Here is a 55,738-nt window from a genome sequence, read left to right as displayed (position 1 = left end):
TGGCTCGAGGACGGAGGGCCTGAGACGGCGACACCGGCACTCGACCCGGCAGGAACCGAGGAATGCGGGAGCCGCCTACAGTCGGCGGTCGGCCCGGCGTCGGCGCGCGGGAACGAGGCTCATGACGAGCGAGTCGTTCGAGGAGGCGGCCATGCGGCGACGATAGCGGTCGGCCCGCAGCATCCGCAAATCCGCGTCACACCAGCTCGGCGAGCAGACGCACCTCGTCGGAGCGGGAGAGACCGTCGTCCCGCTCACGCTCGAGACCCCTCGCACGCTCGTCGGCGAGCGTGCGAGTCAGGGTCTCATCGAGGTCGCGCAGGCGCCCCCCGGCCGCGAGGTACGTCGCGTTGGCCCGGCGGGCGAAGCCGGTGGCATCCGCCGGGAGCCAGAGCGGCAGCGAGCGCGGACCCGCCCAGAAGGCGACCCCCTGTGACTGCAGGTGAGCGTCGGAGGCGGGGACCACGCGCCCGGTGTGACCGGCGATCCGGCGCGCGCGGGCGACGAACTCGTCGAACGGCATCGGGAGCCCCACCGCATTGGCGGTGAGATTCGATCGCTCGGCGCCCAGGAGCACCGCGAATGGCGCCAGGTCGTCGACGTCGATCACCTGCACGTATCGCCCCTCCGCGTCAGGCACGAGCACCGGCTCGTCCCCGGCGAGCGCGAATCGGCCGACCCAGTAGCCGAACCGGTCGGTCGGGTCACCCGGGCCGACCACGAGTCCCGGGCGGACGATCGCCGCACGGTCCTCGAGTGCGGTGCGCACGATGGTCTCCGACGCCGCCTTCGCCCGCGAGTAGTCGTAGTCCTCCCCCGGCCCGAGGGGCACGGCGAGCGCGGCTTCCTCCCCCGCACCCGGCTCGTCATCCGCCGCGTACGCCGACACGCTGGAGATGTAGGTCCAGTGCGTCGTGCGCCCGGCCAGCCCCGCCACGGCGGCGGCCACGTGTCGAGGCTGGGAGGAGATGTCGACGACCTCGTCCCAGTCGCGCGTGGTCACCGCGTCAAAGGCGTCGGGCGCGTCGCGATCCGCGATCACGAGCTCGACCCCCTCCGGGGCCGGCCGCGCGCCCCGGGCGAGCGCGGTGACCGCAGCCCCGCGGTCACGCCAGTGCCGCGCGATCAGCCCGCTGAGCCAACCGGTTCCGCCGAGGATCAGAACGCGCGTCATGGTGCGTCGGATTACTCGCGCAGGGTCGCGCCGAACCGCTCGGCAGCGACAGCCACTCCCGCGAGCTTGGCCTCGGTGGCCTCGGCCGCCGTGAGCGTGCGATCCGGAGCCCGGAAGCGCAGCGCGAACGTCAGGCTCTTGGCCCCATCGGGAAGGCCCTGACCGCGGTAGTCGTCGACGAGGCGGAGCGATTCGAGCAGCTCACCCGCGCCGTCGGCGAGCGCGCTGCGCACCGCTGCGGCCGGCACGTCGGCGCGCACGACGAGCGACACGTCCTGCGTCGCGGCGGGATACCCCGACAGCGATGCGGCCACGACCTTCTCCCCTGCGAGCGCGAGCACCAGGTCGAGGTCGAGCTCGGCGACGACCACGCGACCGGTCAGGTCTGCGGCCTCGGCGACCGCCGGAAGGAGCTCGCCGATGTAGCCGACCTCGGTGCCGGCGACCGACAGCACGCCCGTCCGACCGGGGTGCAGCGCGGCGCGCTCGCCCTGCGCGACATCGATGGCGACGCCGGCGGCGACGGCGATGGTCTGGACGGCCGCGAGCGCGTCGGAGAGACCGGCCGCCACGACCGGCTGCCCCGGCTGCTTCGGCACGGCGTTCCCGGCGAGCAGGACGGCCACGTGACGGTGCTGCGGCGGGATGGAGGCGTCGAGCGCGGCGAGAGCCGACGCGCTCGGCCGTACGGCCAGCGGCGGGACGAACGAGGTGCCGTACCGCACACCCGGCGCGGGCAGGAACACGGTGCCGGTCTCGAACAGGGCGAGATCGGTGAGGCCGCGTGCCGCATTCCGGTGTGCGACCTGCAGCAGGGCGGGGACGAGCGAGCGACGCAGCGACGGCGCCTGGCCGTCGAGCGGGTTCGCCAGCGTCACGCTGGGCAGGTGGGCGCCCGACGCGGAGCCGTGCAGGTCGTTCTGGTCCTCGGTCGTGAAGGGGAACGACGGCGTCTCGACGAAGCCGGCGGCCGCGAGCGCGTTGGCGACGCGGCGGCGGCCCTGCTGGGCGCTCGTCAGTCCCCGCCCGGACGGCGGAGTGGGCAGCAGCGACGGGATGCGGTCGTACCCCTCGATGCGGGCGACCTCCTCCGCGAGCGTCCACTTGTCGGTGAGGTCCGGACGCCACGACGGCGGGATGACCGACCACTGCGGCGCCCCCGGCCCGTCCTCGACCTCGCACCCGATCATCTCGAGCGCGGCGACGATCTCGGCCTCGGTGTACTCCACGCCGATGAGGGCGGCGGTGAACGGCTTCGGCAGCGCGATGGCCTTCTGCTCGACGGTCGCGAACAGGGCGCCGCCGGTCTCGGTGTCGAGGGTGCCGCCGGCGTACTCGACCATGAGGTCGGCGACGCGACGGGCGGCCACGAACGGGATGAGCGGGTCGACTCCCCGCTCGAAGCGGCGGGAGGCCTCGCTGGGCAGCTTGTGCCTGCGGGCGGTGCGTGCGATCGACACGGTGTCGAAGGTCGCCGCCTCGATGAGGACGTTGCGCGTGGCGTCGGTCATCTCGGTGGTGCCGCCGCCCATGACCCCGGCCAGGCCGATCGGGCCGGACTCGTCGGTGATGAGCAGGTCCTCGGGATCGAGGGTGCGCACCTTGCCGTCGAGCGTCTCGAGCGACTCCCCCGGCGTGGCGCGGCGCACGGTGATGCCGCCGGCGAGCCTGTCGAGGTCGTAGCCGTGGATGGGCTGCCCGAGTTCGAGCATGACGTAGTTCGTGATGTCGATCAGGATGCCGAGCGAGCGGACGCCGGCGAGCGTGAGCCGCGCGATCATCCACGCGGGAGTGGGCTTGGTCGGATCGACGTCGCGGACGATCCGGACGACGAACTCCGACGCGCCCGCGCGTCCCCTGATCGGGTTGGCGTCGTCGACGGCGACCGCGAATCCGGATGTCGGCTGCTGCAGCTCTCCCCATGGCCGATCGCCCGGGTCGCGGTACGCGGCTCCGGTGGCGTGCGAGTACTCGCGGGCGACGCCGCGGATCGACAGGGCGTACCCGCGGTCGGGCGTGACGTTGATCTCGACCGCGACGTCGTCGAGGCCGAGCAGGGCGATCGCGTCGGTCCCGACGGGCGCGTCGATGCCGAGCTCGACCAGACGCAGGATGCCGTTGTGCTCCTCGCCGAGTCCGAGCTCGCGCGCCGAGGCGATCATGCCGTCCGACACGTGCCCGTAGGTCTTGCGAGCGGCGATCGGGAAGGGTCCAGGGAGGACCGCACCCGGCAGGGTCACGACGACCTTGTCGCCGGGGAAGAAGTTTCCTGCGCCGCAGACGATGCCTCGCACGCCGCCGTGCTCGGCGCCGACATCGACCTGGCACCAGCGGATCGTCTTGCCGTTGGACTGAGGCTCCTCGACGAACTCGAGCACCTCGCCGACGACGATCGGGCCGGACAGGTCGAAGCGGTGCACGTCCTCCTCTTCGAAGCCGACGCGCACGAGCGCCGCGAGGACGTCCTCGGGCGACGCATCCGTCGCAAGATCCACGTGCTCACGCAGCCACGAAAGCGGGACGCGCATCAGACCACCATCCCGAACTGCTCGCTGAAGCGCACATCGCCCTCGGCCATGTCGCGCATGTCCTGCACGTCGCTGCGGAACATCAGCGTCCGCTCGATCCCCATTCCGAACGCGAAGCCCGAGTACTCCTCGGGGTCGATTCCCGCGGCGCGCAGCACGTTGGGGTTGATCATGCCGCAGCCGCCCCATTCGATCCAGCGGGCGCCGCCCTTGAAGGTGGGGTGCCACAGGTCGAGCTCGGCGGAAGGCTCCGTGAAGGGGAAGAAGTTGGCGCGGAAGCGCGTCTTGGCCTCCGGCCCGAACAGCACCCTGGCGGCGTGGTCGAGTGTGCCCTTGAGGTGCGCCATCGTGATGCCCTTGTCGATCACGAGGCCCTCGAACTGCGTGAACACCGGCAGGTGCGTCGCGTCGAACTCATCGGTGCGGTACACGCGCCCGGGGCACAGCACGTACACCGGCAGCTCGCGCTCGAGCATGGATCGCACCTGCACGGGGCTCGTGTGGGTCCGCATGACGAGATGACGGTCGACCGGGTCGATGAAGAAGGTGTCCTGCATCTGACGGGCAGGGTGATCGACGTCGAAGTTGAGGGCGTCGAAGTTGAACCACTCGTGCTCGAGCTCCGGCCCCTCGGCGATCTCCCACCCCATGCCGACGAAGATGTCGGCGACCTGCTCCTGCAGGAGCGAGATCGGGTGCCGGGCACCGGTGCGCGCACGGGCGGCGAGCGCGGTGATGTCGAGCCGCTCGGCCTCGAGCGTCGCCGCGGTCTCTGCGGCGGCGAGCTCGCTCTCCCGCGCGGCGAGCGCCTGGGTGACCCGGCCGCGGGCCTGGCCGATCAGCTTGCCGAACTCGGCCTTGCGCTCGTTGGGCACGTGGCGCAGCTGCGCGTTGAGCTGCGCGAGCGGCGAAGCCTCCGCGGTGTGGGCGGAGCGTGCCGCCTTCAGCTCGGCCGTGGTCGCTGCGGCGCCGATCGCGGCGAGCGCCGCCTGCACGGCGGCATCCACCGCCTCGGGCGTGATTTCGGGTGCGTCGGACACGAGAGTCGAGTCTACCGGCGGTCACGCGGCGATCCGCGCGGAGGCGCTACCCGACGGCGCTCCCCTGATCGTTCTTGCCGGCACTGCGCTGCGCGGCGATGAGCTCGGTGTCGGTGACGCCGTCCTGCAGCGGCGCCCCGCGTCCGCCGGCGATCACCTTCGGCGAGCGGCGGATGCCTGCCTCGACCCGGCTCGCGAGCAGCGAGAGCAGCAGGCAGAGCGCGATGTAGATCGCACCGGCGACCATCGCCGCAGGGATGAGCGGCGAGCCGAGCGTCGCCGACGAGCCCAGGTCCTTCGCGTACTTCAGCAGCTCGGGGTAGGTGATGATGAAGCCGAGGGCGGTGTCCTTCAGGGTGACGACGAGCTGCGCGATGATCACCGGCAGCATCGCCCTGATCGCCTGGGGCAGCAGGATCAGGCGCATCACGCCGCTCTTGCGGAGTCCGACCGCGTAGCCCGCCTCGCGCTGCCCGCGCGGCAGGGATTCGACGCCGGCGCGGATCACCTCTGCCAGCACGGATCCGTTGTAGACGATGAGCGCGATGACGACCGCGTAGTACGTGCCGACCTTGATCCCAACGACGGGCAGCCCGTAATACAGCAGCAGCATGAGGATCAGGACGGGCACGGCGCGGAAGACCTCGATGATCGCCGTCACCGGAACCCGCACCCAGGCGTGATCGGAGAGTCGCCCGATCGCCAGCACGAAGCCCAGGATGAGTGCTCCGACGGCCGCAGAGGCGAACGCGGCGAGCGTGCGCAGCGTCGCCAGTCCGAAGTTCTGCCACACCAGCGTGTAGGTGAACGCCTGCCACTTCTCGGCCGAGAACTGACCCGTCACGGCGAAGCGCCAGAGCACGAACGCGAGCAGTCCGGCCACGACGATGACGGTGACCACTCCGAGGATGCGGTTGCGGACCATCGCCCGCGGCCCGGGGACGTCGTACAGGACGGAGGTCATCTGGCCACCCTCCATTTGTTCTCGAGGATTCGCTGCAGCCAGGCGAGCAGGAGCACGAGAGCCACGAAGACGACCATCACCCAGAGGAGCACGACGAGCTGGTTCTCACCGTTCTCGCTCATGTCCGCGCGGATGTTGCCGAGGTTGACGACCGAGAAGCCGGTCGCCACCGTGGTGTTCTTCAGAAGGGCGATGAAGACGCTCATCATCGGCGGGATCACCGATCGCGACGCCTGCGGAAGCACGACGGTGGACATGACCTGCCCGAACGTGAGGCCGAGCGCCCGCGCCGCCTCCGCCTGCCCGACCGGCACCGTGTTGATGCCCGATCGGATCGTCTCGGCGACATAGGTGGCGGTGTAGATGCCGAGCGCCCAGATCGCGAGCACCAGGAAGTCGACGCGGAAGTCCACGAGCAGCGGGATCCCGAAGGCGAAGAAGAAGAAGATCAGGGTCAGCGGCGTATTGCGGATCGTGTTCACGTAGACCGTGCCGATCGCGCGGGCCACCGGGATGGGCGACACCCGCATGGCACCCACGATGACGCCGAGGACGATGGCGATCAGCCCGCCGGCGAAGAACAGCACGACCGTGCCGCGCAGGGCGTCGAGCCACAGATCGGGATAGTCGGTGATGACGTTCACTGACCGGTCCTCTCGCGTCGTGGGTGGTGGAGATGGACCGTGGCGGCGTCTCTCAGCGCCGCCACGGCCATGTGACTAGTCGACCGCCGGCTGCTCGACCTCGATGCCCGAGGAGCCGAGGTTCTTCTCGAAGATGGCAGACCAGATGTCTCCCCCGTCCGTGAACATCGTGTTGACGAAGTCGACGAGGGCCGTGTCGCCCTTCTGGATGCCGACGCCGTAGCGCTCCTCGCTGAACACGTCGCCGACGACCTTGAGGTTGTCGGGGTCCTGCGCGGCGTAGCCGATCAGGATCGCCTGGTCGGTGGTGATCGCGTCGACCTGTCCGGCCTTCAGCTGCTCGACGCACTGCGAGTAGGTGTCGAACTCGGTCGTCTTGGCCTCGGGGTGCTCGTCCTTGATCCGCTGGATCGAGGTGGAGCCCGTCGCCGAGCAGACGGTCTTGCCGTCGAGCGTGTCGGGACCCGTGATCTCCTCGTCGTCGGCGGCGACCAGCAGGCCCTGACCGGTGACGAAGTAGGGACCGGCGAAGTCGATGAGCTCCTTGCGGTCGTCAGTGATCGAGTAGGTGCCGACGTAGTAGTCGATGTCGCCGTTCACGATCGCCTGCTCGCGGTTGGCGGACGGAATGGGCGTGAATTCGATGGCGTCCTCGTCGTAGCCGAGGGATGCGGCGATCCACCGCGCGATGTCGACGTCGAAGCCGCTCCGCTCACCGGTCGCCTGGTCGAGGTAGCCGAGCCCCGGCTGGTCCTCCTTGACGCCGACGCGGACCTTTCCGCTCTCCGAGATCGTGTCGAACGTCGGGCTGCCCTCGAGCGTGACATCGGTGGCGACCTCGAACCAGGCGCCGTCCTCCGTGCCCTCGGACGCGCCGGGCTCGGCGCCGGGCGTCCCGCTGTTGCAGGCTGTCAGTGCGAGCAGGGCGGCCGCTGTGAGGCCGATGCCCGAGATGATTCGCGACTTTCGCATGTGATTCCTCCTTGTGTTTCGTATCTGTCCGTGCGTTCCGTAACCGACGTTCGGGTCGTGCGGTGCGTCGTGCCGTGCCGTGCTGTGCTGGTGCGGGGGGTCAGTGGGTGATGAGCTTCGAGAGGAAGTCCTTCGCCCGATCGGTCTTCGGGTGGGTGAAGAAGTCGTCGGGCATCTGGTCTTCGAGGATCTGGCCGTCCGCCATGAAGACGACCCGGTCGGCTGCCTTGCGCGCGAAGCCCATCTCGTGGGTGACGACGATCATGGTCATGCCGTCCTGCGCGAGCCCGACCATGACATCGAGCACCTCGTTGATCATCTCGGGGTCGAGTGCCGAGGTCGGCTCGTCGAAGAGCATGACCTTCGGGTTCATGGCGAGCGCCCGGGCGATGGCGACGCGCTGCTGCTGGCCGCCGGAGAGCTGGGCGGGCAGTTTGGATGCCTGGTGGCCGACGCCGACCCGATCCAGCAGGACCTTCGCCTCACGCTCGGCGTCCGCCTTGTTCATCTTGCGCACCTTGATGGGCCCGAGCGTCACGTTCTCGAGGATCGTCAGGTGCGCGAAGAGGTTGAACGACTGGAACACCATCCCGACGTCCGCGCGCAGCGCGGCGAGCCCCTTGCCCTCCTTGGGCAGTTCCTCGCCGTCGATCGTGATCGTGCCGCTGGTGATGGTCTCGAGGCGGTTGATCGTGCGGCAGAGGGTGGATTTACCCGATCCGGACGGACCGATCACGACCACCACCTCGCCGCGATTGACCGTGAGGTCGATGTCGGTGAGCGCTTGGAAGTCGCCGTAGTGCTTCTGCACGTCCGTGATCACGACGAGCGGATCACCTCGGCGGACCGTGATGTTCGACGTCGGCGCCGCGCCGGATTCCCCTGTCGTCATGTCCTCACGCTAGGAGCGTGACAGGCATCCTGCCAGGGGGTTGACGGGAGCTTTACCGTTCCGTAACAGGACCGGCATACGTCCCGCGGCACCTCAGGAGCGCTGGGCGAACGCCGTCTCGTACAGGCAGACGCTGGCCGCCGTGGCCAGATTGAGCGACTCGGCGCTGCCGTAGATCGGCAGGCGCAGCGCCAGGTCGGCCTGGGCGAGCGTCTCCTCTTCGAGGCCCCGCGCCTCGTTGCCGAAGAGCCAGGCCGTGGGCTCGGCGAGGAGCGCGCGGCTGGCCAGGAAGTCGTCGCCGCCGACATCGGCCGCGATGATGCGGATGCCGTGGGCATGCGCCCGCTCGACGACCGCGGCCAGCTCGACGCCCACGACGACAGGCAGGTGGAACAGCGATCCGGTCGTGGCGCGCACGACCTTCGGGTTGTATAGATCGACGGTGCGACCGGTGAGGATGACGGCGTCGGCGCCCGCCGCGTCGGCGGCACGGATGATCGTGCCGAGGTTGCCCGGATCGCGCACCTCCTCGCAGATGGCGATGAGGCGCGGGTCGTCGGCGAAGACGTCCTTCAGCGCGGTCGGCGACTGACGGGCGACCGCGACGATCCCCTGCGGCGTGACGGTGTCGGCCATGGCATCGAGCACGGCCTCGGCGGTGAACACGACCTCGATCCCCGCCTCATCTGCGGCGGCGCGGATGTCGTCGTGCCGCTCGATCGCGGTGGGGGTGGCGAACAGCTCGAGCACGGTGTCGGGCCGGTAGCGCAGGGCCTCACGGGCGGCCTGCGGCCCCTCGAGGAGGAACAATCCGCTCTCCTGGCGAGCGCTGCGCTTGGTCAGCTTCGCGACGGCGCGTACACGCGGGGACCGCGGATTCTCGAGCACGCCTTCAGTGTACGGACAGAAAGGGCGCCCTCCGTGCGGAGGGCGCCCTTTCGCGTGTCGGATGCGACGACTACGCCTGCTTCGGCGCGTTCACGTCGCTGGGCAGCGCCTGCTTGGCGCTGGCGACGAGCGACGCGAAGGTGGCCGGCTCGTGCACAGCGAGCTCGGCGAGCATGCGACGGTCGACCTGGATGCCGGCGAGGCCGAGACCCTGGATGAAGCGGTTGTAGGTGATGCCGTTCTGGCGGGCAGCGGCGTTGATGCGCTGGATCCACAGACGGCGGAAGTCGCCCTTGCGCTTGCGACGGTCACGGTACGCGTAGACGAGCGAGTGGGTGACCTGCTCCTTCGCCTTGCGGTACAGGCGCGAGCGCTGCCCGCGGTAGCCGGATGCGCGCTCGAGGATGATGCGACGCTTCTTGTGGGCGTTGACAGCCCGCTTGACTCTAGCCATTTCGTTCTCTTTCTGATCTGCGTCGGCGCGTCAGCGGCCGAGGAGCTTCTTGGCCTGCTTGGCGTCACCGGGAGCCAGGACCTGCTCCTGGTTGAGGCGGCGCGTACGACGCGAGGACTTGCCCTCGAGGTTGTGGCGCATGCCAGCCTGCTGCTTCATGAGCTTTCCGCTGCCGGTGACCTTGAATCGCTTCTTGGCACCCGAGTGGGTCTTCTGCTTCGGCATCTGTTCGTTCCTTATCGGTGTCGCCCTGATGGGCTTCGTTGTGCATCCCGCTGGGCGGGAGACTGTGGGGCCTACTCCGCGGTCGCGGTCTCGGCGGGGGTGGTGACGGAGTCGGACTCGGCGGCGCTGTCGCCGCGGGCGGCACGGGCCGCCTCCTTGTTCGCGGCGCGGGCCGCGTTCTGCTCCGTCTTGACCTCGGACTTGTTCTTGTGCGGTGCGATCACCATGACCATGTTGCGACCGTCGATCGTGGGGTTCGACTCGACGGTGCCGAACTCCGCGACGTCCTCGGCGAACTTGCGGAGCAGGCGCACACCCTGCTCGGGGCGCTGCTGCTCGCGGCCGCGGAACAGGATCATCGCCTTGACCTTGTCACCCGACTGGAGGAAGCCCTCCGCGCGCTTGAGCTTGGTCGTGTAGTCGTGGGCCTCGATCTTCAGACGGAACCGGACCTCTTTGAGGATGGTGTTGGCCTGATTGCGACGGGCTTCCTTGGCCTTCTGGGCCGCCTCGTACTTGAACTTGCCGTAATCCATGATCTTGACCACGGGCGGCTTCGAATTCGGGGCAACTTCGACCAAGTCCAGATCGGCCTCCTGCGCAAGACGCAGGGCGACCTCGATACGGACGACGCCGACCTGCTCTCCGTTGGGACCGACGAGGCGGACCTCGGGGACACGGATGCGGTCGTTGGTGCGGGGATCGCTGATGCGGAACTCCTCTTCGTGCGGGTGGTGGCGAGAAGTCGGAGCACAATCCACCCGGCACGACGCGTGAGCGCCGGCTCTGCACCCTGATCCCCGGACATCTGGGACAACCCCGAACCTGTGCAGGTCGGGGCGGAGTGCGTGACCCGGTAGCCTGGAACGGCAAGCGCGGGTGGGATGTGATCCTCTTTCAGTCCGGAGCAGAACGCCCCGGAGCCCGACAAAGTCTATCAGAGAGTGTGCCGTGACCACGATTCCGCCCGACGAGGACCGATTCGAGCGCTGGGAGCAGCAGGAGAAGGCGGCAGCATCCGCCTCCCGGGACATCGCCGAGGTCCCCGCGGTGGAGGTCATCACGACCGCGGCCGTGCACCTGATGAGCGCCGCTGCCGTCAAGGTCGGCCTCGCCGACGACCCGGGGACCCAGACCGACCTCGACGAGGCGCGCAAGCTCATCAACGCGCTGGCGGGGCTGATCACCGCGGGCGCCCCCGAGATCAGCGACATGCACGCGCGCTCGCTGCGCGACGGCCTCCGGTCGGTGCAGCTGGCGTTCCGCGAGGCGTCGGTCATCCCCGACCCGATCGGCAAGGGCCCCGGCGAGAAGTGGACCGGCCCGGTCACCTGACCGCGGTCAGTCGGAGTCGACCAGCTTCACCGTCAGGGAGTCCACGAGCACCGCGATGCGGTCGTCCGCGGCCCAGCGCCTCGCCAGTCGCGCGAGGACGGCATCGAGCGCCGCCTTGTCGAGGCCCGGCACGAGTTCGAGCGTGACGACGAGCTCGGGGCCGCGCAGTCGCGCGTCCGGATCGCCCGCCGAGACCCCGAGGTCGATGACGGCCAGCTCACCGCCGATGCTCTCCTGCAGTGCGGTGTAGACCTCTGGCGAGCTGTAGCTCGGCTCCCACCGCTCCCCCTGCGCGATCGCCCAGATCGCGGGGCGCCGCAGCACGAACTCGGTGTCGGAGGTCGGATCGAGGACGATCAGGTCGGTGTCGTCATCGGCCGCAGAGAGCGCTGTGCGGACGCCGTCCGCCGGGACGGGCCGGGCAGCGGCATCCCAGCGGGTCATCGCGTCGACCGACGAGAAGACCGGCAGCACGCGACGACCGTCCGGCGCGGCCACCGTCACGATCGACAGCTCCTGCGTCTTGTCGACGGTGAGGCCGGTCGGTCCGACGCCGACGTCGCCCTTCTCCGCCACGAGGGGGATCAGGAGACGCGCGCTCCGGTAGGCGTCGACCACCGCGGCCGCCGCGCCGGTGCCCGCCCGGAACGCGAGCAGCGCGTCCAGCAGCGCCGGGTCGGCCCGGCCGTCGTCGCCGGAGTGCGGGTTCGCCTCGAAGCGGCGCCCTTCCCACGGCACGCCGGCCGAGTCGGCCGCGTGGTCGCAGCCGTCAGTGTCCGGCGACATCCAGCGCCTCGGCGAGCGTGAAGGCGCCCGCGTAGAGGGCCTTGCCCACGATCGCGCCCTCGACGCCCAGCGGCACCAGCTCGCGCAGCGCCGCGATGTCGTCGAGGCTCGAGACGCCACCGGAGGCGACCACCGGCTTGGGGGTGCGCGAGGTCATCTCGCGCAGCAGCTCGAGGTTCGGGCCGCGCAGGGTGCCGTCCTTCGTGACATCGGTGACGACGTAGCGGCTGCAGCCGGCGGACTCGAGGCGGTCGAGCACCGTCCACAGGTCGCCGCCCTCCTGCGTCCAGCCGCGGGCGGCGAGCGTCGTGCCCCGGACGTCCAGGCCGACGGCGATGACGTCGCCGTAGCGGCCGATGACGTCGGCGGCCCACTCGGGGTTCTCCAGCGCCGCGGTGCCGAGGTTGATGCGCGCGGCGCCGCTCTCGAGGGCCGCCTCGAGCGATTCGTCGTCGCGGATGCCGCCCGACAGCTCGACACGGACGCCTCTGACCTGCCTGATCACCTTGCGGAGGATGCCGGCATTGCTGCCGCGCCCGAAGGCGGCGTCGAGGTCGACGAGGTGGATCCAGTCCGCCCCCTGCCGCGCCCACTCGAGGGCGGCGTCGACGGGGTCGCCGTAGTGGGTCTCGCTGCCGGCCTCCCCCTGCGTCAGACGGACGGCCTTTCCGCCGGCGACATCGACCGCGGGCAGGAGGACAAGCTCAGGCGTGGACGCGAAATCGTTCATAGCTCCCTGTGCCGCCGGAGCGGGATGCTTCCGTGACGGGCACGAGTTCAGAGGGTAGCCCCGCCGAGCCCCTCGATCCAATTGGACAGGAGTCGGATGCCGGCTTCGCCCGACTTCTCGGGGTGGAACTGGGTCGCCGACAGCGGCCCGTTCTCCACCGCGGCGAGGAAGGGACCGCCGTAGTCGCACCAGGTCAGTGCGGGGGTCGGGAAGGGGGGCATCACATCGAGCGACCAGGTCCTCGCCCCGTACGAGTGCACGAAGTAGAAGCGCTCATCCTCGATGCCGCGGAAGAGCCGCGAACCCGCGTCGGGCGTGACGGTGTTCCACCCGATGTGCGGCAGGACGGGGGCGTCGAGCTCGGTGACGGCGCCCGGCCACTCCCCCATGCCCTCGGTGTCGTGGCCGCGCTCCACGCCATGCTCGAAGAGCACCTGCATGCCGACGCAGATGCCGAGCACCGGCCGTCCGCCGGCGAGGCGGCGATCGATGAGCTCATCGCCTCGGCTCGCCTTCAACGCGTCCATGACGGCGCGGAAGGCGCCGACGCCCGGCACCACCAGTCCGTCGGCGTCCATGATGAGACCGCGGTCGGAGGTCAGCCGGGCATCCGCGCCGGCCGCGATGAGCGCCTTGACGGCCGAGTGCACGTTGCCGGAGCCGTAGTCGAGCACGGCGACCAGCGGCGCCTCGTTCGACGTCACAGGGCGCCCTTGGTGCTCGGGATCCCCTCGACGAGGGGATCGATGGCCTTCGCCTGCCGGAACGCGCGGGCGAACGCCTTGTACTCGGCCTCGGCGATGTGGTGCGGGTCGCGCCCGCCGAGCACGGTGACGTGCACGGTCAGCCCGCCGTTGAACGCGAGCGCCTCGAAGGTGTGACGGACGAGCGAGCCGGTGAAGTGCCCGCCGATGAGGTGGTGCTCGAAGCCGGCGGGCTCGCCCGTGTGCACGAGGTACGGGCGTCCGCTGATGTCGACGACCGCCTGCGCGAGCGCCTCGTCGAGGGGCACGAGTGCGTCGCCGTACCGGGAGATGCCCGCCTTGTCGCCGAGCGCCTCGCGGATCGCCTGGCCCAGCACGATCGAGACGTCCTCGACCGTGTGATGCGCATCGATCTCGGTGTCGCCGGACGCGCGGACGGTCAGGTCAGTGAGCGAGTGCTTCGCGAAGGCGGTGAGCAGGTGGTCGAAGAACGGCACCGTCGTGTCGATGTGGCTGCGGCCGGTGCCGTCGAGATCGAGCTCGAGCTCGACGGTCGACTCGCTCGTCGCGCGGCGCAGCGAGGCCGTGCGGTGATCGGCGGGGCGGGTCATGATCGCGAGTCTATCGAGGCCAGCGCGTCGAGGAACGCGGTCGTCTCCTCCTCCGTGCCCGCGGTCACCCGCAGGTGATGCGGGATGCCCACGTCGCGGATGAGCACGCCGCGGTCGTAGAGCTCCTGCCAGGTGACAGCGGGCTCGGCGACACCGCCGAACAGCACGAAGTTGGTCCACGACTCGTGGGGCTGGTACCCGAGCGCTGCCACGGTCGCCCCGATGCGGTCACGCTGGGCGATGATCTCGTCGACCATGCGCAGCATCACCGGCGCGTGAGTGAGCGCGGCCGTCGCGGCAGCCTGGGTCAGCGCGCTCAGGTGGTACGGCAGCCGCACCAGCCGCAGGGCGTCGATGACCGCGGGATCTGCGGCGAGGTACCCCACGCGCGCGCCGGCGAATGCGAACGCCTTGCTCATCGTCCGCGACACCACAAGGCGCTCGCGATCGGGCAGGAGGGTGAGCGCTGAGCGCTCGTCGCGGGGTGCGAACTCCCAGTAGGCCTCGTCGACGACCACGATGCCCGGTGCCGCGTCGTACACGGCCTCGATGACGTCGAGCGACATGGGCGTGCCGGTCGGATTGTTCGGCGCGCACAGGAAGACCACATCCGGTCGCGCCGCGGCCACCTGCTCCGCGGCGTCGTCCGCCGACACCGTGTAGTCGTGCCCGCGGGTGCCCGCGATCCAGCTCGCACCGGTCGCCCTCGTGAGCAGCGGATACATCGAGTAGGTGGGTGCGAAGCCGAAGGCCGTCCGGCCGGGCCCGCCGAAGGCCTGCAGCACGTGCTGGAGGACCTCGTTCGAGCCGTTGGCGGCCCAGAGCTGCTCACGCGAGAGCCCGTGCCCGAGGTAGTCGGCGAAGCCCTCCCTCAGGGCGGTGAACTCGCGGTCCGGGTACCGGTTCACATCGCGAAGGGCCAGGGCGACGGCATCCAGGATGTCGTCCGCCACCTCCTGCGGAACGGGATGCGTGTTCTCGTTGACGTTGAGGGCGACGGGCAGTGGGGCCTGCGGCGCGCCGTACGGCGTCATGCCGCGCAGATCGTCGCGGAGGGGAAGGTCTTCGAGGCGAGCGCTCACGCACCCATCGTAGAGGCGGGCGTCAGGGCGCCGGCGCGTACTCGGCGGGAATGGCCAGCGACTGGCCGGCCGTCACGGTGACACCGGACAGGGCGTTGAGACGGACGATCTCGTCGATCACGTCACGCGGGTCGGCCTGCGGAGCGACCTGCTCGGCGATCGACCACAGCGACTCGCCCGCCGCGACCGTCACAGTATGGAAGGACTCGGTGGGCGCTGCGGAGTCGCGGGCGGCGATCGCGGCGCCGCCGCTGATCACGGCGGCGGACAGCGCGAAGGCCGCAGGGATGGCGGCGAGGCCGGCGAGCACGCGGCGCCCGCGCGTCGTCAGACGTAGGCGGGTGGCAGGTGCGGCAAAGGCGATCGTGCTCATTGGTCCTCCTGTGGGTGAGGCGAGATTCGCATCATCGGCACTGAGCCGATGCATCTATGCGTATCTCTCTTCCGAAGTTATCTTCGACGTTCTACGATGTCAAGAGTCGAAACCAGAACGCGGTTCTCGAACACGACACGCGGGCGAGCTGCCCGCCGGCCGTGCGGAAACCGGATACGGTTTCGACAGGTAGACCCCACCACGAACCTCCGACATTCGAAGACGACTGCTCTCGACGACGAGGGCGGCAGCACCCGCAGACACGAGAAGGAGCCGGCCCTGTGAGCGAGCCGAACGGACGCGACAAGCCTCAGACGCGTCGACGGAAGAGCCTGAGCGACAAGCAGCTGGCCATCCTCGAGGTGATCCAGCGGTCGATCGCGCGCCACGGCTATCCGCCGAGCATGCGCGAGATCGGCGACGCGGTCGACCTCAAGTCGCTCTCGAGCGTGACCCACCAGCTGAACCAGCTCGAGCTGAGCGGGTATCTGCGCCGCGACCCCGGCAAGACGCGCGCCATGGAGGTGCTCATCGACCTCCCGGGCTCCGCCACCGAGAACCCGGCGGACTCGGCGCCGTCGGTGGGCGACGCCGCGCTCGTCCCGCTCGTGGGACGCATCGCGGCGGGGGTGCCGATCACGGCGGAGCAGCAGGTGGAGGAGATCTTCCCCCTTCCGCGTCAGCTGGTCGGCAAGGGCGATCTGTTCATGCTCAAGGTCTCGGGCGAGTCGATGATCGATGCCGCGATCTGCGACGGCGACTGGGTCGTGGTGCGCACCCAGTCCACCGCCGACAACGGCGAGATCGTCGCGGCGATGCTCGACGGGGAGGCGACGGTGAAGACCTTCCGTCAGCGCGACGGCCACACGTGGCTGCTCCCCCGCAACTCCGCGTTCGAGCCGATCCTCGGCGACGAGGCGGTCGTGCTCGGCAAGGTCGTGGCCGTGCTGCGCGCGGTCTGACACCGCCCGTCATTTCCGTTCGGGGGATATGCCCCGACCCTTCCTTCACGCCACAATGGCGCTGAGCGCATCTCGCGCCGGCGAAGGGGGCCACGATGGCGACGACGGAGATCGACGACCTGCGCATCGAGCTCGAGCGCTTGCGCGCGGAGAACGCGGCGCTCAAGGCCGCGGACGAGGTCGCGCCTGAGGCTGAGACTCCTGCGCGCTCGCGGCGCCCCGGCCTCTGGCGGGCCTTCGTCTCCGCGCTGCTGATCGTCGTGGCCGGCATCCTCGTGCCGGTGTCGGTGGTCGGCGCATGGGCCCAGGCCCAGCTCGTCAATGAGGAGACGTTCGTCAGCACCTTCGCGCCCCTGGCCGACGACCCCGATGTGCAGGCACTGATCGTCGACAAGACGACTGCGGCCATCAATGAGGCGATCGACGTGCAGGCGATCACCGACGACCTGTTCGACGGCATCCAATCGCTGGACCTTCCGCCACGAGCCTCGAGCGCGATCGATCTGCTGCGCGAGCCGGCGGCCGCCGGCGTGCAGAACCTCATCGACGGCGCGGTGACCCGCGTGGTCGAATCGGACGCGTTCTCGGCGATCTGGCAGCGCGCGCTGCTGGCGAGCCACCGCGCGTTGGTGGCGGTGGCCACCAACGACGGGTCGGGCGTGGTCGTCATCGACGATCAGGGACAGATCGGCATCCAGCTCGGCCCGATCATCGAGTCCGTCAAGGAGGCGCTCGTCGATCAGGGCTTCGGACTCGCGGCGAACATCCCCGAGATCGACCGGACGGTCGTGGTCGCCCAGGCCGACGCCCTGCTGGTGGTCGGCTCCGTCTACAACCTCGCCGTCGCCGTCGGCTGGTGGCTGCCGGTGATCACCCTCGTGCTGTTCGCGCTCGGCATCCTCTTCGCGCGGCGACGCTCGACCGCCACCCTCGGCGTCGGCGTCGCCATCGCCCTCGGCTCGGGCATCCTGGCGGCGGCACTCACCAGCGCGGGAACGATCCTGGGGCTGCAGGCCGGAAACCTCGGGGTACCGGCCGCGACGCTCGAGACGATCTACTACGCCGTCGCGGGCGCGATGCGCGACACCGCGATCGTGCTGACCTTCCTCGGCATCGTGATCGCCGTGTCCGCGTGGCTCAGCGGCCGCTGGGCGCCCGCGCAGCGTGTCCGGGGCGTCGCGGGCTCGCTCACGTCGAGCGCCCGCGCATCGCTGCAGTCGCGCGGCCTCGACACGGGCTCCTTCGGGGGGTGGCTGCACCAGCAGCGGGTGCTGGTGCGAATCCTGATCCTCACGCTCTCGATCGTCCTGCTGTTCGCCCTGCGTCCGCTCTCGATCGGCGACATCCTGCTCACCGTCGTCCTGGCGCTGATCGTCTGGCTGATCGTCGAACTGCTCCAGCGCGTCCCGGATGCGGTGGGCGCGCCGTTCGACGAGACGGCCGTCGTGCCTGACATCGGCGTCGACCCGGAACCCGTCGACGTGGTCGAGGTCGTGGAGGTCGTCGAGCCCGAAGCCGTCGTCGAGCCGGAGACCGTGCCCGAGCCCGAGCCGGCGGCAGCTCCCGAGGATTCCGCCGTGGCCGACAGCATCCCGCCGGCCACGGCACCTGCCCCCAAGAAGTCGCGCACGCCTAGACGGTGACGCCCGTCTTCTCGCGGATCAGGCGAGTGGCGTCGACGAGGTTGCGGAGCGAGTCCACCGTCTCGTCGTAGCCGCGGGTCTTCAGACCGCAGTCGGGGTTGACCCACACCTGGCGCAGCGGCAGTTCGGCGACCGCGCGGTCGAGGAGCCCGGCGACCTCATCGACGGACGGCACGCGCGGCGAATGGATGTCGTACACGCCCGGCCCGACGCCGTGCGTGAACCCCGACGTCGCGATGTCGCCGATGACCTCGCCCCGACTGCGCGCCGCCTCGATCGAGGTGACGTCGGCATCGAGGGCGGCGATCGCGTCGATCACGACGGCGAACTCCGAGTAGCAGAGGTGCGTGTGCACCTGCGTGGCATCGGCGGCGCCCGCGGTCGCCAGCCGGAACGAGCGCACCGACCAGTCGAGGTAGGCGGGCTGGTCGGACTGCTTCAGCGGAAGCAGCTCGCGCAGCGCGGGCTCGTCGACCTGGATGATCCCGATCCCTGCCGCCTCGAGGTCGGCGATCTCGTCGCGCAGCGCGAGTCCGACCTGATTCGCCGTCTCGGCGAGGGGCTGGTCGTCGCGCACGAAGGACCACGCGAGGATCGTGACCGGACCGGTGAGCATCCCCTTGACCGGCTTGTCGGTCAGCGACTGCGCGAAGCTCGACCAGTCGACCGTGATGGGTGCGGGGCGCGAGACGTCGCCCCACAGGATCGACGGGCGCGTGGCGCGCGACCCGTACGACTGCACCCAGCCGTTGGCCGTGACGGCGAAGCCGTCGAGGTTCTCGGCGAAGTACTGCACCATGTCGTTGCGCTCGGCCTCACCGTGCACCAGGACGTCGAGGCCGAGGTCCTCCTGCAGGTCGATGACGCGGGCGATCTCGTCGCGCAGGAACTGCTGGTACGCGGCGGCGTCGATCTCCCCTCTGCCGTGCCCGGCGCGGGCGCGACGGATCTCGCCGGTCTGCGGGAACGAGCCGATCGTGGTCGTGGGCAGCACGGGCAGGTCGAGCGCGGTCTCCTGGGCGGCGACGCGATCCGCGTAGTCGCCGCGCCCGAAGTCGGCCTCGGTGAGCGCGGCCGCACGTGCGCGCACGGCGCCGTCACGGACACCGGGTGCGCTGAGACGATCGGCGAGGGCGGCGGATGCGGCGGCCACCTCGCCCTCGATGGCCGCACGCCCGTCGCGGAGGCCGGCGGCGAGCGTCACCACCTGTGCGGTCTTCTGGTCGGCGAACGCGAGCCAGGAGGCCAGCCGCGGGTCCAGCCCCGGTTCGTCCGCCACGTCGTGCGGCACGTGCTGCAGCGAGGTCGAGGTGCCCGCGGCGATCGCGGCGGCACCCAGCCCGCCGAGACGCTCGAGCTTCTGCCAGGCGGCGTCCAGGTCGCCGCGCCAGATGTTGCGGCCGTCGACCGTGCCGCCCACGAGCGTCTTGCCGGCGAGACCGTCGACGCGCTCGGGGACCCCGCCCCTGGTGAGGTCCAGCGCGATCGCCTCGATCGGGGCGGCGGCGAGCGCCCGCCATGCCTCGGGAGACAGCTGGGCGTAGCCGGCCGCGACGAGGATCGCGGGGCGGTCGGCGGCAGCCCCGAGCACGGCGTACGCCCGCTCGGCGGCGACCGCGAGCTCGGCGGGGGTGGACTCCAGGCTCTCGCTCACGAGCGCCGGCTCGTCCAGCTGCACCCAGTCGGCACCGGCCGCGCGCAGTGAGGCGAGCAGCTCGGCGTAGACCGGCAGAAGGTCCTCGAGGCGGCTGAGCGGAGAGAACCCGGCGGGCGCGGCATCCGTCGCCTTCGCCAGTGCGAGCAGGGTCACCGGACCCACGACGACCGGGCGCACCGTGAAGCCGTCCGCCTTCGCTTCGGCGACCTGCCGAGCGAGGCGGTCGCTGGACAGCGCGAACACGGTCTCCTGGCCGATCTCGGGCACGAGGTAGTGGTAATTGGTGTCGAACCACTTCGTCATCTCGAGCGGCGCGTTCTCGCCCTCGCCGCGCGCCGCGGTGAACAGCGCGCGGAGGCCGATGCCGCCGTCCTGGTCGCGGAGCGCGGCGAAGCGCTCGGGCAGGGCCCCCACGGTGGCAGCGGCATCCAGCACCTGGTCGTAGTAGGAGAACGACTCGGGGATCGACGAGTCGTCCCGGCCCAGACCGAGTCCGGCGAGGCGCTCGCGCGTCGTCCGGCGCAGCTCGGTCGCGGTGCGCTCCAGCGTCGCCTCGTCGGTCGTTCCGGCCCAGTGCGCCTCGACGGCGCGCTTGAGCTCACGGCGGCGCCCGATGCGGGGGTAGCCGAGGATCGTGCCTGCGGGGAATGCGGTCATCGCGTCGTCTCCTTCTGAAGGTCTGTGCTGAGGATCCCGGCCTCGCGGAGCACCGCGAGCACCGTGTCGTGGTTGTTGAACGCGTAGAGGTGCACGCCGGCACCGGCGGTGACGACCGCGCGGGCGAGGTCGGCCGCATGGGCGATGCCGATCTCGCGGCGCCCTTCGGGGGTCGGCTCGACCTCCAGCGCGACGGACAGCTCGCCCGGCAGCTCTTCGCCGCTGAGCTCCAGCACCCGGCGCAGCCGGGCGGGCGAGGTGATCGGCATGATGCCGGGGATGATCGGGATCGTCACGCCGGCGGCGCGCGCCCGGTCGACGAAGCCGAGGTAGTCGTCGGCGTGGAAGAAGAGCTGCGTGACGGCGAACGTGGCGCCCGCGGCCTGCTTGGCCAGGAGCGCGTCGATGTCCGCGGCGGGGTGATGGGCGCGCGGGTGGCCGTTGGGGAACGCGGCGACGGCGATCTCGGCGCGCGGCCGACGACCGACGCGCGCGGCGCCGGGGACGCCGGGGATCGACGGCTGCGCGTACGAGGCGCGCTCCGCCTGGACGCGGTGGATGAGCTGCACGAGCTGTGCGGCGCTCTCCAGGTCGCCCAGGAACACGTCGTCCTCGGCGACGCCGGCGGGCGGGTCGCCCCGCAGGGCCAGGAAGTTCGTGATGCCCGCGTCGAGGAACTCGCGGATCAGGGAGCCGGCTGCCTCGTACGTGTTGCCGACGCAGGTCAGGTGGGCGAGCGGGGGGACGGCGGTCTCGCGGAGGATGTGCGTGAGCACGGCGAGCGACCGGTCGCGCGTGGAGCCGCCGGCGCCGAACGTCACCGAGATGAATCGGGGGCCTGCCGCGGCGAGGTGCCGGATCGTCTCGTGCAGCGCGGGCAGGCCGGCGTCGGTGCGTGGCGGATAGATCTCGAAGGAGAACGGCACGCCGTGGGCCGGCGCAACGAGACTCGCGTCAATGGACATGTCGGGCTCTTCGGATCGGAACGGTGGGGCCGGGCGGCCGCGGAACCCGTGCGACGACGGGCTCTGATCGCGGGCGGGTGCCGGGCTCGGCTGTCGCTCCTGCCCGGCATGGCCGGGCGTCGATAGCCCCACGGTAGTGCAGGCGCGGTGCGGCGTCATCCTGTGTGAACGCGTGTTTCGGCCTAGCGTGGAGGGGTGACGAACACGCTCCCCCACGGCTCATGGCCGTCCCCGCTCACCGCCGCCTCCGTGGCCGCCGCATCGCCGCGGATCGACGGCGCGCGGTTCGTCGGCGAGGAGATCTGGTGGGGCGAGACCGTCGCGCACGAGGCCGGCCGCACGGCGGTGCGCCGCGCCGGGGCCGACGGCGTCGAAGACGTGCTCCCCGCGCCGTGGAGCGCCCGCTCGCGGGTGAACGAGTACGGCGGCGGTTCGTGGACGGTCGCCGACGACGGCGCGCTGCTGTTCGTGGAGAAGTCCGATCAGCGGATCTGGATGCTGCGGCCAGGCGCCGATCCGACGCCGCTGACGCCCGCGGAGGGGTTGATGCGCTTCGGCGGGCTGCTCTGGCAGAACTCGCGCCTGATCGCGGTGCGCGAGACCCACGACCATGGCAGGGTCGTCCGCGACCTGGTGGAGATCCCCACGGACGGCGCCGCGGAGAAGCGGGCCGACGCCCTGCAGTTCCTGGTCTCCGACAGCGACTTCCTCGCGCACGCCGCACTGAGCCCCGACGGCGACCTGCTCGCGTGGATCGCGTGGGACCACCCCTCGATGGCCTGGGACCGCAGCGAGCTGCGTGTGGGACGCCTGGAGGGCGGCGAGGTCGCGGAGTGGACGACGGTCGCCGGCGGCTCCAGCTCGCCGCTGCAGCCCCTGTGGGCGGGCCACGACGACCTGCTCTTCGCCGACGACACCACCGGTCGGTGGAACCTCTGGTCGCTGCACCTGTCCGCGGGCCTCGACCGCCGTGCCGTGGCGCCCGCCGATGCCGACACCGGCGGGCCGCTGTGGGTGCTCGGCACGCGGTGGTTCGGCCTGCTGGGCGACGGGCGCCTCGTGGCCGTCCGCACGAACGGCGCCGACACGCTCGTCGTCGTCGACCGTGCCACCGGTGAGGAGCGGATGCTGGACTCACCCGTCGTCGCCGAGACCTCGATCGAGGACGTCTCCGGCAGCCGCGTGCTCGTCTCCGGGTCGGCTGCGGACGCGATGCCCGGTCTCTGGCTGATCGATGTCGACGATCCCGCTGCGACGGTCGCGGTGCGCGGCGGCGACGCCCCGTGGGGACGGGAGTGGATGCCGCGGGCGCGCGCGGTCACGTTCCCCGGCTCGCGCGGCGACGTGCACGCCTTCGACTACCCGCCCACGAACCCCGACGCCGCCGCTCCGGACGGCGAGCGCGCTCCGTACGTCGTCTTCGTGCACGGCGGGCCGACCACGCACGTCGGGGGCGCAGCATCCGGCAAGATCGCCTACCTGACCAGCCGGGGCATCGGCGTGCTCGACGTCAACTACGGCGGCTCCAGCGGCTACGGCCGGGAGTATCGCGAGCGCCTCCTCGGCCAGTGGGGCATCGTCGACGTCGACGACGTCATCGCCGCCGCCCGGGGTCTCGCCGCCTCCGGCGCCGCGGACCCGGCGCGCATGGCGATCACGGGCGGCTCAGCCGGCGGCTGGACGGTGCTGTGCGCGCTGGTCGCCTCGGACGCCTTCGCGGCCGGCGTCAGCCGCTACGGCGTCGCGGACCTGCGCCGGCTCGCCGAGGATACGCACGATTTCGAGGCGCATTACCTCGACGGGCTGGTCGGCCCGCTGCCCGCCGCGGCCGCGGTGTATCTCGAGCGGTCGCCGCTGAGCCACCTGGACCGCTTCACCACCCCCCTGCTCATCGAGCAGGGGCTCGACGACGAAGTGGTGCCGCCCACGCAGTCGGAGGCGGTGCGCGACGCGCTCGCGTCCCGGGGCGTGCCGCACGCCTACCTCGCCTTCGCCGGCGAGGGGCACGGCTTCCGGCGGGCCGAGTCGATCGTGCGCGCACTGGAGGCGGAGGTGGCGTTCCTCGGCGCCGTGCTCGGGTTCGACCCCGTCGGCGTGCCGCCCCTGGAGCTGGAGTGACTCAGGCCAGGTAGGGCTGCAGCTCCGCGGCGAGGCGCGCGGACACGAACGCGTGCAGCGCGGTGCCGTCGACCTCGTGGCTCTGCGACACGATGTGGCCGGACTCGTGCGCGGCCGAGACGAGGTCGCCGCGGCCGTATGGCACGAGCGCGTGCACCTCGACGGCCGGGAGCGGCAGTGCCGCCTCGATCGCCGCGCGCAGCTCGTCGATGCCCTCGCCGGAGCGCGACGACGCGAACAGCGCCTTCGGCTCGAGGCCGCGCAGCACGAGCCGGGTGTCGTCGTCGACCAGGTCGGCCTTGTTGAAGACCACGAGCTCCGGGAGGTCACGAGCGCCGACATCGCCGATCACGTCGCGCACCGTCTGCAGCTGGGCGGCGGGGTCGGGGTGCGCCGCGTCGACGACGTGGACGATGACATCGGCGTCGCCGACCTCCTCCAGTGTCGAGCGGAACGCCTCGACGAGCTGGTGCGGCAGGTTGCGGACGAAGCCGACCGTGTCGGTGAGCGTATAGACGCGTCCGTCGGCGGCCTCGGTGCGACGCACGGTCGCGTCGAGCGTCGCGAACAGCGCGTTCTCGACCAGGACGCCCGCGCTGGTGAGCCGGTTCAGCAGGCTCGACTTGCCGGCGTTGGTGTATCCGGCGATGGCGACGGAGGGGATGGTGTTGCGCTTGCGCTCGGCGCGCTTGGCGTCGCGCGCGGGCGCGAAGTCGCGGATCTGCCGGCGCAGGAGCGCCATCTTCGTGCGGATGCGGCGGCGGTCGAGTTCGATCTTGGTCTCACCCGGTCCGCGCGAGCCCATGCCCGCGCCGCCCGCGCCGACCTGGCCACCGGCCTGGCGGCTCATCGAGTCGCCCCAGCCGCGCAGGCGCGGCAGCAGGTACTCGAGCTGTGCGAGCTCGACCTGGGCCTTGCCCTCGCGGCTCTTGGCGTGCTGGCTGAAGATGTCGAGGATGACGGTGGTGCGGTCGATCACCTTGACCTTCACGACGTCCTCGAGGGCGCGCCGCTGGCTCGGCGCGAGTTCGGTGTCGGCGATGACGGTGTCGGCGCCGAGGGCCGCGACCAGGTCGCGCAGCTCCTGCGCCTTTCCGCTGCCGAGGTAGGTGGCCGGGTCGGGGTGCGGCCGTCGCTGCAGCACGCCGTCGAGGACGACGGCGCCTGCGGTCTCGGCGAGAGCCGCCAGTTCGCGCAGCGAGTTCTCCGCGTCCTCCTGCTCGCCCTGCGGGTGCACGCCGACGAGCACGACGTTCTCGAGCCGCAGCTGCCGGTACTCGACCTCGGTGACGTCCTCGAGCTCGGTGGAGAGTCCACCGACGCGGCGCAGCGCTGCCCGCTCCTCGCGATCCCACTGCTCGCCGTCGGAGTCGGCGCCGTACGCGGTGCGCTCATCCTGCAGCGCCTGGGCGGCTCCGAACACCCGCACGCCCGAACGCGCGTCCGCGCGCGCCAGCACCCGGTCCACCGGGTCGACCGGCGTCTCGTCGGCGCTGGGTGGGGTGGTGATGTCGGTCATCTCGTCCTTTCGCGATGGCGTCCAGCCATCCGTGCACTCTAGCTTCCCTGCCTGGGGCGGTCCTCCGCTACGCTCGAAGCCCATGGGCACCGAGCACTACTTCAGCGCGTCGCCCGCCAGCCCGGAGCACCTCCGCCGTGTCCGCGTCACCCTCGCCGGCGAGAGTGTCGAAGTCACGACCGCTGGCGGCGTCTTCAGCCCCGACCATGTGGACTCGGGGACCGAGGTGCTGCTCTCCCATACTCCCCCGCCGCCGCCCGGTGGGCATCTGCTCGACCTGGGAAGTGGCTGGGGTCCGATCGCGCTGACCCTGGCCATGCAGTCGCCCCGTGCGACCATCTGGGCCGTCGACGTCAACGAGCGCGCCCTCGACCTCGTCCGCCGCAACTGCGACGCCCTCGGCCTCACCAATGTCAACGCGGTGCTGCCCGACGATGTTCCCGGCGACGTAAGCTTCCGCAGCATCCGCTCCAATCCGCCGATCCGCATCGGCAAGAACGAGCTGCACGGCCTGCTGGAGCGCTGGATCCCCCGGCTCGACGAGCGCTCCGATGCGTGGCTGGTCGTCCAGCGCAACCTCGGGTCCGACTCGCTACAGCGGTGGCTGGCTGCGACGTTCGACAGCGGCTACAGCGTGCACCGCAGTGCGACGGGGCGCGGTTTCCGGGTGCTCAAGGTGCGCAGGCACGGCTCGCCGGCGACCGGGCAGCTCGACCTGCCCGCGCCCTGACGCGAGGGTCAGGCCAATGCGACGTCGCCCGAGTAGACGAGCGTCGCCGGTCCCGACAGCAGCACGTGCCCGTCGCGCATGCGCACGCCGAGCGTGCCGCCGGGGACATCGACCGTCCAGTCGTCCGGCGCGCCCGCACCGGCCCAGTGCCGTACCGCGAGCGCCGCGGCCGCGACGCCGGTGCCGCAGCTGAGGGTCTCGCCGACCCCCCGCTCGAACACCCGCATGCGGATCGCGCCGACACCGGCCTGCACCAGCGGGTCACGTGGCACGACGAACTCGATGTTGGCGCCCTGGGGCGGCTCGGGATGCAGCTGCGGGCGCGTGCCGAGATCGAGCCCGTCGAGCTCGGCCTCGCTCGAGAGCGCGACCACCACGTGCGGGTTCCCGACGTCGACACCCTGCCCCGGCCGTGCCACGTCGAGCCCGTGCGCGCGGACGAGCACATCCTCCGGCGCGACCGTCCACGCGCCGAGGTCGACCTCGTAGCCGAGATCGCTGCGGGTGAGCGTCTTCACCCCGGCCCGCGTGCCGATCGGCAGGGGGGCGTCCAGCGACGCGAGGCCGGTGGATTCGAGGTAGCGGACGAAGACGCGGATGCCGTTGCCGCACATCTCCGCGGCAGAGCCGTCCGCATTGCGGTAGTCCATGAACCACTCCGCGCCGGAGGCCGCGGCCGCTGCCCCCTCCGGGATCGCGTTCGCGCGGACCACGCGCAGGATTCCGTCGCCGCCGATGCCGAACCGCCGGTCGCAGAGCGCGGCGACCTGCGCGTCGGAGAGAGTCAGGTCGCCGTCGGGATCAGGGATGATCACGAAGTCGTTGCCGGTCCCGTGTCCCTTGGTGAACGGGATCGTCTGCGCCATCGTCCCAGTCTAGGAGGATGCCGTGGCGGTCAGTCGGCGATGAGGCGCTTGCCGGTCGCGCCGATCTCGAACTGCTCGTAGCCGAGTGCGTCGTAGAAGCCCATGGTCGCCTCGTTGCCTGGTCGCACCATCAGCTGAACCTTCGGGCAGCCCATCTCGACCAGCTTCGCCTCCGCCGTCTCGACGAGTTCCCGGGCGATGCCCTGCCGGCGATGCGTCGGCGCGCTGGCGAGGTAGTAGAGCCAGCCGCGGTGACCGTCGTAGCCGGCCATCACGCTGCCGACGACGTCGTCACGGTCGTCGGCCGCGACGAGGAACAGCTCGGGCTGCACCGCCAGCTTGCGCTGGATGTCGAGGTGGGGGTTGTTCCAGGAGCGGGTCAGGCCCGCATCCTGCCAGAGGGTGATGACGGACTCGGTGTCGCGGAGCGCGAACGGGCGGATCGTGACCATCAGTCCAGTATCCCCTCGACCGGGCGGGCGGCATCGACCCACTCGATGCCGTCGTAGCGCTTGAACCACGACACCTGGCGCCGGGCGTAGCGACGGGTGAGCGCCTGCGTCTCGGCGATCGCCGCGGCCTGGTCCATGTCGCCGGCCAGCTGGGCGAGGGCCTGCGCGTAGCCGATCGCGCGGCGGGCGGTCACGCCGTCCTCGAGGCCGCGCGCCCTGAGCGCGGTCACCTCGGCGAGCAGCCCGTCCGCCCACATCTGCTCCACGCGCGCATCCAGCCTCGCGACGAGGGCCTCGCGCGCGACGTGCGTGCCGATGATGCGCGTCGGCCGGTGCCAGAGCACGGGCGCCTGGGGAAGCGCCGCACCGTGCGTCGCAGAGCCCTGTGCGAGCACCTCCAGCGCCCGCACGACGCGACGCCCGTTGCGCGGGTCGATGCGCGCGGCGGTCGCCGGGTCGAGGTCGCGCAGGCGTGCGAACATCGCGCCGGCGCCCCCGGTCTCGAGCTCAGCCTCGAGGCGGGTCCGCACCTCCTCGTCACGCGGGGGGAAGTGGAACTCGTACAGCACGCTCGACACGTACAGACCCGAGCCGCCGATCAGGATGGCGTCCGCCCCCCGCGCGTGGATCTCGCGGATCGCGGTGCGCGCCGCATCCTGATACCAGGCCACCGCGGCCTCATCGACGACGTCGAGCACGTCGAGGAGATGGTGAGGGATGCTGCGCCGCTCGGCCGTGGGGAGCTTGGCCGTGCCGATGTCCATGCCGCGGTACAGCTGCATCGCATCGGCGTTCACGATCTCCGCAGGCGTGCCGTGCCGCGCGAGCGCCTCGGCGAGGTCGAGCGAGAGCGCCGTCTTGCCCGTGCCGGTTGCGCCGACCACGGCCCACAGGCGCGGCGTCTCCCGGCGCTCGGTCACACGCCGATGCGCAGTGTCGGCAGCCCGAGCGACACCGCCTGAGGCGCCACCGCGTCGCCGGCGGCGGGGACCGCGCAGGACTCGGACTGCGAGCGATCCCAGGCGTCGCCCGCGCGGGTGCGGCGGATGCGCAGCGGCGCGCCGTCCGGAGCATCGGCGAGCAGATGGAACGGCGCCGCATGGGTCACCACGACCGAGACCGCGTCACCCGGACGGGGGACGGGCGAACCGGCGGGAACCTCGAAATGGACGAGCCGGTTGTCTTCCGCGCGACCGGTGAGCCGGTGCGTCGCGGTGTCCTTCTTGCCCTCGCCGGCCGAGACGAGCACCTCGACCTCGCGACCGAGCTGACGCTGGTTCTCCTCCAGCGAGATCCGCTCCTGCACGGCGATGAGCCGCTCGTAGCGTCGCTGCACCACGTCTTTGGGGACCTGGTCGGGCATGGTCGCCGCGGGCGTGCCCTCGCGGATCGAGTACTGGAAGGTGAAGGCGCTGGTGAAGCGCGCCTGCTCCACGACCCGCATCGTCTCCTCGAAGTCCTCCTCGGTCTCACCGGGGAAGCCGACGATGATGTCGGTCGTGATGGCGGCGAGGGGCATCTTCTCGCGCACGCGGTCGAGGATCCCGAGGAACTTCTCGCTGCGGTACGAGCGGCGCATCGCCTTGAGGATGCGGTCGGAACCCGACTGCAGCGGCATGTGCAGCTGCGGCATCACGGCGGGCGTCTCGGCCATCGCGTCGATCACGTCGTCGGTGAAGGCGGCGGGATGCGGGCTGGTGAAGCGGATGCGCTCCAGCCCCTCGATCTCGCCGGCGGCACGCAGCAGCTTGCCGAACGCCTGCCGGTCGCCGAACTCGACGCCGTAGGAGTTGACGTTCTGGCCGAGCAGCGTGACCTCGACGGCCCCGTCGTCCACGAGCAGCCGGATCTCGCTCAGGATGTCGCCGGGACGGCGGTCCTTCTCCTTGCCGCGCAGGCTCGGCACGATGCAGAAGGTGCAGGTGTTGTTGCAGCCCACGGAGATCGACACCCAGCCGGAGTGCACGCTGTCGCGCTTGGTGGGAAGCGTCGACGGGAAGGTCTCGAGCGCCTCGAGGATCTCGAGCTCGGCCTCGTCGTTGTGCCTGGCGCGCTCGAGCAGGCTCGGCAGCGAGCCCATGTTGTGCGTGCCGAACACCACGTCGACCCAGGGGGCCTTGTCGACGACGGTCTGCTTGTCCATCTGGGCGAGGCAGCCGCCGACCGCGATCTGCATGCCCTCGTGCTTGTCCTTGCGCGACTTCAGGTGACCGAGGGTGCCGTACAGCTTGCCCGCGGCGTTGTCGCGGACCGCGCAGGTGTTGATCACGACGACATCCGCCTCGGTGCCGAGCTCGGCCCGGACGTAGCCGGCGCTCTCGAGGGAACCCGACAGGCGCTCGGAGTCGTGGACGTTCATCTGGCAGCCGAAGGTGCGCACCTCGTAGGTGCGGGCGCGGCCGTCCGCGGTGAGCGCGGCGGGCGACGGCGCGATCAGCGTGGGGGCGGAGGACGGTGAAGACATGGTGCGACCATTCTACGATCCGCCGGTGGTGGCGATCGGGACGTCTCCGCGAGCCGACGCGGGCTCAGCCGAGTTCGTCGAGCGCCTCGCGCGCCGCGCTGAGCGACTGGGAGCCGTAGCCGCGGCGGGCGAGCTGGCCGGCGAGCCTGCGCAGCGCGGTGTCGCGGTCGAGTCCGCGCATGGAGCGCGCTTTGGAGCGTGCGAATTCGAGAGCGCGCTCGGAGTCGTCGTCGGGCAGTGCCGCGATCGCAGCATCCGCGACCTCGCGGGGCACGCCGCGCTGGGCGAGGGTCTGTGCGATGGCGCGCCGGCCCTGGCCCTTGCGGTCGACGGCCGCATGGACGAGCTGCTCGGCGAGGGCGGCGTCATCGAGGTAGCCGCGTCGTTCGCAGTCGTCGATGAGGGTGTCGACGGCCGCCGCGTCGAGGTCCGCCTCGCGGAGCACCCTGCGCGCCTCCATGACGGACAGGGAACGGGTGCGGAGCTTCCTCAGCAGCCGCTTCTCGGCGGCTTCGGCGAGATCCGCGACATCGACGGCATCGACGGCATCGACGGCATCGACGGCATCGGCAGTCTCGTCCGGGTCGGCCCTCCGCTCGTCGGCGCGACCGGGTCGCTCCGGGCGCCCGGCATCCCTCCCCCACGCGGAACTGCGCACCGGCGCGGTGGTCGCGCTGCGCGGCCGGTCTGGCGCACTCGTCCCGCCGAAGAGCGGGGTGACGGGGGCGAGCCGCTCGGACTCACCCCCGTCTTCCACGAATCGGACCATGATCAGGCCGGGCGGCGCGCCGCCAGCTCGTCGGCCGCGGGAGCCTCGGCCTTGGGCTGGCCGATGCCGAGCTTCTGCTTGATCTTCGTCTCGATGTCTGCGGCGATGTCGGTGTTCTTGAGCAGGAAGTTGCGGGCGTTCTCCTTGCCCTGCCCCAGCTGCTCGCCGTCGTACGTGTACCAGGCGCCCGACTTCTTGACGATGCCGTGCTCGACCCCGAAGTCGATCAGGCTGCCTTCGCGGGAGATGCCCGTGCCGTAGAGGATGTCGAACTCGGCCTGCTTGAACGGCGGGGCCATCTTGTTCTTGACCACCTTGACGCGCGTGCGGTTGCCGACCGCGTCGGTGCCGTCCTTCAGCGTCTCGATGCGGCGGATGTCGAGTCGCACCGAGGCGTAGAACTTGAGCGCCTTGCCACCGGCGGTCGTCTCGGGCGAGCCGAAGAACACGCCGATCTTCTCGCGCAGCTGGTTGATGAAGATCATCGTGGTGTTGGTCTGGTTGAGACCACCGGTGAGCTTGCGGAGCGCCTGCGACATGAGGCGTGCCTGGAGACCGACGTGCGAGTCGCCCATCTCGCCCTCGATCTCGGCCTTCGGCACGAGCGCGGCGACCGAGTCGATGACGGCGAGGTCGATGGCGCCCGAGCGAACGAGCATGTCGGCGATCTCGAGCGCCTGCTCACCGGTGTCGGGCTGCGAGACCAGGAGGGAGTCGATGTCGACACCGAGCTTCTTCGCGTACTCGGGGTCGAGCGCGTGCTCGGCGTCGATGAACGCGGCGATGCCGCCCGCGCGCTGGACGTTGGCGATCGCGTGAAGGGTGAGCGTGGTCTTTCCCGACGACTCAGGACCGTAGATCTCGATGATGCGGCCACGCGGCAGGCCGCCGACGCCGAGGGCGACGTCGAGGGCGATGGAGCCGGTGGGGATGACCTCGACGGGTGCGCGGTCATCGCTGCCGAGGCGCATCACCGAGCCCTTCCCGAACTGCCGGTCGATCTGGGCGAGGGCCGATTCAAGGGCCTTCTCGCGGTCAGCGGGTGATGGCATGGCGTGCTCCTTATGCTCGCGTTCCGTCGCCTGTAGGCTGTCGCGCTCCGCCCCTGGATGGGCCGGATGCTGCGACAAGGCGGAGGTGTCGTCTGACGTTGTCCACGGTAGGAAGGGGCTCCGACATCGGCCGTCGCTGCTCCCGGATCGTGGACAGACGCGTCCTCGACACCTGCTGTGCAGGAGCATACGCGGATATCGAACGGATCTTCGACCACGACACGCCGTCACCGGCGCGACATCCGTCTACCGACGGGGCTCGAGCCGTCCGACGCCGTAGCGGCGTTCGAGCGGGACGTCCGTCTCGGCGCACAGCGCCTGCCAGACCTCACGCGGCGGCACACCGGCCGCGATCGCCTCGGCCGCGGTCATCCCGCCCAGCGGGCCGAGCACGAGATCGGCGAGGAGCACACCCGCCTGCGAGCCGAACTCGTCATCGACGGCGCGCTCGAACTCACTGCGGCGCATGCGACTGTCTCCGGGCGGAGCCGACGGCGGTCAGCGCAGCGACAGCTCGGCGTCGACGGACGCGACGAGCTCGTCGGGGACGACATCGGGGAACGTCTGCAGACCCTCGAGAACGGAGATGCGGTCGCCCACTTCTCGCATGATCGTGGAGATCGGCACATCGAGCGCCTCGGCGACGGACGCGAGGATCTCGCTCGACGCCTCCTTCTGGCCGCGCTCGACCTCGCTGAGGTAGCCGAGTGCGACACTGGCGCGACTCGCGACCTGGCGGAGGGTGCGTCCCTTCTGCTGACGGAAGTCGCGAAGGACTTCGCCGATTTCTTGACGAACCAAGATCATGATGGACCCCCTCCTCACTCTGATTCCGCGTCATCCGGGTGCACAACAGTACAACACCGAATGAGGTCAATCTAATCCCGTGCGCTGTGCAATGGGTGGGAATCGCCGAATGTAACGGACCCGAAACACCGGCTATTCCCGGTCGGGTGTCGGGCGCGTCAGAGCTGACCCAGGCAGTCGGCGAGCGCGCGGGCGAGGGTCGCCTGGCGGATCTCCTCACGGTCGCCGCGCAGGAGCGGCGAGCTCACGGCCGTCGCCTCCGGTGTCACGACGGCGATGTGCACCGTCCCCACCGGCTGACCGTCCTGTGCGTCAGGGCCGGCGACGCCGGTCGTCGCGATGCCCACGTCGGCGCCCAGCAGGGTGCGCACGCCCTCTGCCATCTGGCGCGCCACCTCGGGGTCGACGGCGCCGCGCGCCGCGAGGAGGCCGGCGTCCACCCCCAGCAGTGAGCCCTTCACGTCGGTCGCGTAGGCGACGACTCCGCCACGCACGTGCGCAGACGCCCCTGGCACCGAGACGAGCGCCGAGACGACGAGCCCGCCCGTCAGCGATTCGGCGACCGCCACCGTCCACCCGCGGGCGCCGAGCGCCGTGAGGACGGCGGCGGCGTCGGTCACGCCGCTGCTCGGCGCTGCCTGGTCGCGCGCAGCTCGGTGACGATGTAGTCGATGCCGCTGGCGATCGTGAGGATCACCGCGATCGTCATCGTCACGCCGTTGACCCAGAAGATCCACTCCCCCACGAGCGTCCACAGCGGCAGCAGCGCGAGCGACAGCGCGACAGCCTGCGCCACGGTCTTGAGCTTGCCCATCCACGCCGCAGCGAGGACATGGTCGCTGACGACCATGAAGCGGTAGACGGTGATGCCGATCTCGCGGATCAGCACGACGATCGTGACCCACCAGGGCAGCTCCCACAGGATCGAGAGGCCGATGAACGCGAAGCCGGTCAGCACCTTGTCGGCGATGGGATCCAGCAGCTTGCCGAGGTCGGTGACGATCTCGTGCTTACGCGCCAGGTAGCCGTCGATGCCGTCCGTGGCGATCGCGACGATGAACAGGGCCGCGGCCCACCAGCGCAGCGCGCCGTCCGCTCCCGCATCGGCCAGCAGCATCCAGAGGAAGATCGGGGCGCAGAAGATGCGCACGATCGTGATCGCGTTGGGGAGCTGCCGGGGAATCGCCACGAGCTGAGCCTATCGGCGGGGGCCGCTGCGACGTCAGTCGCGGCCGGTGAGCCCCCAGGCGTCCTCGTCGCCGTCGGCCTCGACGACGGGATAGCCGTCGTACTGGGCCTCGACCGGGTCGGCGCCGTACGGGTCGGCGGATGCCGCTGCCGGCGCGGCCGCCGGCGCGTCGTCGCCGCGCAGCCGGGCGAGGACGCCGGGCAGCTGCTCGTTGGTTACCAGCACATCGCGCGCCTTCGAACCCTCGGACGGCCCCACGATCTCGCGGGACTCGAGCAGGTCCATCAGGCGCCCGGCCTTCGCGAAGCCGACGCGCAGCTTGCGCTGCAGCATCGATGTCGAGCCGAACTGCGACGAGACGACGAGCTCCGCGGCGGCCAGCAGCAGCTCGAGGTCGTCTCCGATGTCGGCGTCGACCTCCTTCTTCTGCGCCTCGACGGCGACGTCGTCGCGGTATTCGGGCCGCGCCTGGCGGGTGACGTGCTTGACGACCTTCTCGATCTCGCTCTCACTGACCCACGCGCCCTGGACGCGGACGGCTTTGGAGGCGCCCATCGGAAGGAAGAGGCCGTCGCCCTGCCCGATCAGGCGGTCGGCGCCCGGCTGGTCGAGGATGACGCGGGAGTCGGTGACGCTCGTCACCGCGAACGCGAGTCGCGACGGCACGTTCGCCTTGATGAGGCCGGTGACGACGTCGACGGACGGCCGCTGCGTGGCGAGCACGAGGTGGATGCCGCTCGCCCGCGCCAGCTGCGTGATGCGCACGATCGAGTCCTCGACGTCGCGCGGCGCCACCATCATGAGGTCGGCGAGCTCGTCGACGACGACTAGCAGGTACGGGTAGGGCTTGAGCACGCGCTCGCTGCCCGCCGGCATGGTGACCTCGCCGGCGACGACGGCGCGGTTGAAGTCGTCGATGTGGCGGTACCCGAACGACGCGAGGTCGTCGTACCGCATGTCCATCTCCTTCACGACCCACTGCAGCGCCTCGGCCGCCTTCTTCGGGTTCGTGATGATGGGGGTGATCAGGTGCGGGACGCCCGCATACGAGGTCAGCTCGACGCGCTTCGGGTCGATCAGCACCATGCGCACCTCGGACGGCTTCGCGCGCATCAGGAGGCTGGTGATCATGGAGTTCACGAAGCTCGACTTGCCGGAGCCGGTGGAGCCGGCGACGAGCAGGTGGGGCATCTTGGCGAGGTTCGCGACGACGTAGCCGCCGCCGACGTCCTTGCCGACGCCGATCGTCATCGGGTGCGTGAGCGAGGTGGCGGCCGACGAGCGCAGCACGTCGCCCAGGGTGACGATCTCGCGGTCGGTGTTCGGGATCTCGACGCCGATGGCGCTCTTCCCCGGGATGGGCGCGAGGATGCGCACCTCGTTGGAGGCGACGGCGTAGGCGATGTTGTTGGTCAGCGCGGTGATGCGCTCGACCTTGACGCCCGGGCCCAGGGAGATCTCGTATTGGGTGACCGTCGGGCCGCGCGAGAAGCCGGTGACCCGTGCATCGACGGAGAACTGATCGAGCACGGCCGTGATCGCGGCGACCGTGCGGTCGTTGGCCTCGGACCGCGCCTTGTGCGGAGTTCCGGCGGCGAGCGCCGTCACCGAGGGCAGGTGGTACGGGGCGACGGGCGCGGTGCGCGCACCGTCTCCCCCGAGGCCGGAGAGCCCCGGCAGCATCTCATCCACCGCATCCGTGTCGTCGCGCAGCGCGGTGCCGCCCTTCGCCGCGGCTGCGGCGCCCGCGATCACCGCGGGGTCGATGACCTCGGTCAGGGCCTCGGCGGGCGTGGGCAGCGGCGGCGGCGGCGCGATGACCTGGTCGAAGCCGCCCTCCGCCTCGCTCGGATTCAGCAGGGCCGTGAGGGCATCGGAGTCGAGCCCCTCGTCGACGTCCTTCTCGCGGCCGGTCCTGTTGCGGCGCCACCATGGCAGGCTCGCGTCGGCGTCGTCCGCGTCGTCGGGGGTGAAGGCGCCCGGCTCGGCCGGCGCGGGGCGCTCCGCGCCGAAGGTCCAGGCGTACAGGTCGCCCAGGCGCTGCCCGATGCGGTTCGGCGGGGTCTTCGTGAGGATCAGGATGCTGAGGCCGCTCAGCAGCGCCAGGGCGATGTACGCGCCGATGTCGGTGAGGACCAGGGCGAGCGGCTCGCCCAGCATCCATCCGAGCACGCCGCCGGCCTCGCTCAGCGCGGGCAGGCCCTCGCGCGGCTGCGGACGACCGCCCGCGACATGGCAGAACCCCGCCAGCGTGAGCACGAACAGTCCGAAGCCGATGCCGATGCGCCCGTTGTCGTGCACCGAGGCCGGATGCCGGAACAGCCATCCGGCCAGCACGACGAGCAGCACGGGCATGACGAACGCCACGCGACCGACGAGCCCGCCGACGCTGTATGCGCTGATCGTCGTGGCGACGTCGGTGCCGATGAAGAACCACTCCACCACCGCGCCTGCGATCGCCAGCAGCACGAGCAGGAACGGGAACCCGTCGCGACGCTGGTCCTTCTCGAGACTCTCGAGCCCGAACGCGCGGAACATGCCGCCCGCGGCGTGGGCCAGGCCCATCCAGGCGCGGGCGCCGACGGAGGGCTTCTCAGGCTCTCCGACGTAGCGCTTGGGCGCCGGCTCGGGCTTCTTCGCGCGCGACGATGAGCCCTTCGCGGGCGTGCGTCCACTCGTGGTCGAGCTCGAGCTCCTGGCCATGCGATCCACGTTACGTCGGGGGTCGGACTTTTCAGCCGAGCGACGCGGCCCTCAGCGCAGGCGCTTGACCATGGTGTCGCGGCCGATCCCCCGCTGCGTCACGGCGAACCCCTCGCTGCGGTACAGGGTCGAGGCGAAGTTGCCGCGCTCGACGCTCAGACTGACGCGGCCGTACCCGGCGGCGGCGGCATGCTCGCAGAGCCGCTGCAGCAGCATCCTCCCGACGCCGTGGGCGCGCCAGATGGAGCGCACCCCGATGATGAGCTCGGGCACCCCGGTGCCGACGTAGCCGTAGCCGGGGTCGCTGCGCGGCAGCATCCGGTACCAGGCCGCGCCGATCGGCTCGCCGTGGAGGTCCACCGCGATGTAGCCGGCGTCGCCCGGTCGCATCCAGCCGGAGATGTAGCGGCTGTGGTCGTCGCTGGCGATGATCTCGTGGCGCGGCCGCGCCCCGCCGCCGCGCCAGTTCGCGGCCTCGACGACCATGTCGGCGAGGAACGCGCCGTCTGCGGCGGTCGCGGGGCGAACCGTGAACGTCGCGGGCATGCCGCGAGTGTACGAGCCTTGTGTTACGCCTCGATGACGAGGGGCACGATCATCGGGCGACGACGGAGCGACTGGTTCACCCAGCGGCCGATGGTGCGGCGCACCACCTGCGAGAGCGCGTGCGTGTCGCGGACGCCGGATGCTGCGGCCTCCTCGAGCGCGGCGGCGATCTTGGGCTTGACCGAGTTGAAGACGGCGGAGTCCTCCGCGAAGCCGCGCGCGTGGATCTCGGGCCCCGAGATGATGCGACCGGTGGCAGCGTCCACCACGACGATGACGGAGATGAACCCCTCCTCGCCGAGGATCCTGCGGTCCTTCAGGTCGGCGTCGGTGATCTCGCCCACGGTCGAGCCGTCGACGTACACGAAGCCGAGGTCGAGCTGGCCCACGACCGTCGCCACACCGTCGCGCAGGTCGACGACGGTGCCGTTCTCGCCGACGATGGTGCGCTCCGCGGGGATGCCGGTGTCCTGGGCGAGCTTGGCGTTGGCGATCAGGTGCCGGTACTCGCCGTGCACGGGCAGGACGTTGCGCGGCTTCAGGATGTTGTAGCAGTAGAGCAGCTCGCCCGCGGCAGCGTGGCCGGAGACGTGCACCTGCGCGTTGCCCTTATGCACGACGTTCGCGCCGAGCTTCGTCAGGCCGTCGATGACGCGGTACACGGCGTTCTCGTTGCCGGGGATGAGGCTCGAGGCGAGGATCACGGTGTCGCCCGGACCGGGCTCGATGGCGTGGTCGAGGTTCGCCATGCGGCTGAGGACCGCCATCGGCTCGCCCTGCGAGCCCGTGGACATGTAGACGATGCGGTCGTCCGGCAGGTCCTTCGCCTTCTTGTAGTCGATGAGCACGCCCTCGGGGACCTTGAGGTAGCCGAGGTCCTCCGCGATGGTCATGTTCCGGACCATGCTGCGACCCAGCAGCGCGACCCGGCGACCGTGCGCGTGCGCCGCGTCGAGCACCTGCTGCACACGGTGCACATGGCTGGAGAAGCTCGCGACGATGACCCGCCGCGGCGCCTTGCCGATCACCTGGTCGAGCACGGGCCCGATGCTGCGCTCGAGCGGGGTGAAGCCGGGGACGTCCGCGTTCGTCGAGTCGACCAGGAACAGGTCGACGCCCTGCTCCCCCAGCCGCGCGAAGGCGCGCAGGTCGGTGAGGCGGTCGTCCAGCGGCAGCTGGTCCATCTTGAAGTCGCCGGTGGCGAGCACCGTGCCGGCCGGCGTGTGGATGGCCACGGCCAGGGCGTCGGGGATGGAGTGGTTGACCGCCACGAACTCGAGCTCGAACGGGCCGAGCTGCTCGCGGTCGCCCTCCTTGACCGTCAGCGAGTAGGGCCGCACGCGGTGCTCCTTGAGCTTCGCTTCGGTGAGGGCGAGCGTGAGTCCCGACCCGATGATCGGGATGTCCTGCTTGAGCTTGAGCAGGTAGGGGACGGCGCCGATGTGGTCTTCGTGGCCGTGCGTCAGCACGACGCCGACGACGTCGCCGAGGCGCTTCTTGATGGGCTCGAAGTCGGGGAGGATGAGGTCGACGCCGGGCTGGTGCTCTTCGGGGAAGAGCACGCCGCAGTCGACGATCAGGAGGCGGCCGTCGTACTCGAAGACGGTCATGTTGCGGCCGACCTCGCCGAGGCCGCCGAGCGGCGTCACCCGGAGGGTGCCTGATTCGAGGGCGGGCGGGTCGTACACGGTGTTCGGCATGGGTGCCCTTGCTATCTGGTGGTGCCCGACACCTTCGGTAGTGCGCCGCCGGCGGCGGCGTTGCGGTCGGGACGGAAGTTGGAGAAATCGGCACCCGGCACGTCGCGGACGAGGGCGAGCTCGTCTTCGATCTTGGCGGCCTCCCACTCTTCCGGGCCGACCAGGGGAAGGCGGACGCGAGGGCTGCCGATGCGGCCGAGGCCGTGCAAGATGTACTTCGCCGCGACGGTGCCCGGCACGTGCGTCATCACGGCGCGGACGAGGGGCTCGAGCTTGCGGTGCGCGGCCGTCGCGGCCGTCAGATCGCCGGCGTTGACCGCATCGACGATCTGGCGGTAGGGCTGCGCGGCGATGTTGGCGGTCACGCCGATGAGGCCGGCCGCGCCGATGGACAGGTGCGGCAGCACGTTCGCGTCGTCGCCGGAGAAGTAGATCAGGTCGGTCTGGTTGAGCACGCGGCTGACTTCGCTGAAGTCGCCCTTCGCGTCCTTGATCGCCAGGACGTTGGGATGCTTCGCGATCCGCAGGATGGTCTCGTACCGGATCGGCACACCGGTGCGACCGGGGATGTCGTAGAGGATGACCGGCAGGTCGGTCGCGTCGGCCACGAGCCGGAAGTGCGTGAGGATGCCCGCCTGCGTCGGCTTGTTGTAGTACGGCGTGACGATCATGATGCCGTCGGCGCCCGCCCGCTCGCTGGCCTTGTAGAGCTCGATCGCGTGCGCGGTCTCGTTGGAGCCGCCGCCGGTGATGATCTTGGCGCGGCCGGAGGCCACGTCCTTGCCCACCTCGACGAGCCGGATCTTCTCGGCATCGGTGAGGGTCGAGGTCTCACCCGTGGTGCCGGTGACGACGATGCCGTCGGCCCCCGCGGAGACGACATCGTCGATGTGCTTCTCGACGGCGGGCCAATCGACCTCGCCGTCGGCCGTCATCGGAGTGACGAGCGCGACGAGCACCTGCCCGAAAGGGTTGCTCGCATGCGTCATGCACTCAGGCTATCGGTTCGGCCCGCGGGGCGCCGCGCCCGCTACCGCCCCCTGGTCCCCAGCGGGATCACGAGCGCGTCGGGAAGCATCGAAGCCAGGCCGACCAGCACCTTGTACCGCAGCGAGGGCACCGACACCGCCTTGCCGCGGGCCGCATCGCGCAGGCCCTCGCGCACCACCTGCGACGCGTCGAGCCACATCGGTCCGGCGACGCCCTCCTCCCCCGGCGGCAGCCCGAGGCGCTCGTGGAAGTTCGTGTGCGTGTAGCCGGGGCACACCGCCGTCACGGTCACGCCCTGCGGTGCGTACCGGTGGTTGGCCCAGCGGCTGAAGCTGATCTGCCAGCCCTTCACCGCACCGTATGTCGAACGCGGCATGAAACCGGCGACGGACGCGACGTTGATGATCCGGCCGTGCCCGCGCTCGAGCATGCCGGGCAGGGCGGCGTGCGAGAGCCGCATCGGCACCTCGACGTGCAGCGCCAGGTGGCGCACCTCGTCGTCGATGGGATTGCGCTCGAAGGCGAGCGGCAGCCCGAAGCCGGCGTTGTTCACGAGGACCTCGATCGGATGCTGCCGGTCGGCGACCCGCTCGGCGACCGCGTCGCGCGCGTCGGGGTCGAGCAGGTCGGCGGCGAGCACCTCGACGGTGACGCCGTGGCGTTCGCGCAGTTCGGCGGCGCGTGCGTCGAGCGCTGCGCGATCGCGGGCCACGAGCACGAGGTCCGCCCCGCGGGCGGCGAGCTGGGTCGCGAACTCCGCGCCGAGCCCCGAGCTCGCACCGGTGATGAGTGCCGTCGTCATCCGTCACACGTTAGCGCCTGCCGCCGCGCCGCTTCGGCATCGACCACCGCGCGGTCACCGGGCGAAGGCCGCCGTGCCCAGTGGAGTCGCACGCGTTCCCGCTCATCCGGCGGGACACGCACGACCGCGTTGGCGGGGACCTCGACGTGGATGCGGCGATCGTCGCCTCTGTCACCGTCGGCGCTGTGCTCGCCGAGCAGGCGAAGCGCGCTGACGCACGCGAGCCGTCCGCCCATCCGGCAGGCGGCGACGACGGATTCCGGCGTGTCGGGAAGCGCGTACCACCCCCGACGGACGCGAACCAGCAACCCGTACTGCACGCGGATGCGGACGTCCATGTCGTCCAGCCCCGACCGGTGCAGGTCTCCGGCGGACGCGATGCCGCCCGCCTCGGCCATCCTCACTTGCCAGCGTTGCGCCATCCCGCCATCGTTCAGCTTCGAGGGTCCGGCGCGGGTCGATCCGCGCGCTCCCTAGGGAAAGACAGGTGGGACGGAGGCTCCACACGAGGTCGTCCCGCGGGATCGTCCTTATCCCCAGGAGTCTCCGAAACACAACCGGCCCGAGTACCAGAGGCCCCACCGTCCTACGGAGCGACGCGGCCGTTCGCGTTGAAGGCGGCATGGGTCAGCGGCATGAGCGCCGTCCAGGCGGTCTCCATCTTCTCGGCGCACATCTCGATCTCACGCTGCGGGAACGACGGGAAGTGCGTCCCCTCGACCTTCGTGCGGAGGGAGAGGAAGTTCATCAGCGCACGCGCGTTCATCGTCACGTACATCGACGAGTAGATGTTCAGTGGGAGCACGATACGGGCGACCTCGCGGGCGACGCCGGCCGCCAGCATCCGCTGGTAGGCCTCGAAGGCCTGAACGGACGCGGCGCGCGTCTCGCTCGCGACCAGGTCGATCTGCTCGTCGGTGCCGGGGAGGAACTCGTACGCGCCCGGCTTGCCGACCTGCAGGAGGTTGCGCTCTCGGGCGGGCACGTAGAAGACAGGGCGAAGCTCGCGGTAGCGGCCGGATTCCTCGTTGTAGGACGCGATGCGGTGACGCATGAACTCGCGGAAGACGAAGATCGGCGCCTGCACGTAGAAGGTCATCGAGTTGTGCTCGAACGGCGATCCGTGGCGGTCGCGCATGAGGTAGTTGATCAGTCCCCGGTCGCGCGCCGACGCTTCGGTGCCGGCTGCGGCGGCGTCCAGCGTCTGCTCGCCCTGCGTCGACACCCGTGCGGCGAACAGCACATCGGAGTCGGACGCGCTGGAGCGCACCAGCTCCACGGTCACGTCGCTGCGGAATTCGATCTCGGGGGCGTCGCTGGCGTCGGTCACGAGTGAAACATTACCGGCGCGCGGCCCGCCTGCCGTGTCGTGTGGCTACGCTGGTTTGCTGTGACCCTCGTCAGCGCCCTCGTGGCCCTCGCCGTGCTGCTCGCGGCGACCGTCGCGCTCGGCGTTTTCGTGCAGTGGCGGCAGGGGCGACCCCGCCATCACATCGACCACGAGGCCATCCAGCCCGAGCGCCTGGGCGCCGACGGGCTCGGCGAGACGGCCACCCTGCTGCAGTTCAGCACGGAGCTGTGCGCCCGCTGCCCCGGCGTGCACCGCACCCTCGCGGCGATCGCCGACGGGCGGGACGGCGTGCGACACCTGGATGTCGACCTCACGCACCGTCCGGACATCGCCAAGCACTTCCACGTGCTGCAGACCCCGACGACCCTCATCCTCGATTCCACCGGCGTCGTGCAGTCCCGCATCGGCGGCGCGGCGAGCCGCGAGGTGATCGAGCTCGAACTGAACCGACTCCTGAACGAGGCTGCCCATGTCTGATCGGACGCCCGCCGCTCCGCGCGGCATCGACCCCCGCGGCCCTCGGTTCGCCGCGGGCATCACCGCCCTGCTCCTGCTCGTCGCCGTGTTCCTCGGGCTCACGGGCCTGTCCACCTCCGATGCGCTCGGCGCCGCGACCGTGGCGGAGCGGGCAGCCGACCCCGGCTTCCTGCTGCTGCTGGTGATCGCCCTGCTCTTCCTGTGGTCGGTTCTCTCTCCCCGCACTGCGCCGTGGGGCGCGCTCTACCGTGCGGCCGTGCAGCCCCGGCTCGCACCGCCCGCCGAGCTCGAGGACCCCCGCCCGCCGCGCTTCGCGCAGGGCGTCGGCCTCCTCGTGAGCTCGGTCGGCCTCATCCTGCATCTGCTCGGCGTGCCGTGGGCGCTGCCGGTCGCTGCGGCCGCGGCGTTCATCGCCGCCTTCCTGAACGCCGCGTTCGGGCTCTGCCTCGGCTGCCAGCTCTACCTGCTGCTGCAGCGGGCCGGTCTCGTCGGTCGCGAGCGCGCGGCGGTCTGACCGTTCCGCTCCGCGGAGCCCGCGGTTAGGCTGACCGCATGAGCGTCACGAGCGAAGCATCCACGTCCTGGCACGGCAGCCTCTTCGAAGGGTCAGGTCAGGTCTCCCTCGCGTCGTCAGACCAGGGGCCGTTCGCGGTGGACTGGAAGGCCCGCAGTGAAGGCTCCACCACGGTGACCACGCCGGAGGAGCTCATCGCCGCCGCGCACTCCTCCTGCTTCAGCATGGCGTTCTCGCTCGCGCTCGCCCAGAACGGGACCCCGCCGCAGTCGATCGAGACGACAGCATCCGTCACCTTCGTCCCCGGCAAGGGGATCACCGGGAGCCACCTCAACGTCAACGCCGTCGTGCCGGGTCTCGACCAGGCCGACTTCGACCGACTCGCCGAGGAGGCAAAGGTCGGCTGCCCGGTGTCGCAGGCGCTCTCCGGCATCGAGATCACCCTCGAGGCGACGCTTGCCTGACCCCTCGCGGGTCGTCATCGCCGGCGCGTCCGGCCTCATCGGCACCGCGCTGGTCGAGAGCCTGCGCAACGACGGCATCACCGTCACACGACTCGTGCGACGCCCGGCCGAGGCTCCCGACGAGGTCGAGTGGCTCGCCGACGACGCGCCGCTCGATCCGGCCGTGATCGAGGGCGCGACCGCGGTGGTCGGTCTCAACGGCGCCACGATCGGCCGCTTCCCGTGGACGAGCCACTACCGGCACACGCTGCTCTGGTCGCGGATCCTGCCCACGAGAGCGCTCGCGCGCGCGGTGCGCTCGCTCGGCGCCGACGCTCCCGCATTCGTCTCGGCCTCCGCGGTCGGGTACTACGGCTCGGACCCCGGCGTCCGCCTCACCGAGAACGCCCCGCGCGGCGGAACGTTCCTGGCGGACCTGTGCGGCGAGTGGGAGACCGCAGCCCGCGGCGCGGGCGACGACGCACGGGTCGCGCTGCTGCGCACGGCGCCGGTCATCCACCCGAAGGGCGTGCTCGCTCCGCTGCTCCTGCTCACGAAGGCCGGACTGTCTGGCCCCATCGGACGCGGCACGCAGGTGTGGCCGTGGATCTCGCTCGACGACCAGGTGCGGGCCATCCGGCACGTCATCGACCGCGGCCTGACCGGCCCCGTCAACGTGACCGGTCCCACCAGAGCCACCGCCAACGACATCGGGTTCGAACTCGCCCGTCAGCTCGGCCGCCCCTACCTGCTGCGCGCGCCGGAGTGGGCGCTCCGCCGGGTGCTGGGCGCCGACGCCGCCGAGTCGCTGCTCACCTCCGACGCGGACGTCGTGCCGACGGCCCTGGACGGCAGCGGGTTCACCTTCACCCACCCGACAGTCGATGCCGCCGTCGCCGCGGCGCTAGCGTCCTGACGACGCCGAGCGCTCGGCCGACTCCAGCCGGATCGCCGCCCGCACCGCCTCGCGTGCACGGCGTCGATCTCCGGCCGCGTCGTAGGCGAGACCGAGCCGGTACCAGGCGCGCCAGTCGTCCGGATGCTCCTCCACGTCGGCGCGATAGCGGGGGAACACCGCCTCGCCCTCCTCGCGCAGCACCCGGCCGCTCGGACGCACCACCACCTCGTCGGCCGGAAGCGCGCCGTCCTCCTCGAGCCGCACGCCGAGCTGCTGCGCGCGGATGCCGAACCAGAGCTCGCGCCACAGCGCCCAGGCGGCGATGAGCGGCAGCACGACGAGCGCGGCGCCCATCGCGATGGCGACCGGCTGTCCGCTCACCAGCAGCAGCCATGCGCGCTGCCCGACGAGGGCGATGTACAGCGCGAGGAGCACCGCCATCACGGCGACTCCGACGCGCGTGCTCATGCGCCGGTGACCCGGGCGACCTGCCCGGGCACACCGCCCTCGGCGACAGGCGCCGCGGATCCTGCGCGGGGCGCTCGAAGGCCGATGTCGATGAAGCTGTCCAGCCCCACGACGACGCCGCGGACGTCGCGCGCGGCCGCGAGGGCGAGACGGATGCCGGGGGCGTACGCGAGTGCGGGCTCGACGGTGTCGTGCGTGAGCGTCAGCGATTCTCCAGGCCCCGACAGCACGACATCCTGCCGCGCGACCACGCCGGGGCGCCGCAGCGAGTGGACGGGCACACTCGCGACCTGCTGCCCGCGGGCGCGCTGGTCGACGTGGGGCGACTCGACCGGCCCGACCTCGGCGCGCGCCGCTGCGATGAGCTCCGCCGTGCGCACGGCGGTGCCGCTGGGCGAATCGATCTTCGTCTCGCGGTGCGCCTCGATGATCTCGATCGACGGGAAGAACGGTGCAGCGGCCGCCGCGAGGGCCGAGCCCAGCACGGAGCCCAGCGAGAAGTTGGGGATGAACACGGCGCCGGTGCCGGCGGCCTCGACCAGCGGGCGGATCAGCGCGATCCGTTCAGCCGACCACCCCGATGTGCCCACGAGCACGTTGATGCCGCGCTCGACCGCCGCGCGGACGACGTCGATCGACACGGCCGGGGTGGAGGCGTCGATCACCAGATCCGCCCCGTCGAGCTCCGACAGCTCGGACCGCGACGAGAGCGTCGCCGCGATCTCGAAACCGTCCTCGGCGTCGACCACCTCCCGGATGATCGCACCGAGCTTTCCGGTGCCACCCACGATGGCCACGCGCGTCGTCATGGGCTCCATCGTATCGGCGCGGGATGCGGCGTTAGGCTCGGGCTGTGCCGACCATCACCGCCCTCCCCGTGGATGATCCGGTGGCGCACGGCCTGCTCGTCGACTACTTCGCGATGCGCGGTGAGAGCTTCCCCGGCGGTGCGTACACCCCGGCGTTCCCTGCGGTCGAGACCTTCACTCCCCCGGCGGGCGTCTTCGTCGTGCTGTACGACGATGACGGCGCAGCCGTCGGGTGCGCCGGCGTCCGTGCCGTCGCGGACGGCCCCGAGGGCACGCGCTACGAGGTCAAGCACCTGTTCCTGCGCGGCGAGACGCGCGGACGCGGGTGGGGTCGGATGCTGCTGCAGGACCTCGAGCGTCGCGCCCGCGAGTTCGGGGCGCGCGCGCTCGTCCTCGACACCCATCACACCCTGACCGCCGCAGGTGCGCTGTACGCGGCATCCGGCTTCGTCGCGATCGACCCGTACAACGACAACCCCAACGCGACGCGGTGGTACGGGAAAACGCTCCCAGACCCTGTGGTCTGACAACACGCTGAGAGCTCGCCGGTAAATATCCCCCGAACGTTGCCACAATTTTGGGGAAAGATGAGAACTTTCTAATATTGACTCATCGCACATGGTGACTCCCCCCGGACCACCTGACTGGACGGCGATCGGTGCGCCCCCGCGCTCCGGTTCCGCCAGCTGCCTTCGTGCGTCCGACAGATAGGAACCACATGAACAATCGCACCCTCGGCGCCGTCAAGGGCACCCGTGCGAAGTGGGCTGCCACCGGCACCGCCCTCGCCCTCGTCGCCGGACTCGGCGGTTTCGCCGCTCAGGCGGCGAACGCCGCCGGCGAGCCCTCCTTCGCCCCCTGGGACGAGGAGAACCCCAACCCGATCAGCCTCACCGACGCGCTCGTCTTCTACAAGAACGCCGACTTCGGCTGGGTCGTCAACACGCACCTCTCCGAGGTCACCGAGCTCGCCTACACCGTCGCTGACGGACACTCGACCGCCGGTGCCACGGCGTACGCGCCGTCGTTCCAGCTGATCACCCACTCGGACCAGAAGACGTACGCACGCCTCGTGTGGGAGCCCTACATGCAGGCCGACGAGCTCGACCCGGTCAGCGGCGAGTACACCGACCTGCAGGACGGCCTCTGGTGGACGAACAAGATCCCCAGCGGCCCCGGCAGCCAGGCTGACCCGCAGCCCCTCGCGTTCTTCGCCGACGGCGGCGCCGCCGGCTGGACGAACGTGGTCGCCGGCGCCATCGATGTGCACCAGGGCTCCACGAGCGAGACCGTCAGCACCATCACCCACGTGTCGTTCAACGGCTCGGCCGTCCCGCTCGGCAACCCGGACGCCACTCCGTTCGACAGCGCGGACATCGACGACGCGGTGGCCGAGGCGACCACGCCGCTCGACGAGCAGCTCGAGGGCCAGTCCGGCGTGATCCGCGACCAGGCCGCTGAGATCGCCGCACTGAAGGGCCAGCTCGAGGCGAAGACGGCGAAGGCCACGTCGCTGCAGAAGCAGCTCGACGCCAAGGCGGCCGAGCTCAAGTCCTACAAGGCCACCCACCACACCGCGGACGGCACGGACCTGCGCGAGTCGCGCGCGCTCCTGTCGGCCGCGCCGGTCCACGGCCGCACCGTCGGCGTCGACCTCACGGGCACCATCGCGAAGGCCGACTCGGTGAAGTACCAGTGGTACCTCAGCGGCAAGGCTGTCGACGGCGCCACGAAGTCGACCTACAAGGTGCCGGCGAACGCAACCAAGCGCTCGGTGTCGGTCAAGGTCACCGGAACGAGCGGGTACATCACGTTCTCGATCCACTCGAACACGGTCGCTGCCAAGTAGCAGTCCCACTCGCGACGGGCGGTCCTTCGGGGCCGCCCGTCGTGCTGTTCCCACGGATGAACGCGGGTGACCGACGGCGCCCGGGCCGGAGATCAGACCGGGTGCGGCTCGGGCAGGCCTGTGCGGAGCTCGACCGGCAGGTGGGCGAGATCGTTGTGGGTGATCAGCGTCCAGGGCCTGCCCTGCTTCTGTGCGATCACGGTCAGACCGCAGTGGGCCTGGTTGAGGGTCATCCAGCGCCAGTCGGGAGCCTGGAGCACCTCGCGCACGAACCACCCGATCACGAAGTTGTGCGTGATGAGCAGCTCGTGCACCTCGCCGCTCTTGCGCACGAGGAACTCCGCGGTCGCGTCGGCCATCTGCGCGCTGCCCGCATCGATCTCGGCCTCCGTGACCGAGCCGAAGAACGGCTCGTACGCGGCCGGCGTGTCAGGCAGCATCCCGGTCGGCACGCAGTCGAACAGCAGGGCGGAGGGCTGCGGGGAGAGGGACGGCATCCGCTCGGCGACGGCACGGGCGGTCTGGCTCGCGCGCTCGAGCGGTGAGTGCCACACGGAATCGAAGGGGATGCCCGACAGCCGGTCGGCGAGGGCGGCGGCCTGGCGGCGTCCCCGGGGCGACAGCGGCCCGTCGACGAGGCCGTGCTCGGCGTCCTGGTGCTCGCCGTGACGCACGAGGTAGAGGTAATGCGTCACGCTCGCTCGCTTCGTTCGGTGTCGTCCGGGGTCTTTCCACACTACGTCACCGACCGCTCGGAGCGACCGAGCGACGAGCCCTCCTGCGATGCCGCTACTCTGCGGCGCGCGCGATCTCGGAGAGCTGAGCGCGCGAGAGGCGCACTCCGACACCCTGCACGAGCTCTTCGACGTGCTGCGACGCGAACGCGTTCACGATGGGAGCCGTCACGATCCGCTGTGCCAGCAGCCAGGCCACGGCCACCGCTGCATCAGGCACGCCGAGGTCGGCGCCGATGGTGTCGAGCGCGCGCAGCGTACGGCTGCCGCGCCGGTTGATGTTGGCAGCGATCTGCAGACCGCGAACCGAAAGGCTGCCCCGAGCGCGCGTGCGGTGACGGCCGGCGAGGAAGCCGTGCTCGAGCGCGTGCGACGGGGTCACCGCCATGCTCTGCGCACCCGCGACGAGGCGGAGGTCGTCATCGAACTCGTGTCGCCGCACGACGTTGAACGGCACATCGAGCACCGTGATGCGCGGGTAGCCCGCGGAGGCGAGGATGCGTGCCTCGACGAGCTGCTCGGCGGAGTAGCCGACGGCGCCGATGGCGCGGGCCTTGCCCGACTCGACGAGCCATTCGGCCGTCGCGAGGGTGTCTTCCATGGAGGTCGAGCGGTCTGTCGTCGCGTCGAGGTACAGCAGGTCGATGCGGTCGGTGCCGAGGCGCGTCAGAGAGGCCTCGACGGACCGGACGAGATTGACGGGGCCGAGGCCCGGGTTGTCGGGGTGCCCCCCGACGCGCACGGCGAGGAGGATGTCGTCGCGGAGTCCGCGAGAGCGCATCCACTGACCGACGATGTGCTCGCTGCGCCCGCCCGAGTAGCTGTCTGCGGTGTGCACCGCATTGCCGCCGAGCTCGGCGTAGGTGTCGAGGATCTCGTGGCTCGACTCGAGGTCGACGTTCCAGCCGAACTCGGCCGCACCGAGGATCAGCGGGAAGATCCGGCGACCTGTCTCGCCGAGCGCGACCCGCACGCTGTCGCCGAGCGGACGACCCTGCACGGGGATGGGTGCGGAGGGATGCGACGCATCGACCATCGCCGGCGCGACCGTGCTCGTCGTCTCGGTCGCGGTGCCGACACCGAATGTACCCATTACCACCCCCTCACGATCGACCGTTCTCGAACGACCGTGGACCACTGTCTTCATCACGCACCCCCCGGTGCGTACTTCGAGATTAGGGCAGGGCACTGACACTCCCGGTCTCTGAAGCGGCCGGGCGGTAAACATTGCATAACGCTTGGGTCACGCTTCACCGAAGGAGCGCTCCCACCGTCCCCCATCCGGTGGACACGGCCCGAAATGCGCGGATGCCCGCCCCTCCGCGAGGGAGGAACGGGCATCCGGGCGACAGGCTCAGCAGCCTGCCGCGGAGCGGTGGATCAGCCTTCGGCGGGAGCCTCGGGGCCCTCGCTCGCGGCGGCGCGACCCTCCTGGTCGGCGGCCTCTTCGAGCACGGGCTCGAGCGACAGCTTGCCGCGGTCGTCGATCTTCGTGATCTTCACGAGGATCTTCTGCCCGACTCCGAGGACGTCCTCGACGTTCTCGACGCGCTTGCCGCCCGCGAGCTTGCGGACCTCGCTGACGTGCAGCAGGCCGTCCTTGCCCGGGAGGAGCGAGACGAACGCGCCGAACGTCGCGATCTTCACGACGGTGCCGAGGAACTGCTCGCCGACCTCGGGGTTGGTCGGGTTGGCGATCGCGTTCACCTGGGCACGGGCGGCCTCGGCCGACGGGCCGTCGGTCGCGCCGATGTAGACGGTGCCGTCCTCCTCGATGGAGATCTGCGCGCCGGTCTCGTCCTGGATCGCGTTGATCGTCTTGCCCTTGGGGCCGATCAGCTCGCCGATCTTGTCGACCGGGATCTGGACGCTGATCACGCGGGGCGCGGTCGGGGCCATCTCGTCCGGAGCGTCGATCGCGGCGTTGAGCACGCCGAGGATCGTCAGACGGGCCTCGTGGGCCTGCTGCAGCGCGGCAGTCAGCACCGACGACGGGATGCCGTCGAGCTTCGTGTCGAGCTGGATCGCGGTGACGAACTCGCTCGTGCCGGCGACCTTGAAGTCCATGTCGCCGAGCGCGTCCTCGGCGCCCAGGATGTCGGTCAGCGCGGCGTAGCGGGTCTGGCCGTCGACCTCGTCGGAGACGAGGCCCATGGCGATGCCGGCGACCGGTGCGCGCAGCGGCACACCCGCGTTCAGCAGCGACAGGGTCGACGCGCAGACGGAGCCCATCGACGTCGAGCCGTTGGAGCCGAGAGCCTCGGACACCTGGCGGATCGCGTAGGGGAACTCCTCGCGGCTCGGCAGCACCGGCACGAGCGCGCGCTCGGCCAGGAAGCCGTGACCGATCTCGCGGCGCTTCGGGCTTCCCACGCGGCCGGTCTCACCGGTCGAGTACGGCGGGAAGTTGTAGTGGTGCATGTAGCGCTTGTGCGTCACAGGCGACAGCGAGTCGATCTGCTGCTCCATCTTGAGCATGTTCAGCGTGGTGACACCCAGGATCTGGGTCTCGCCGCGCTGGAAGATCGCGGAGCCGTGCACGCGCGGGATGACCTGCACCTCGGCGTCGAGCGGGCGGATGTCGGCCAGACCGCGGCCGTCCATGCGCACGCCCTCGGCGAGGATGCGGCCGCGCACGATCGTCTTCGTGACCGACTTGTAGGCCGCGGCGAACTCGAGCGTCGCCACGGCGGGCAGCTCGCCCGACTCGACGGCGGCGAGGAGCTCTGCCTTGACGCGGTCCTTGATCTCGTCGTCGGCGTTCTGGCGGTCCTGCTTGTCGGCGATCTGGTACACGGGCACCAGCGCGTCGTACGCACGGTGCGCGACGAAGTCGTAGGTCTCCTGGCTGTAGGGCAGGAAGACCGGGAACTCCTTGATCTCCTTCGCCGCGGTGTTCGCGACGACGTTCTGCGCGGCGACGAGCTGCTTCAGGAACGGCTTCGAGGCCTCGAGGCCCTCGGCGACGACCTGCTCGTTCGGCTTGACGGCACCGCCCTTGATCAGGTTCCAGGAACCCTCGGTGGCCTCGGCCTCGACCATCATGATCGCGACGTCCTCGTTGCCGTCGGCGTCGGTGATGACGCGGCCGGCGACGATGAGGTCGAACACGGCCTCTTCGAGCTGCGTGACGGTGGGGAACGCGATCCACTGGTCTGCGTTGTCACCGTGACCGGGGATGAGCGCGAGGCGCACACCGGCGATCGGACCGGAGAACGGCAGACCCGAGATCTGGGTCGACAGCGACGCGGCGTTGATGGCCAGCGCGTCGTAGAACTCGCCGGGTGCGATCGAGAGCACGGTGACGACGATCTGGACCTCGTTGCGGAGGCCGTCGACGAACGACGGGCGCAGCGGGCGGTCGATCAGACGGCAGACGAGGATCGCCTCGGTCGAGGGGCGACCCTCGCGACGGAAGAACGAACCGGGGATCTTGCCCGCCGCGTACGAGCGCTCTTCGACGTCGACGGTCAGCGGGAAGAAGTCGAAGCCCTCACGAGGGTGCTTGCCGGCACTGGTGGCCGACAGGAGCATCGTCTCCTCGTCGAGGTACGCGGCAACGGCGCCCTGCGCCTGCTGTGCGAGGCGTCCGGTTTCGAACCGGACGGTGCGGGTGCCGAAGCGTCCGTTGTCGAGGACGGCTTCCGCAGCGGTGATTTCAGGACCTTCCAAGAGGTCTCTCCTTCTTTGTTTAGCCTCGCGCGTCCGTGTGACGCGCGAGATCCATGCGAAGGAGCAGGAACAGGCAGATATGGGCGCGCGGCGCTGTCGAGTGACGCCGCCGCGAGTGCCGCCTGCGCTGGCCACCAGTAGAAGAGCACCCGGCGCATCGCGACGAGGAATCCACCACAGGGGACCAGCTTCCTGCCGGCCTGCTCCGTGAGCTCATGTTCAATTGAGCGGCTGCCACGAGGGCAACCTCCCCGATCCTACCAGTGCCACCGTTTCCGCGCCCGATCTGGCCACTGTCCGCGCGCCAGCCTAGGGTGGGGACATGAGCAGCAACGGCACACCCGCGAACTCCGCCTCCGAGGACATGAAGCGCAAGTTCAAGGAAGCGCTCGACAAGAAGAACGCTCAGCACCGCGAAGGCGAGTCCCACCTCGACGGCGACTCCGCCGTGCACGGCACCCACGGCGCCGTGACCAAGCGCGAATTCCGCCGCAAGAGCGGCTGAGCCCCGCCACGGACACCCTGGCCCCGCCGGGCTACGCGCCCGGGTTCCTCGAGCAGTCGGTGCCGCTGCCGGCCGCGCTGGGCGCACCCGATGCCGTGCAGCTCGACTACCTCCGCTTCTCGGTGGTCCTCGACCGCGCCCGCCGGCTCGCAGCGGTCACCGGCGTCAACATCGACGGCGCCACGCTGCAGGACCTCCCCCGCACCGGCGAGTGGCGACTCGACCCGCGCGCGCCCGCCGATCAGCAAGCCGGACCCGAGGTGTACGAGCGCAATGACTTCGACCGCGGGCATCTGGTGCGGCGCCGCGACCCGGGGTGGGGAACGGAGGCCGAGGCGCGGGCGGCCACCGAGTCGACCTTCTTCTACCCGAACGCGGCACCCCAGGCATCCGTCTTCAACCAGTCGAAGGATCTCTGGCTCGGGCTCGAGGACCACGTCCTGCAGTACGCCGACGCGCACGACCACCGGGTGTCGGTGTTCACGGCCCCGGTCCTGGCCGCAGACGACCCGCCGTACCGGGGCATCCTGATCCCACGGCGGTTCTGGAAGGTGGCCGCCTGGTCGACCACGGACTCGGCCGGCGCCAGGGCTCTCGCCTGCGCCGGCTTCGTCCTCGACCAGACGGCGCTGATCGACACGAGCGGCGCGATCGCCGCGGTCGCGCCGCTCGGCGCCTACCGCACGTTCCAGGTGCCGGTCGGCGACATCGCATCCCTCGCCCGGGTCGACCTCGGCGAGATGCCCGCCGCCGACACCTTCACCGGCGCGGCGGCGCGCGGTCCGGCCGCGTGGCGGCCGCTGCACGGTGCGGCCGACATCGACGTGCGCTGAGCCCTGCTACTCCCCCGCGAGGCCGCCGAGGAGGTGGCCGAACGAGCGCCCCTCGCCCAGGTAGACGGCGGGGTCGAACGGGTCAGCGGATGCTGTCGGCTCACGGCGCGCGACCGCCTCGGCGAGTTCGCGCGCGCCCTTCTCGACACGCGTGCCGAGGGGGGCGACGCCGTCACCGGTCCCGCCCCAGTCGCTGGATGCGGCGAACACCCCGGTCGACACGGCGTCGGCGTGGAGATAGGCGAACAGCGGGCGGATCGCGTAGTCGATCGCGAGCGAGTGCCGGGGCGTGCCGGCGTTCGCGCCGATGAGCACCGGCTTGCCGGTGAGCGCGTCGGGCTCGAGCACGTCGATGAACGACTTGAACAGGCCCGAGTAGCTCGTCGAGAAGATCGGCGTGACCGCGATGATCGCGTCAGCGGACACCACCGTGTTGATCATCGACTCCAGCTCGGCCGATGCGAAGCCGGTGAGCAGATTGTCGGTGATCGCGTGGGCGTAGTCACGCAGCTCGAAGACATCGGCGGTCGCCTCGATCTCCCGCTCGCCCAGAGCGGCGATCGTGGCGCCGGTGAGACGGTCGGCCAGCATCCTGGTCGATGAGGGGTTCGACAGCCCCGCCGAGATGACGGCGATGCGACGTTCGGCCATGTCAGACACCTGCCTTCGTCGCGGCGGACCCGAAGGCCGAGCCCGGCTTGGCGTTCTCGACCGCGTCGGTGTCCTGGTAGGGCGACCCGCCCGTGACGTTGTCGCCGCGGTTGGCGTTCGGACGCGGCTGGCGGGCGGGGCCGTCGCCGTACTTCGCGAGGACGCGTGCGGCGTGGGTGGGCCCGTTCGGCACGTCCGCGGGGCGACCCACGGCGAACTCCTTGCGCAGCACCGGCACGACCTCTCCGCCGAGCAGGTCGATCTGCTCAAGCACGGTCTTCAGGGGCAGACCCGCGTGATCCATCAGGAAGAGCTGGCGCTGGTAGTGGCCGAACAGCTCGCGCATGCCGGCGTAGCGGTCGATGACCTGCTGCGGCGAGCCGACGGTCAGCGGGGTCATCTGGGTGAAGTCCTCGAGACTCGGGCCGTGGCCGTACACGGGCGCCGCGTTGAAGTAGGGGCGGAACTGGTCGACCGCGTCCTGGGAGTTCTTCGCCATGAACGCCTGGCCGCCCAGTCCCACGATCGCCTGCTCGGGCGTGCCGTGTCCGTAGTGGGCATAGCGCTGGCGGTAGAGCGTGATGAGGCGCTGGTAGTGCTCGGCCGGCCAGAAGATGTTGTTCGCGAAGAAGCCGTCACCGTAGTACGCGGCCTGCTCGGCGATCTCGGGAGTGCGGATCGAGCCGTGCCAGACGAACGGCGGCACGTCGTCGAGCGGCCGCGGGGTGGAGGTGAAGCCCTGCAGGGGCGTGCGGAACTTGCCCTCCCAGTCCACCACGTCCTCGCGCCACAGCCGGTGCAGCAGGTTGTAGTTCTCGATCGCCAGCGGAAGCCCCTGGCGGATGTCCTTCCCGAACCAGGGGTACACCGGGCCGGTGTTGCCGCGGCCGAGCATGAGGTCGACGCGACCGCCGGCGACGTGCTGCAGCATCGCGTAGTCCTCCGCGAGCTTCACCGGATCGTTCGTGGTGATCAGCGTGGTCGCGGTGGACAGGATGAGGCGCTCGGTCTGACCGGCGATGTACGCGAGCGTGGTGGTCGGCGACGACGACCAGAACGGCGGATTGTGGTGCTCTCCGATGGCGAAGACGTCGAGGCCGACCTCCTCCGCGTGCTTGGCGATCGTGATGGTCGCCTGGATGCGCTCGGCCTCGCTGGGAGTCGCGCCGGTGGTCGGGTCCTGGGTGATGTCGCTCACCGTGAAGAGCCCGAATTGCGTCTGGATGTCGTTCACGATCGCTCCTCGCGTGTTCTATTCATGTGAATGTATCCCATGCAACGCACTGCGCATCAGGATATTCCCGCCGGTGGGTACGCTGTCAGACGTGAGCGATGCATCCACGGGAAACGTCGCGGCGCCGCGGCCCAAACGGCGCGTTCCGTTCTGGGACAACGCCCGCTTCGCCTGCATCGTCCTGGTCGTGCTCGGCCACGCGACCCAGCGCCTCACCTACGACTCCGACGTCGCGCTCGGCCTGTACCTGCTCGTCTACGCGTTCCACATGCCGGCGTTCGCGATCATCTCCGGCTACTTCTCGAAGTCGGATTCGCCGAGCAAGCGCCAGATGGCGCGCGTGATCACCGACATCCTCGTGCCGTACATCGTCTTCGAAGCACTGTGGACCCTCACCAAGTGGCTCGTGGAGGGCCGGGCGAACCCCAACCTCACCGAACCCTCGTGGACGCTGTGGTTCCTGCTCGCGCTCGGCATCTTCCGTCTGGTCCTCCCCTATCTCGCCCTGCTGCGCTGGCCGCTCGCATGGACCGTCGTGATCTCCATCGGCGCCGGCTACCTGCCGAACATCGACTCGACGCTCTCGCTGTCGCGGACCCTCGGCCTGCTGCCGTTCTTCACGCTCGGATGGTGGCTGCGCGAGCACGCCGTCGTCGACCGGTTCGACCTCCTCGGGCGACGGCCGTGGTGGGTGTTCGCCGGGTCGGTCGGCCTGTTCGCGGCGACCGCGCTGACCCTCTGGCTGTTCGTCGACGACTGGCGCGCGATGAACCTGCGCGAGTGGCTCTTCTACGACGAGAACTACTCGTCGATCGGCGGGACCGAGTGGTGGGCCGGCGGTGTGCGCCTCGCGCTGATGGCCGTCGCGGTGGTGCTGAGCTGCGCGTTCTTCGCGCTGGTCCCGCGGCGGACGCACTTCTGGACGACCTTCGGGCAGTACACGATGTACGTCTACCTGCTGCACTCGTTCGTGCTCTACCCGTTCCGCGAGTCCGGCCTGCTGCGCGACCTCGACCCCACCTGGCTCTGGCTGCCCATCGTCGTGGTCGCCTCGGTGCTCATCGCGCTCGGGCTCGCCACGAAGCCCGTCCGCCGCGTGTTCCGTCCCCTGGTCGAGCCGCGGCCCGCCTGGCTCTTCGCCGACCGCTCGCTCACCGGCCCCGAGCAGCGCCGCAACGACCCGACCGGGTCGCGGCGCCCGCGTGCACCGACAGCGCTGCGCCCGGACCCTCGCCAGAACGGCTGACCTCCCCGGTAACCGACGGCAACAAACGAGCGGATGCCGTGAGCCCGCGCCTAGCCTCGGG

58 protein-coding genes are annotated in these 55,738 nt (G+C 70.7%); 14 read left to right on the top strand and 44 right to left on the bottom strand.

The window, feature by feature from the left end:
- Window positions 1–196 precede the first annotated feature (196 nt).
- From Microterr_RS04745 to infC, 11 genes are all read right to left on the bottom strand, one after another.
- Entirely contained in the window at window positions 197–1,174 is a 978-nt protein-coding gene (locus tag Microterr_RS04745) for an NAD-dependent epimerase/dehydratase family protein (protein ID WP_263795850.1), read from the bottom strand.
- Between the two features lie 11 nt (window positions 1,175–1,185).
- Window positions 1,186–3,702, bottom strand: a complete 2,517-nt coding sequence (gene pheT, locus Microterr_RS04740) for a phenylalanine--tRNA ligase subunit beta (protein WP_263795851.1) — start codon at window positions 3,700–3,702, stop codon at window positions 1,186–1,188.
- Window positions 3,702–4,742: a phenylalanine--tRNA ligase subunit alpha gene (gene pheS, locus Microterr_RS04735; protein ID WP_263795852.1), complete on the bottom strand. Its 1,041-nt coding sequence runs from the start codon at window positions 4,740–4,742 to the stop codon at window positions 3,702–3,704. The genes pheT and pheS overlap by 1 nt, the downstream gene beginning before the upstream one ends.
- Before the next feature lie 46 nt (window positions 4,743–4,788).
- Window positions 4,789–5,706: an amino acid ABC transporter permease gene (locus Microterr_RS04730; RefSeq protein WP_263795853.1), complete on the bottom strand. Its 918-nt coding sequence runs from the start codon at window positions 5,704–5,706 to the stop codon at window positions 4,789–4,791.
- Window positions 5,703–6,350, bottom strand: coding sequence for an amino acid ABC transporter permease (locus Microterr_RS04725; RefSeq protein ID WP_263795855.1), 648 nt, complete (start codon window positions 6,348–6,350; stop codon window positions 5,703–5,705). Before Microterr_RS04725 ends, Microterr_RS04730 begins: the two co-directional genes overlap by 4 nt.
- A gap of 75 nt (window positions 6,351–6,425) precedes the next feature.
- Window positions 6,426–7,322, bottom strand: a complete 897-nt coding sequence (locus Microterr_RS04720) for a glutamate ABC transporter substrate-binding protein (protein ID WP_263795857.1) — start codon at window positions 7,320–7,322, stop codon at window positions 6,426–6,428.
- Between the two features lie 100 nt (window positions 7,323–7,422).
- On the bottom strand, window positions 7,423–8,214 hold the full coding sequence (locus Microterr_RS04715; protein ID WP_263795858.1) for an amino acid ABC transporter ATP-binding protein: 792 nt from the start codon (window positions 8,212–8,214) through the stop codon (window positions 7,423–7,425).
- 93 nt (window positions 8,215–8,307) lie between these two features.
- Entirely contained in the window at window positions 8,308–9,102 is a 795-nt protein-coding gene (locus Microterr_RS04710) for a TrmH family RNA methyltransferase (protein WP_263795859.1), read from the bottom strand.
- A gap of 70 nt (window positions 9,103–9,172) precedes the next feature.
- Entirely contained in the window at window positions 9,173–9,556 is a 384-nt protein-coding gene (rplT, locus tag Microterr_RS04705) for a 50S ribosomal protein L20 (protein ID WP_263795860.1), read from the bottom strand.
- A 30-nt stretch (window positions 9,557–9,586) separates the two neighbouring features.
- Window positions 9,587–9,781 (bottom strand): 50S ribosomal protein L35, encoded by a 195-nt coding sequence (gene rpmI / locus Microterr_RS04700; protein ID WP_076681003.1) that lies wholly within the window; start codon window positions 9,779–9,781, stop codon window positions 9,587–9,589.
- Window positions 9,782–9,852: 71 nt separating this feature from the next.
- Window positions 9,853–10,542: a translation initiation factor IF-3 gene (infC, locus tag Microterr_RS04695; RefSeq protein ID WP_263795861.1), complete on the bottom strand. Its 690-nt coding sequence runs from the start codon at window positions 10,540–10,542 to the stop codon at window positions 9,853–9,855.
- 190 nt (window positions 10,543–10,732) lie between these two features.
- On the opposite strand from infC, the gene Microterr_RS04690 reads away from it, so the two are divergent.
- On the top strand, window positions 10,733–11,116 hold the full coding sequence (locus tag Microterr_RS04690; RefSeq protein WP_404810163.1) for a DUF1844 domain-containing protein: 384 nt from the start codon (window positions 10,733–10,735) through the stop codon (window positions 11,114–11,116).
- A 6-nt stretch (window positions 11,117–11,122) separates the two neighbouring features.
- Here Microterr_RS04690 and Microterr_RS04685 read toward each other — a convergent pair whose 3' ends face one another.
- From Microterr_RS04685 to Microterr_RS04660, 6 genes are all read right to left on the bottom strand, one after another.
- The gene (locus tag Microterr_RS04685) at window positions 11,123–11,902 is read right to left on the bottom strand and encodes an SseB family protein (RefSeq protein WP_263795862.1); all 780 of its coding nucleotides are present in this window, start codon (window positions 11,900–11,902) and stop codon (window positions 11,123–11,125) included.
- Window positions 11,886–12,632: a bifunctional 1-(5-phosphoribosyl)-5-((5-phosphoribosylamino)methylideneamino)imidazole-4-carboxamide isomerase/phosphoribosylanthranilate isomerase PriA gene (gene priA, locus Microterr_RS04680; protein WP_263795863.1), complete on the bottom strand. Its 747-nt coding sequence runs from the start codon at window positions 12,630–12,632 to the stop codon at window positions 11,886–11,888. Before priA ends, Microterr_RS04685 begins: the two co-directional genes overlap by 17 nt.
- A gap of 47 nt (window positions 12,633–12,679) precedes the next feature.
- Window positions 12,680–13,336, bottom strand: coding sequence for an imidazole glycerol phosphate synthase subunit HisH (gene hisH, locus Microterr_RS04675; protein ID WP_263795864.1), 657 nt, complete (start codon window positions 13,334–13,336; stop codon window positions 12,680–12,682).
- Window positions 13,333–13,947: an imidazoleglycerol-phosphate dehydratase HisB gene (hisB, locus tag Microterr_RS04670; RefSeq protein ID WP_263795865.1), complete on the bottom strand. Its 615-nt coding sequence runs from the start codon at window positions 13,945–13,947 to the stop codon at window positions 13,333–13,335. The genes hisH and hisB overlap by 4 nt, the downstream gene beginning before the upstream one ends.
- On the bottom strand, window positions 13,944–14,981 hold the full coding sequence (locus Microterr_RS04665) for a histidinol-phosphate transaminase (RefSeq protein ID WP_404810203.1): 1,038 nt from the start codon (window positions 14,979–14,981) through the stop codon (window positions 13,944–13,946). Before Microterr_RS04665 ends, hisB begins: the two co-directional genes overlap by 4 nt.
- A 70-nt stretch (window positions 14,982–15,051) precedes the next feature.
- The gene (locus Microterr_RS04660; protein ID WP_263795867.1) at window positions 15,052–15,402 is read right to left on the bottom strand and encodes a LysM peptidoglycan-binding domain-containing protein; all 351 of its coding nucleotides are present in this window, start codon (window positions 15,400–15,402) and stop codon (window positions 15,052–15,054) included.
- 281 nt (window positions 15,403–15,683) lie between these two features.
- Between Microterr_RS04660 and lexA the strand changes: the two genes are divergently transcribed.
- Window positions 15,684–16,364, top strand: a complete 681-nt coding sequence (gene lexA / locus Microterr_RS04655; RefSeq protein ID WP_263795868.1) for a transcriptional repressor LexA — start codon at window positions 15,684–15,686, stop codon at window positions 16,362–16,364.
- Window positions 16,365–16,459: 95 nt separating this feature from the next.
- Window positions 16,460–18,007 carry a hypothetical protein gene (locus Microterr_RS04650; RefSeq protein WP_263795869.1) on the top strand — a complete coding sequence of 516 codons (1,548 nt, stop codon included), beginning with the start codon at window positions 16,460–16,462 and terminating at the stop codon, window positions 18,005–18,007.
- Here Microterr_RS04650 and metE read toward each other — a convergent pair.
- Both metE and Microterr_RS04640 read right to left on the bottom strand, forming a co-directional pair.
- Window positions 17,997–20,321 (bottom strand): 5-methyltetrahydropteroyltriglutamate--homocysteine S-methyltransferase, encoded by a 2,325-nt coding sequence (gene metE, locus Microterr_RS04645; RefSeq protein WP_263795870.1) that lies wholly within the window; start codon window positions 20,319–20,321, stop codon window positions 17,997–17,999. The genes Microterr_RS04650 and metE overlap by 11 nt on opposite strands.
- Entirely contained in the window at window positions 20,318–21,286 is a 969-nt protein-coding gene (locus Microterr_RS04640; RefSeq protein ID WP_263795871.1) for a methylenetetrahydrofolate reductase, read from the bottom strand. The genes metE and Microterr_RS04640 overlap by 4 nt, the downstream gene beginning before the upstream one ends.
- 195 nt (window positions 21,287–21,481) lie before the next feature.
- Between Microterr_RS04640 and Microterr_RS04635 the strand changes: the two genes are divergently transcribed.
- Window positions 21,482–23,404, top strand: a complete 1,923-nt coding sequence (locus Microterr_RS04635) for a S9 family peptidase (protein WP_263795872.1) — start codon at window positions 21,482–21,484, stop codon at window positions 23,402–23,404.
- Window position 23,405: 1 nt separating this feature from the next.
- Here the strand turns inward: Microterr_RS04635 and hflX are convergent, their stop codons facing one another.
- A complete protein-coding gene (gene hflX, locus Microterr_RS04630; RefSeq protein WP_263795873.1) occupies window positions 23,406–24,923 on the bottom strand; it encodes a GTPase HflX in 1,518 nt (505 codons plus the stop codon).
- Between the two features lie 82 nt (window positions 24,924–25,005).
- On the opposite strand from hflX, the gene Microterr_RS04625 reads away from it, so the two are divergent.
- Window positions 25,006–25,653: a class I SAM-dependent methyltransferase gene (locus tag Microterr_RS04625; RefSeq protein ID WP_263795874.1), complete on the top strand. Its 648-nt coding sequence runs from the start codon at window positions 25,006–25,008 to the stop codon at window positions 25,651–25,653.
- Between the two features lie 8 nt (window positions 25,654–25,661).
- On the opposite strand, the gene dapF is transcribed toward Microterr_RS04625, so the two are convergent.
- From dapF to thyX, 17 genes are all read right to left on the bottom strand, one after another.
- Window positions 25,662–26,519, bottom strand: coding sequence for a diaminopimelate epimerase (dapF, locus tag Microterr_RS04620; RefSeq protein ID WP_263795875.1), 858 nt, complete (start codon window positions 26,517–26,519; stop codon window positions 25,662–25,664).
- Window positions 26,520–26,548: 29 nt separating this feature from the next.
- Entirely contained in the window at window positions 26,549–26,971 is a 423-nt protein-coding gene (locus Microterr_RS04615; protein WP_263795876.1) for a GNAT family acetyltransferase, read from the bottom strand.
- Entirely contained in the window at window positions 26,971–27,891 is a 921-nt protein-coding gene (gene miaA / locus Microterr_RS04610; protein WP_263795877.1) for a tRNA (adenosine(37)-N6)-dimethylallyltransferase MiaA, read from the bottom strand. Before miaA ends, Microterr_RS04615 begins: the two co-directional genes overlap by 1 nt.
- On the bottom strand, window positions 27,888–29,435 hold the full coding sequence (gene miaB, locus Microterr_RS04605) for a tRNA (N6-isopentenyl adenosine(37)-C2)-methylthiotransferase MiaB (protein WP_263795878.1): 1,548 nt from the start codon (window positions 29,433–29,435) through the stop codon (window positions 27,888–27,890). The genes miaA and miaB overlap by 4 nt, the downstream gene beginning before the upstream one ends.
- 64 nt (window positions 29,436–29,499) lie before the next feature.
- Complete coding sequence (locus tag Microterr_RS04600) at window positions 29,500–30,192, bottom strand: regulatory protein RecX (RefSeq protein WP_263795879.1); 693 nt, start codon at window positions 30,190–30,192, stop codon at window positions 29,500–29,502.
- 14 nt (window positions 30,193–30,206) lie between these two features.
- Complete coding sequence (gene recA / locus Microterr_RS04595) at window positions 30,207–31,256, bottom strand: recombinase RecA (RefSeq protein WP_263795881.1); 1,050 nt, start codon at window positions 31,254–31,256, stop codon at window positions 30,207–30,209.
- 246 nt (window positions 31,257–31,502) lie between these two features.
- Window positions 31,503–31,724, bottom strand: a complete 222-nt coding sequence (locus Microterr_RS04590) for a DUF3046 domain-containing protein (RefSeq protein WP_263795882.1) — start codon at window positions 31,722–31,724, stop codon at window positions 31,503–31,505.
- A 30-nt stretch (window positions 31,725–31,754) separates the two neighbouring features.
- Window positions 31,755–32,063 carry a helix-turn-helix domain-containing protein gene (locus Microterr_RS04585; protein ID WP_172990241.1) on the bottom strand — a complete coding sequence of 103 codons (309 nt, stop codon included), beginning with the start codon at window positions 32,061–32,063 and terminating at the stop codon, window positions 31,755–31,757.
- Between the two features lie 158 nt (window positions 32,064–32,221).
- Window positions 32,222–32,683: a CinA family protein gene (locus Microterr_RS04580; protein WP_263795883.1), complete on the bottom strand. Its 462-nt coding sequence runs from the start codon at window positions 32,681–32,683 to the stop codon at window positions 32,222–32,224.
- The gene (pgsA, locus tag Microterr_RS04575; RefSeq protein WP_263795884.1) at window positions 32,680–33,252 is read right to left on the bottom strand and encodes a CDP-diacylglycerol--glycerol-3-phosphate 3-phosphatidyltransferase; all 573 of its coding nucleotides are present in this window, start codon (window positions 33,250–33,252) and stop codon (window positions 32,680–32,682) included. Before pgsA ends, Microterr_RS04580 begins: the two co-directional genes overlap by 4 nt.
- A gap of 33 nt (window positions 33,253–33,285) precedes the next feature.
- Window positions 33,286–35,955: an FtsK/SpoIIIE family DNA translocase gene (locus tag Microterr_RS04570; RefSeq protein ID WP_263795885.1), complete on the bottom strand. Its 2,670-nt coding sequence runs from the start codon at window positions 35,953–35,955 to the stop codon at window positions 33,286–33,288.
- A 51-nt stretch (window positions 35,956–36,006) separates the two neighbouring features.
- Window positions 36,007–36,501: a GNAT family N-acetyltransferase gene (locus tag Microterr_RS04565; protein ID WP_263795886.1), complete on the bottom strand. Its 495-nt coding sequence runs from the start codon at window positions 36,499–36,501 to the stop codon at window positions 36,007–36,009.
- 23 nt (window positions 36,502–36,524) lie between these two features.
- Window positions 36,525–38,201, bottom strand: a complete 1,677-nt coding sequence (locus Microterr_RS04560; RefSeq protein ID WP_263795887.1) for a ribonuclease J — start codon at window positions 38,199–38,201, stop codon at window positions 36,525–36,527.
- 11 nt (window positions 38,202–38,212) lie between these two features.
- Window positions 38,213–39,190, bottom strand: coding sequence for a 4-hydroxy-tetrahydrodipicolinate synthase (dapA, locus tag Microterr_RS04555; RefSeq protein ID WP_263795888.1), 978 nt, complete (start codon window positions 39,188–39,190; stop codon window positions 38,213–38,215).
- A 41-nt stretch (window positions 39,191–39,231) separates the two neighbouring features.
- The gene (locus tag Microterr_RS04550; RefSeq protein ID WP_263795889.1) at window positions 39,232–39,993 is read right to left on the bottom strand and encodes an SDR family NAD(P)-dependent oxidoreductase; all 762 of its coding nucleotides are present in this window, start codon (window positions 39,991–39,993) and stop codon (window positions 39,232–39,234) included.
- Window positions 39,990–40,415 carry a type IV toxin-antitoxin system AbiEi family antitoxin domain-containing protein gene (locus Microterr_RS04545; protein WP_263795890.1) on the bottom strand — a complete coding sequence of 142 codons (426 nt, stop codon included), beginning with the start codon at window positions 40,413–40,415 and terminating at the stop codon, window positions 39,990–39,992. The genes Microterr_RS04550 and Microterr_RS04545 overlap by 4 nt, the downstream gene beginning before the upstream one ends.
- A 164-nt stretch (window positions 40,416–40,579) precedes the next feature.
- Window positions 40,580–41,323: an FAD-dependent thymidylate synthase gene (gene thyX / locus Microterr_RS04540; RefSeq protein WP_263795891.1), complete on the bottom strand. Its 744-nt coding sequence runs from the start codon at window positions 41,321–41,323 to the stop codon at window positions 40,580–40,582.
- A 60-nt stretch (window positions 41,324–41,383) separates the two neighbouring features.
- Here thyX and Microterr_RS04535 point away from each other — a divergent pair, with 60 nt between their 5' ends.
- From Microterr_RS04535 to Microterr_RS04520, 4 genes are read left to right on the top strand one after another with little or no spacing between them, the layout of a single operon-like run.
- Window positions 41,384–41,821: a TlpA family protein disulfide reductase gene (locus Microterr_RS04535; protein ID WP_263795892.1), complete on the top strand. Its 438-nt coding sequence runs from the start codon at window positions 41,384–41,386 to the stop codon at window positions 41,819–41,821.
- Window positions 41,814–42,335: a DUF4395 domain-containing protein gene (locus Microterr_RS04530; RefSeq protein WP_263795893.1), complete on the top strand. Its 522-nt coding sequence runs from the start codon at window positions 41,814–41,816 to the stop codon at window positions 42,333–42,335. Before Microterr_RS04535 ends, Microterr_RS04530 begins: the two co-directional genes overlap by 8 nt.
- 38 nt (window positions 42,336–42,373) lie before the next feature.
- Window positions 42,374–42,799 carry an OsmC family peroxiredoxin gene (locus tag Microterr_RS04525; RefSeq protein WP_263795894.1) on the top strand — a complete coding sequence of 142 codons (426 nt, stop codon included), beginning with the start codon at window positions 42,374–42,376 and terminating at the stop codon, window positions 42,797–42,799.
- A complete protein-coding gene (locus Microterr_RS04520; protein ID WP_263795895.1) occupies window positions 42,792–43,694 on the top strand; it encodes a TIGR01777 family oxidoreductase in 903 nt (300 codons plus the stop codon). Before Microterr_RS04525 ends, Microterr_RS04520 begins: the two co-directional genes overlap by 8 nt.
- On the opposite strand, the gene Microterr_RS04515 is transcribed toward Microterr_RS04520, so the two are convergent.
- Together Microterr_RS04515 and dapB are read right to left on the bottom strand one after the other, a co-directional pair.
- Window positions 43,683–44,144: a hypothetical protein gene (locus Microterr_RS04515; protein ID WP_263795896.1), complete on the bottom strand. Its 462-nt coding sequence runs from the start codon at window positions 44,142–44,144 to the stop codon at window positions 43,683–43,685. The two genes, Microterr_RS04520 and Microterr_RS04515, sit on opposite strands and share 12 nt — an antisense overlap.
- Window positions 44,141–44,953, bottom strand: coding sequence for a 4-hydroxy-tetrahydrodipicolinate reductase (gene dapB, locus Microterr_RS04510; protein WP_263795897.1), 813 nt, complete (start codon window positions 44,951–44,953; stop codon window positions 44,141–44,143). Before dapB ends, Microterr_RS04515 begins: the two co-directional genes overlap by 4 nt.
- Before the next feature lie 44 nt (window positions 44,954–44,997).
- Between dapB and Microterr_RS04505 the strand changes: the two genes are divergently transcribed.
- Both Microterr_RS04505 and Microterr_RS04500 read left to right on the top strand, forming a co-directional pair.
- Window positions 44,998–45,480, top strand: coding sequence for a GNAT family N-acetyltransferase (locus Microterr_RS04505; protein WP_263795898.1), 483 nt, complete (start codon window positions 44,998–45,000; stop codon window positions 45,478–45,480).
- Window positions 45,481–45,671: 191 nt separating this feature from the next.
- On the top strand, window positions 45,672–46,802 hold the full coding sequence (locus Microterr_RS04500) for a hypothetical protein (protein WP_263795899.1): 1,131 nt from the start codon (window positions 45,672–45,674) through the stop codon (window positions 46,800–46,802).
- A 92-nt stretch (window positions 46,803–46,894) separates the two neighbouring features.
- On the opposite strand, the gene Microterr_RS04495 is transcribed toward Microterr_RS04500, so the two are convergent.
- The 3 genes from Microterr_RS04495 to Microterr_RS04485 form a co-directional block, all read right to left on the bottom strand.
- Window positions 46,895–47,497, bottom strand: coding sequence for a histidine phosphatase family protein (locus Microterr_RS04495; RefSeq protein WP_263795900.1), 603 nt, complete (start codon window positions 47,495–47,497; stop codon window positions 46,895–46,897).
- Between the two features lie 94 nt (window positions 47,498–47,591).
- On the bottom strand, window positions 47,592–48,629 hold the full coding sequence (locus tag Microterr_RS04490) for an aldo/keto reductase (RefSeq protein WP_263795901.1): 1,038 nt from the start codon (window positions 48,627–48,629) through the stop codon (window positions 47,592–47,594).
- A gap of 287 nt (window positions 48,630–48,916) precedes the next feature.
- Window positions 48,917–51,208, bottom strand: a complete 2,292-nt coding sequence (locus Microterr_RS04485; RefSeq protein WP_263795902.1) for a polyribonucleotide nucleotidyltransferase — start codon at window positions 51,206–51,208, stop codon at window positions 48,917–48,919.
- Between the two features lie 322 nt (window positions 51,209–51,530).
- Between Microterr_RS04485 and Microterr_RS04480 the strand changes: the two genes are divergently transcribed.
- Together Microterr_RS04480 and Microterr_RS04475 are read left to right on the top strand one after the other, a co-directional pair.
- A complete protein-coding gene (locus Microterr_RS04480) occupies window positions 51,531–51,713 on the top strand; it encodes a DUF5302 domain-containing protein (protein ID WP_263795903.1) in 183 nt (60 codons plus the stop codon).
- Window positions 51,714–51,772: 59 nt separating this feature from the next.
- Window positions 51,773–52,546: a DNA/RNA non-specific endonuclease gene (locus tag Microterr_RS04475; RefSeq protein ID WP_263795904.1), complete on the top strand. Its 774-nt coding sequence runs from the start codon at window positions 51,773–51,775 to the stop codon at window positions 52,544–52,546.
- A gap of 6 nt (window positions 52,547–52,552) precedes the next feature.
- On the opposite strand, the gene Microterr_RS04470 is transcribed toward Microterr_RS04475, so the two are convergent.
- Window positions 52,553–53,197: an FMN reductase gene (locus Microterr_RS04470; RefSeq protein WP_263795905.1), complete on the bottom strand. Its 645-nt coding sequence runs from the start codon at window positions 53,195–53,197 to the stop codon at window positions 52,553–52,555.
- Between the two features lies 1 nt (window position 53,198).
- On the bottom strand, window positions 53,199–54,431 hold the full coding sequence (locus Microterr_RS04465) for an LLM class flavin-dependent oxidoreductase (protein WP_263795906.1): 1,233 nt from the start codon (window positions 54,429–54,431) through the stop codon (window positions 53,199–53,201).
- Between the two features lie 91 nt (window positions 54,432–54,522).
- Between Microterr_RS04465 and Microterr_RS04460 the strand changes: the two genes are divergently transcribed.
- Window positions 54,523–55,677, top strand: a complete 1,155-nt coding sequence (locus Microterr_RS04460) for an acyltransferase family protein (protein ID WP_263795907.1) — start codon at window positions 54,523–54,525, stop codon at window positions 55,675–55,677.
- The last annotated feature ends 61 nt before the right edge of the window (window positions 55,678–55,738 follow it).

This window comes from Microbacterium terricola, from assembly GCF_027943945.1.
In the GTDB taxonomy this organism is placed as follows: domain Bacteria; phylum Actinomycetota; class Actinomycetes; order Actinomycetales; family Microbacteriaceae; genus Microbacterium; species Microbacterium terricola.
The sequence above is the reverse complement of the archived record's forward strand: the minus strand, read 5'-3'. Positions and strand labels throughout refer to the sequence as shown.

Bases quoted from the DNA above. Each gene is read 5' to 3' on its own strand.
- recA (WP_263795881.1), bottom strand. From the start codon at position 31,256: ATGCCATCACCCGCTGACCGCGAGAAGGCCCTTGAATCGGCCCTCGCC.
- Microterr_RS04500 (WP_263795899.1), top strand. From the start codon at position 45,672: ATGAACAATCGCACCCTCGGCGCCGTCAAGGGCACCCGTGCGAAGTGG.
- Microterr_RS04730 (WP_263795853.1), bottom strand. From the start codon at position 5,706: ATGACCTCCGTCCTGTACGACGTCCCCGGGCCGCGGGCGATGGTCCGC.
- Microterr_RS04665 (WP_404810203.1), bottom strand. From the start codon at position 14,981: ATGACGCCGTACGGCGCGCCGCAGGCCCCACTGCCCGTCGCCCTCAAC.
- priA (WP_263795863.1), bottom strand. From the start codon at position 12,632: ATGAACGATTTCGCGTCCACGCCTGAGCTTGTCCTCCTGCCCGCGGTC.
- Microterr_RS04715 (WP_263795858.1), bottom strand. From the start codon at position 8,214: ATGACGACAGGGGAATCCGGCGCGGCGCCGACGTCGAACATCACGGTC.
- miaB (WP_263795878.1), bottom strand. From the start codon at position 29,435: ATGTCTTCACCGTCCTCCGCCCCCACGCTGATCGCGCCGTCGCCCGCC.
- Microterr_RS04490 (WP_263795901.1), bottom strand. From the start codon at position 48,629: ATGGGTACATTCGGTGTCGGCACCGCGACCGAGACGACGAGCACGGTC.
- Microterr_RS04640 (WP_263795871.1), bottom strand. From the start codon at position 21,286: ATGTCCATTGACGCGAGTCTCGTTGCGCCGGCCCACGGCGTGCCGTTC.
- hflX (WP_263795873.1), bottom strand. From the start codon at position 24,923: ATGACCGACATCACCACCCCACCCAGCGCCGACGAGACGCCGGTCGAC.
- Microterr_RS04570 (WP_263795885.1), bottom strand. From the start codon at position 35,955: ATGGCCAGGAGCTCGAGCTCGACCACGAGTGGACGCACGCCCGCGAAG.
- Microterr_RS04545 (WP_263795890.1), bottom strand. From the start codon at position 40,415: ATGGCGCAACGCTGGCAAGTGAGGATGGCCGAGGCGGGCGGCATCGCG.
- Microterr_RS04530 (WP_263795893.1), top strand. From the start codon at position 41,814: ATGTCTGATCGGACGCCCGCCGCTCCGCGCGGCATCGACCCCCGCGGC.
- Microterr_RS04565 (WP_263795886.1), bottom strand. From the start codon at position 36,501: ATGCCCGCGACGTTCACGGTTCGCCCCGCGACCGCCGCAGACGGCGCG.
- Microterr_RS04685 (WP_263795862.1), bottom strand. From the start codon at position 11,902: ATGTCGCCGGACACTGACGGCTGCGACCACGCGGCCGACTCGGCCGGC.
- Microterr_RS04470 (WP_263795905.1), bottom strand. From the start codon at position 53,197: ATGGCCGAACGTCGCATCGCCGTCATCTCGGCGGGGCTGTCGAACCCC.
- Microterr_RS04525 (WP_263795894.1), top strand. From the start codon at position 42,374: ATGAGCGTCACGAGCGAAGCATCCACGTCCTGGCACGGCAGCCTCTTC.
- hisB (WP_263795865.1), bottom strand. From the start codon at position 13,947: ATGACCCGCCCCGCCGATCACCGCACGGCCTCGCTGCGCCGCGCGACG.
- Microterr_RS04560 (WP_263795887.1), bottom strand. From the start codon at position 38,201: ATGCCGAACACCGTGTACGACCCGCCCGCCCTCGAATCAGGCACCCTC.
- Microterr_RS04585 (WP_172990241.1), bottom strand. From the start codon at position 32,063: ATGATCTTGGTTCGTCAAGAAATCGGCGAAGTCCTTCGCGACTTCCGT.
- dapA (WP_263795888.1), bottom strand. From the start codon at position 39,190: ATGACGCATGCGAGCAACCCTTTCGGGCAGGTGCTCGTCGCGCTCGTC.
- metE (WP_263795870.1), bottom strand. From the start codon at position 20,321: ATGACCGCATTCCCCGCAGGCACGATCCTCGGCTACCCCCGCATCGGG.
- Microterr_RS04615 (WP_263795876.1), bottom strand. From the start codon at position 26,971: ATGGTCACGATCCGCCCGTTCGCGCTCCGCGACACCGAGTCCGTCATC.
- Microterr_RS04550 (WP_263795889.1), bottom strand. From the start codon at position 39,993: ATGACGACGGCACTCATCACCGGTGCGAGCTCGGGGCTCGGCGCGGAG.
- Microterr_RS04515 (WP_263795896.1), bottom strand. From the start codon at position 44,144: ATGAGCACGCGCGTCGGAGTCGCCGTGATGGCGGTGCTCCTCGCGCTG.
- Microterr_RS04720 (WP_263795857.1), bottom strand. From the start codon at position 7,322: ATGCGAAAGTCGCGAATCATCTCGGGCATCGGCCTCACAGCGGCCGCC.
- Microterr_RS04625 (WP_263795874.1), top strand. From the start codon at position 25,006: ATGGGCACCGAGCACTACTTCAGCGCGTCGCCCGCCAGCCCGGAGCAC.
- Microterr_RS04745 (WP_263795850.1), bottom strand. From the start codon at position 1,174: ATGACGCGCGTTCTGATCCTCGGCGGAACCGGTTGGCTCAGCGGGCTG.
- rpmI (WP_076681003.1), bottom strand. From the start codon at position 9,781: ATGCCGAAGCAGAAGACCCACTCGGGTGCCAAGAAGCGATTCAAGGTC.
- pheT (WP_263795851.1), bottom strand. From the start codon at position 3,702: ATGCGCGTCCCGCTTTCGTGGCTGCGTGAGCACGTGGATCTTGCGACG.
- rplT (WP_263795860.1), bottom strand. From the start codon at position 9,556: ATGGCTAGAGTCAAGCGGGCTGTCAACGCCCACAAGAAGCGTCGCATC.
- Microterr_RS04590 (WP_263795882.1), bottom strand. From the start codon at position 31,724: ATGCGCCGCAGTGAGTTCGAGCGCGCCGTCGATGACGAGTTCGGCTCG.
- Microterr_RS04480 (WP_263795903.1), top strand. From the start codon at position 51,531: ATGAGCAGCAACGGCACACCCGCGAACTCCGCCTCCGAGGACATGAAG.
- Microterr_RS04660 (WP_263795867.1), bottom strand. From the start codon at position 15,402: ATGAGCACGATCGCCTTTGCCGCACCTGCCACCCGCCTACGTCTGACG.
- dapB (WP_263795897.1), bottom strand. From the start codon at position 44,953: ATGACGACGCGCGTGGCCATCGTGGGTGGCACCGGAAAGCTCGGTGCG.
- dapF (WP_263795875.1), bottom strand. From the start codon at position 26,519: ATGGCGCAGACGATCCCGTTCACCAAGGGACACGGGACCGGCAACGAC.
- Microterr_RS04650 (WP_263795869.1), top strand. From the start codon at position 16,460: ATGGCGACGACGGAGATCGACGACCTGCGCATCGAGCTCGAGCGCTTG.